47 protein-coding genes and 1 pseudogene (2 of these 48 running past the window's edge) are annotated in these 57469 nt (G+C 64.8%); 25 read left to right on the forward strand and 23 right to left on the reverse strand.

Annotated elements, in window-relative coordinates:
• The 4 genes from IE88_RS0108435 to IE88_RS0108450 all read right to left on the reverse strand — a co-directional run.
• Positions 1 to 37 carry the 5' end (the start) of a glucan 1,4-alpha-glucosidase gene (locus tag IE88_RS0108435; protein WP_031552944.1) on the reverse strand. Its footprint begins 2327 nt before the window's first position, so the window shows 37 of its 2364 coding nt (coding positions 1–37); its start codon is at positions 35 to 37; its stop codon lies beyond the left edge, outside the window.
• Positions 38 to 54: 17 nt separating this feature from the next.
• Positions 55 to 2160: a glycoside hydrolase family 97 protein gene (locus tag IE88_RS0108440; protein WP_051881729.1), complete on the reverse strand. Its 2106-nt coding sequence runs from the start codon at positions 2158 to 2160 to the stop codon at positions 55 to 57.
• Positions 2144 to 3679 carry a tryptophan halogenase family protein gene (locus IE88_RS0108445; RefSeq protein ID WP_031552950.1) on the reverse strand — a complete coding sequence of 512 codons (1536 nt, stop codon included), beginning with the start codon at positions 3677 to 3679 and terminating at the stop codon, positions 2144 to 2146. Before IE88_RS0108445 ends, IE88_RS0108440 begins: the two co-directional genes overlap by 17 nt.
• Positions 3680 to 3740: 61 nt before the next feature.
• Entirely contained in the window at positions 3741 to 6674 is a 2934-nt protein-coding gene (locus IE88_RS0108450) for a TonB-dependent receptor (protein WP_031552954.1), read from the reverse strand.
• Positions 6675 to 6899: 225 nt separating this feature from the next.
• Between IE88_RS0108450 and IE88_RS0108455 the strand changes: the two genes are divergently transcribed.
• Positions 6900 to 8702, forward strand: a complete 1803-nt coding sequence (locus tag IE88_RS0108455; RefSeq protein ID WP_031552957.1) for an alpha-amylase family glycosyl hydrolase — start codon at positions 6900 to 6902, stop codon at positions 8700 to 8702.
• Positions 8703 to 8744: 42 nt separating this feature from the next.
• The gene (locus IE88_RS0108460) at positions 8745 to 9797 is read left to right on the forward strand and encodes a LacI family DNA-binding transcriptional regulator (protein WP_051881731.1); all 1053 of its coding nucleotides are present in this window, start codon (positions 8745 to 8747) and stop codon (positions 9795 to 9797) included.
• 3 nt (positions 9798 to 9800) lie between these two features.
• Here the strand turns inward: IE88_RS0108460 and IE88_RS0108465 are convergent, their stop codons facing one another.
• Both IE88_RS0108465 and IE88_RS0108470 read right to left on the reverse strand, forming a co-directional pair.
• Positions 9801 to 11420: a sodium:solute symporter gene (locus IE88_RS0108465; protein ID WP_031552970.1), complete on the reverse strand. Its 1620-nt coding sequence runs from the start codon at positions 11418 to 11420 to the stop codon at positions 9801 to 9803.
• Positions 11421 to 11872: 452 nt separating this feature from the next.
• Positions 11873 to 12148, reverse strand: coding sequence for a metal-sensitive transcriptional regulator (locus IE88_RS0108470; RefSeq protein WP_031552973.1), 276 nt, complete (start codon positions 12146 to 12148; stop codon positions 11873 to 11875).
• A 225-nt stretch (positions 12149 to 12373) separates the two neighbouring features.
• Here IE88_RS0108470 and IE88_RS0108475 point away from each other — a divergent pair, with 225 nt between their 5' ends.
• The 7 genes from IE88_RS0108475 to IE88_RS0108505 all read left to right on the forward strand — a co-directional run bounded on the left by IE88_RS0108475 (position 12374) and on the right by IE88_RS0108505 (position 19928).
• Positions 12374 to 12739 carry a hypothetical protein gene (locus IE88_RS0108475; protein WP_156032509.1) on the forward strand — a complete coding sequence of 122 codons (366 nt, stop codon included), beginning with the start codon at positions 12374 to 12376 and terminating at the stop codon, positions 12737 to 12739.
• A gap of 51 nt (positions 12740 to 12790) precedes the next feature.
• Positions 12791 to 14686 (forward strand): copper resistance system multicopper oxidase, encoded by a 1896-nt coding sequence (locus IE88_RS0108480; RefSeq protein WP_031552979.1) that lies wholly within the window; start codon positions 12791 to 12793, stop codon positions 14684 to 14686.
• Positions 14686 to 15474, forward strand: coding sequence for a copper resistance protein B (locus IE88_RS0108485; protein WP_031552982.1), 789 nt, complete (start codon positions 14686 to 14688; stop codon positions 15472 to 15474). The genes IE88_RS0108480 and IE88_RS0108485 overlap by 1 nt, the downstream gene beginning before the upstream one ends.
• A 13-nt stretch (positions 15475 to 15487) precedes the next feature.
• Positions 15488 to 16810, forward strand: coding sequence for an APC family permease (locus IE88_RS0108490; RefSeq protein WP_031552992.1), 1323 nt, complete (start codon positions 15488 to 15490; stop codon positions 16808 to 16810).
• Positions 16807 to 17277 carry a hypothetical protein gene (locus IE88_RS0108495; RefSeq protein ID WP_031552994.1) on the forward strand — a complete coding sequence of 157 codons (471 nt, stop codon included), beginning with the start codon at positions 16807 to 16809 and terminating at the stop codon, positions 17275 to 17277. The genes IE88_RS0108490 and IE88_RS0108495 overlap by 4 nt, the downstream gene beginning before the upstream one ends.
• Positions 17264 to 19486 (forward strand): copper-transporting P-type ATPase, encoded by a 2223-nt coding sequence (locus IE88_RS0108500; protein ID WP_031552998.1) that lies wholly within the window; start codon positions 17264 to 17266, stop codon positions 19484 to 19486. Before IE88_RS0108495 ends, IE88_RS0108500 begins: the two co-directional genes overlap by 14 nt.
• 73 nt (positions 19487 to 19559) lie before the next feature.
• Positions 19560 to 19928: an ion channel gene (locus IE88_RS0108505; protein ID WP_081871544.1), complete on the forward strand. Its 369-nt coding sequence runs from the start codon at positions 19560 to 19562 to the stop codon at positions 19926 to 19928.
• Between the two features lie 7 nt (positions 19929 to 19935).
• On the opposite strand, the gene IE88_RS0108510 is transcribed toward IE88_RS0108505, so the two are convergent.
• The 3 genes from IE88_RS0108510 to IE88_RS0108520 all read right to left on the reverse strand — a co-directional run bounded on the left by IE88_RS0108510 (position 19936) and on the right by IE88_RS0108520 (position 21509).
• Positions 19936 to 20349, reverse strand: a complete 414-nt coding sequence (locus IE88_RS0108510) for a hypothetical protein (RefSeq protein ID WP_156032511.1) — start codon at positions 20347 to 20349, stop codon at positions 19936 to 19938.
• Positions 20350 to 20476: 127 nt separating this feature from the next.
• A complete protein-coding gene (locus IE88_RS0108515; RefSeq protein ID WP_202900464.1) occupies positions 20477 to 20968 on the reverse strand; it encodes a DUF305 domain-containing protein in 492 nt (163 codons plus the stop codon).
• The gene (locus IE88_RS0108520; RefSeq protein ID WP_036766914.1) at positions 20958 to 21509 is read right to left on the reverse strand and encodes a c-type cytochrome; all 552 of its coding nucleotides are present in this window, start codon (positions 21507 to 21509) and stop codon (positions 20958 to 20960) included. Before IE88_RS0108520 ends, IE88_RS0108515 begins: the two co-directional genes overlap by 11 nt.
• A 172-nt stretch (positions 21510 to 21681) precedes the next feature.
• On the opposite strand from IE88_RS0108520, the gene IE88_RS0108525 reads away from it, so the two are divergent.
• The 3 genes from IE88_RS0108525 to IE88_RS0108535 are packed head-to-tail and all read left to right on the forward strand — an operon-like array spanning position 21682 to position 24990.
• Positions 21682 to 22686, forward strand: coding sequence for an SDR family oxidoreductase (locus IE88_RS0108525; protein WP_031553015.1), 1005 nt, complete (start codon positions 21682 to 21684; stop codon positions 22684 to 22686).
• Positions 22676 to 24505 carry a glycoside hydrolase family 15 protein gene (locus tag IE88_RS0108530; protein ID WP_081871545.1) on the forward strand — a complete coding sequence of 610 codons (1830 nt, stop codon included), beginning with the start codon at positions 22676 to 22678 and terminating at the stop codon, positions 24503 to 24505. The genes IE88_RS0108525 and IE88_RS0108530 overlap by 11 nt, the downstream gene beginning before the upstream one ends.
• Positions 24502 to 24990, forward strand: a complete 489-nt coding sequence (locus IE88_RS0108535; RefSeq protein WP_051881733.1) for a hypothetical protein — start codon at positions 24502 to 24504, stop codon at positions 24988 to 24990. Before IE88_RS0108530 ends, IE88_RS0108535 begins: the two co-directional genes overlap by 4 nt.
• Here IE88_RS0108535 and IE88_RS0108540 read toward each other — a convergent pair.
• Complete coding sequence (locus IE88_RS0108540; protein WP_031553024.1) at positions 24987 to 25721, reverse strand: RES family NAD+ phosphorylase; 735 nt, start codon at positions 25719 to 25721, stop codon at positions 24987 to 24989. The two genes, IE88_RS0108535 and IE88_RS0108540, sit on opposite strands and share 4 nt — an antisense overlap.
• On the reverse strand, positions 25718 to 26131 hold the full coding sequence (locus IE88_RS0108545) for an MbcA/ParS/Xre antitoxin family protein (RefSeq protein WP_031553026.1): 414 nt from the start codon (positions 26129 to 26131) through the stop codon (positions 25718 to 25720). The genes IE88_RS0108540 and IE88_RS0108545 overlap by 4 nt, the downstream gene beginning before the upstream one ends.
• 409 nt (positions 26132 to 26540) lie before the next feature.
• Here IE88_RS0108545 and IE88_RS0108550 point away from each other — a divergent pair, with 409 nt between their 5' ends.
• From IE88_RS0108550 to IE88_RS18380, 7 genes and pseudogenes are all read left to right on the forward strand, one after another.
• Positions 26541 to 27467 (forward strand): ArdC family protein, encoded by a 927-nt coding sequence (locus IE88_RS0108550; RefSeq protein WP_031553029.1) that lies wholly within the window; start codon positions 26541 to 26543, stop codon positions 27465 to 27467.
• A gap of 42 nt (positions 27468 to 27509) precedes the next feature.
• Positions 27510 to 29309 (forward strand): ParB/RepB/Spo0J family partition protein, encoded by a 1800-nt coding sequence (locus IE88_RS0108555; RefSeq protein WP_031553032.1) that lies wholly within the window; start codon positions 27510 to 27512, stop codon positions 29307 to 29309.
• A gap of 507 nt (positions 29310 to 29816) precedes the next feature.
• On the forward strand, positions 29817 to 30146 hold the full coding sequence (locus tag IE88_RS0108560; RefSeq protein WP_031553035.1) for a DUF736 domain-containing protein: 330 nt from the start codon (positions 29817 to 29819) through the stop codon (positions 30144 to 30146).
• A gap of 71 nt (positions 30147 to 30217) precedes the next feature.
• A pseudogene (locus IE88_RS17845) lies at positions 30218 to 30630 on the forward strand (DUF2958 domain-containing protein).
• Between the two features lie 127 nt (positions 30631 to 30757).
• Entirely contained in the window at positions 30758 to 31066 is a 309-nt protein-coding gene (locus IE88_RS0108570; protein WP_031553037.1) for a type II toxin-antitoxin system TacA family antitoxin, read from the forward strand.
• Positions 31056 to 31601 carry a GNAT family N-acetyltransferase gene (locus IE88_RS0108575; RefSeq protein ID WP_031553041.1) on the forward strand — a complete coding sequence of 182 codons (546 nt, stop codon included), beginning with the start codon at positions 31056 to 31058 and terminating at the stop codon, positions 31599 to 31601. The genes IE88_RS0108570 and IE88_RS0108575 overlap by 11 nt, the downstream gene beginning before the upstream one ends.
• 107 nt (positions 31602 to 31708) lie before the next feature.
• Positions 31709 to 31990: a hypothetical protein gene (locus IE88_RS18380; protein WP_202900466.1), complete on the forward strand. Its 282-nt coding sequence runs from the start codon at positions 31709 to 31711 to the stop codon at positions 31988 to 31990.
• Positions 31991 to 32003: 13 nt separating this feature from the next.
• Here IE88_RS18380 and IE88_RS0108585 read toward each other — a convergent pair whose 3' ends face one another.
• Both IE88_RS0108585 and IE88_RS0108590 read right to left on the reverse strand, forming a co-directional pair.
• Entirely contained in the window at positions 32004 to 32567 is a 564-nt protein-coding gene (locus tag IE88_RS0108585) for a hypothetical protein (protein WP_031553047.1), read from the reverse strand.
• Positions 32568 to 32576: 9 nt separating this feature from the next.
• On the reverse strand, positions 32577 to 32888 hold the full coding sequence (locus tag IE88_RS0108590; protein ID WP_081871547.1) for a hypothetical protein: 312 nt from the start codon (positions 32886 to 32888) through the stop codon (positions 32577 to 32579).
• Between the two features lie 137 nt (positions 32889 to 33025).
• Here IE88_RS0108590 and IE88_RS0108595 point away from each other — a divergent pair, with 137 nt between their 5' ends.
• On the forward strand, positions 33026 to 33472 hold the full coding sequence (locus tag IE88_RS0108595) for a single-stranded DNA-binding protein (RefSeq protein WP_031553053.1): 447 nt from the start codon (positions 33026 to 33028) through the stop codon (positions 33470 to 33472).
• On the opposite strand, the gene IE88_RS0108600 is transcribed toward IE88_RS0108595, so the two are convergent.
• On the reverse strand, positions 33432 to 33746 hold the full coding sequence (locus IE88_RS0108600; RefSeq protein WP_031553057.1) for a DUF6437 family protein: 315 nt from the start codon (positions 33744 to 33746) through the stop codon (positions 33432 to 33434). The genes IE88_RS0108595 and IE88_RS0108600 overlap by 41 nt on opposite strands.
• A 429-nt stretch (positions 33747 to 34175) precedes the next feature.
• Here IE88_RS0108600 and IE88_RS0108605 point away from each other — a divergent pair, with 429 nt between their 5' ends.
• From IE88_RS0108605 to mobF, 3 genes are read left to right on the forward strand one after another with little or no spacing between them, the layout of a single operon-like run.
• Complete coding sequence (locus IE88_RS0108605) at positions 34176 to 34478, forward strand: hypothetical protein (RefSeq protein ID WP_031553059.1); 303 nt, start codon at positions 34176 to 34178, stop codon at positions 34476 to 34478.
• On the forward strand, positions 34475 to 36532 hold the full coding sequence (locus IE88_RS17300; RefSeq protein ID WP_051881738.1) for a type IV secretion system DNA-binding domain-containing protein: 2058 nt from the start codon (positions 34475 to 34477) through the stop codon (positions 36530 to 36532). The genes IE88_RS0108605 and IE88_RS17300 overlap by 4 nt, the downstream gene beginning before the upstream one ends.
• Complete coding sequence (mobF, locus tag IE88_RS0108615; protein WP_031553064.1) at positions 36532 to 39516, forward strand: MobF family relaxase; 2985 nt, start codon at positions 36532 to 36534, stop codon at positions 39514 to 39516. The genes IE88_RS17300 and mobF overlap by 1 nt, the downstream gene beginning before the upstream one ends.
• 73 nt (positions 39517 to 39589) lie before the next feature.
• On the opposite strand, the gene IE88_RS0108620 is transcribed toward mobF, so the two are convergent.
• Positions 39590 to 42364 carry a BPTD_3080 family restriction endonuclease gene (locus IE88_RS0108620; RefSeq protein WP_031553066.1) on the reverse strand — a complete coding sequence of 925 codons (2775 nt, stop codon included), beginning with the start codon at positions 42362 to 42364 and terminating at the stop codon, positions 39590 to 39592.
• A 3-nt stretch (positions 42365 to 42367) separates the two neighbouring features.
• Positions 42368 to 45571, reverse strand: a complete 3204-nt coding sequence (locus tag IE88_RS0108625; RefSeq protein WP_031553070.1) for a site-specific DNA-methyltransferase — start codon at positions 45569 to 45571, stop codon at positions 42368 to 42370.
• 118 nt (positions 45572 to 45689) lie between these two features.
• Between IE88_RS0108625 and IE88_RS0108630 the strand changes: the two genes are divergently transcribed.
• Entirely contained in the window at positions 45690 to 47165 is a 1476-nt protein-coding gene (locus IE88_RS0108630) for a DUF2779 domain-containing protein (protein ID WP_031553072.1), read from the forward strand.
• Positions 47166 to 47325: 160 nt separating this feature from the next.
• Here IE88_RS0108630 and IE88_RS0108635 read toward each other — a convergent pair whose 3' ends face one another.
• Genes IE88_RS0108635 through IE88_RS0108645 form a run of 3 tightly spaced genes read right to left on the reverse strand, consistent with a single transcriptional unit; the run spans position 47326 to position 51871 of the window.
• Entirely contained in the window at positions 47326 to 48495 is a 1170-nt protein-coding gene (locus IE88_RS0108635) for a patatin-like phospholipase family protein (RefSeq protein WP_031553075.1), read from the reverse strand.
• Complete coding sequence (locus IE88_RS0108640; RefSeq protein ID WP_031553078.1) at positions 48492 to 50729, reverse strand: ThiF family adenylyltransferase; 2238 nt, start codon at positions 50727 to 50729, stop codon at positions 48492 to 48494. The genes IE88_RS0108635 and IE88_RS0108640 overlap by 4 nt, the downstream gene beginning before the upstream one ends.
• Complete coding sequence (locus IE88_RS0108645; RefSeq protein ID WP_031553081.1) at positions 50726 to 51871, reverse strand: ComEC/Rec2 family competence protein; 1146 nt, start codon at positions 51869 to 51871, stop codon at positions 50726 to 50728. Before IE88_RS0108645 ends, IE88_RS0108640 begins: the two co-directional genes overlap by 4 nt.
• Before the next feature lie 441 nt (positions 51872 to 52312).
• Between IE88_RS0108645 and IE88_RS0108650 the strand changes: the two genes are divergently transcribed.
• The gene (locus tag IE88_RS0108650) at positions 52313 to 52669 is read left to right on the forward strand and encodes a hypothetical protein (RefSeq protein WP_031553084.1); all 357 of its coding nucleotides are present in this window, start codon (positions 52313 to 52315) and stop codon (positions 52667 to 52669) included.
• Here IE88_RS0108650 and IE88_RS17305 read toward each other — a convergent pair whose 3' ends face one another.
• The 4 genes in view from IE88_RS17305 to IE88_RS0108670 are tightly spaced (at most 41 nt apart) and all read right to left on the reverse strand, a layout consistent with a single transcriptional unit that may run on beyond the window.
• Complete coding sequence (locus tag IE88_RS17305; protein ID WP_051881740.1) at positions 52670 to 55603, reverse strand: conjugal transfer protein TraG N-terminal domain-containing protein; 2934 nt, start codon at positions 55601 to 55603, stop codon at positions 52670 to 52672.
• A gap of 11 nt (positions 55604 to 55614) precedes the next feature.
• Positions 55615 to 56976, reverse strand: a complete 1362-nt coding sequence (locus IE88_RS0108660; protein WP_031553090.1) for a conjugal transfer protein TraH — start codon at positions 56974 to 56976, stop codon at positions 55615 to 55617.
• 41 nt (positions 56977 to 57017) lie between these two features.
• A complete protein-coding gene (locus tag IE88_RS0108665) occupies positions 57018 to 57326 on the reverse strand; it encodes a hypothetical protein (RefSeq protein WP_031553093.1) in 309 nt (102 codons plus the stop codon).
• Positions 57326 to 57469: the 3' portion of a conjugal transfer protein TraF gene (locus tag IE88_RS0108670; protein WP_031553096.1), read on the reverse strand. 642 nt of this gene lie beyond the right edge of the window; only the last 144 of its 786 coding nucleotides appear in the window; its start codon lies beyond the right edge, outside the window; it ends in the stop codon at positions 57326 to 57328. The genes IE88_RS0108665 and IE88_RS0108670 overlap by 1 nt, the downstream gene beginning before the upstream one ends.

The following is a 57469-nucleotide window of genomic DNA, read 5'->3' on the forward strand; positions in this document are numbered from 1 at the left end:
CGAGGACACCGAGCGAAACCGTGCTCCTGATACGCATCATTCGCTTCTCCTGTCTCATCCTTGGGCCGGGACCAGGCGGACGGCCGCGCCGCCGCCGGGCGCGAGCGGCAGGTCCAGCGTGTCGCCGGACGTCACTTCACGGCTCTCTATGGCGATGGGATAGGGGTTCGTCTCCCAGTCCGCGCCCTCGCCGTCCCTGTAGATCTCGGCGGTATAGGTCCGCCCCTCCTCGAGGAAGCCGAGCGGCACATCCAGCGCGCGGCCCTCCTCGTCCGTGACCGCGCCGAGATACCAATCCTCGCCGCCGCGGCGCTGGCGCGCGATGACGACATAGTCGCCGACTTCGCCCGCAAGCGCGATCGACTCTTCCCAGTCCGTCGGCACGTCCTTGATGAACTGGAAGGGCTCGGGCTTCTCCTCGTAGTGCTCGACCAGGTCGGCCGCCATCTGGATGGGGCTGTAGAGCACGACATAGAGGGCGAGCTGCTTTGCCAGCGTCGTGCGCACATCGGGGCGCGGCTCGCCGCCGGGATAGGCGGGCGGGCTGCCTTCGCCCGCTTCGGGCCGCAGCTTGAAGATGCCGGGGGTGTAGTCCATCGGCCCCGACAGCATGCGAGTGTAAGGCAGGATTGCGGTGTGCTCGGGCGGATTGGGCGGCTGGCCCCAGGCGTCGTATTCGCTGCCCCGCGCGCCTTCACGGCTGATCCAGTTGGGATAGGTCCGCCGCAGCCCCGTATCCTTGACCGGCTCGTGCGTGTTGATCGAGATTTCCCGCTCGGCCGCCTCGCGCAGCGCCGTGAGGTGATGCTCCACGGCGGCCTGCCCGTCATGATATTCGTAATGGGCGACCCCGTCCTCGCCCACCCGCTTGAGTTCGCCGCCATCGGCGACATAGCCGGTCTTCACCTGCGCGACGCCGAGGCGTTCATAGAGGTCGTAGGCCGCCTCCATCTGCTTCTCGTAGTTCGTGATGTTGCCGGAGGTCTCGTGGTGCCCGATCAGGCGCACGCCCTTCTGCCGGGCATAGTCCGCCACCTCCTCGATATCGAAATCGGGATAGCTCTCGGTGAAGCTGAAGACGTCGCCGTTCTCGTACCAGTCGCCGTCCCAGCCTTCGTTCCAGCCCTCGACCAGGACGCCCGAGAAGCCGTGCTCGGCGGCGAAATCGATGACGGCCTTGGTGTTCTCGGTCGTCGCGCCGTGAAGCGGGCCCGAGCCCCAGGTCTGGGTGCCCAGATGCATGCCCCACCAGATGCCGAGATATTTGCCCGGTTCCACCCATGACACATCGCCGAGCGCATTCGGCTCGTTCAGGTTCAGATAGATGTCCGTCCCGTTGATCAGGCCTGGCGCATCCTCTGCGACCTGGATCACCCGCCAGGGCGTTTCGAAGGGGGCTTCGAGCTTCACCTTCGGGCCGTCCGCACGCGGCGCGAGATCCGCTTCGAGGCGGTTGCCGCGGCCGAGCGTCAGGCTCATTCCGGAATAGTCGACCAGCGCCGCCTCGTGGATCGAGAGATGCGTGCCGCCGCCGAGTTCGAAGGTGACCGGTGTATGGACGGTGTGGATGTCGCCGAGCGGCGTTTCCTCGTAGATGTACTCGTAGCGGTTCCACATGCGCGCCGGAATCCACCAGGCCGTCGTATCCGCCTCGGGCAGAACGAATTCGGTCAGCTCGTCGGTGATCGCCACCTCCCCGCGGAGGCTGCGCTGTTTCGGCACCTCGTAGCGGAAGCCGAGGCCGTCATCGAAGACGCGGACGCGCAGGTCGAACCGCCGCCGCTCATCCTCTTCGTCCATGAAGGTGACGAGAAGCTCGTTGTGGCGGTCCTCGACGATGCGCCGCTCGCCCCAGGGCTGCTCCCAGCTTTCGTCCGCCGCTGCGCGGTCCTTCTCTTCGAGAACCATTCCCTCCTGAAAGCCGCGGTGCTCCGCGAAACGCATGCCCAGCTGCGAAGGCTCGACCACCGTCTCACCCTCGAAGGTCACGGCATAGGTGGGCCGGCCCGCGCCGTCCGTGGACAGCGTGACCACAAGGTCTCCATGGGGCGATGCGACCTCGAGATCCTGCGCGGAGGCGGCGCCCGCGAGAGCGAGGGTTCCGGCAGCAGAGAGTAACAGCGTTTTCAACAAGTTTGCCTCCTTAGGCTCGATTTTCATCACCTGACAGCGCTGCCGGGTCCGTTCCGGTCAGCCTCGCAACGGCATCTTCGTGAGTGGGCAGGCGTTCGGCCGTTCGCCCGATCAGGTTTCTCGTATTCGCAAGGATGCTCCGCAGGCGCTCTTCGGGCAGCGCGTTCGCGGCGGGCGCCCAGCCTTCGGGCCGCACGCCCTGTCCTTCGAGGACTTGCACCCATCCCGTTTCGGTGAAGAGCTCGCTCTCTTCGGCGAAGAAGCGGCCGCCGGCGCGGAACAGCGAGAGCCGCCGTTCCAGGCTTTCGGGCAAGGCGGCCGACCGCCGCTCGTCCCAGAACGGCTCTCCTGCCCTTCCATTGACGGCGTAGTGCAGCACGAGGAAATCGCGGATGCGCTCCCACTCGGTTCGTGTACGCTGATTATAGGCGTTGCACAGCGCTGGCTCCATAGAGCCCGTGGGGAAGGCTTGGACGAGCCGCTCCACGGCGGACTGGACGAGGTGGATCGAGGTCGATTCGAGCGGCTCCATGAAGCCTGCGGCGAGGCCGAGCGCGACGACGTTTCCGGCCCAAGCCTCGCGCCGCCGCCCGGTCCTGAAGGGGATGAGGCGGGGCTCTCCCTCCGCTTCTCCCTCGAGATTCCGGGTGAGCACGGCCGCCGCCTCGTCGTCGGACATATGCGCGCTCGAATAGACATGGCCGTTGCCGACGCGCCCCTGCAGAGGGATCCGCCACTGCCAGCCGGCTTTCCGCGCCATGGCTTGCGTGTAAGGGCGCAAGGCCGGGCCCGGCGCGCTGCGCACGGCGACAGCCCTGTCGCAAGGCAGGTGCGCGGACCAGTCCTCGAAGGGCACGCCCATCTCCTGGCCGATGAGCCGGCTCCGGAAGCCCGAGCAGTCGAGGAAGACTTCGCCTTTCACTCTGCGCCCGTCGCGGAGGGTGAGGGCCGAGACGTTCCCGGTTTCGTCGCTCTTCACGACCGCTTCGACCCGACCTTCGATCCGCTCCACCCCGGCCGCCTCCGCCGTCCGGCGCAGGAGCGTCGCGAAGCGGGTCGCGTCGAGGTGGAAGGCGGAGACGATGCCGCCGATGCGCGTATCGCCGATGCGCGGCAGCTGGGCGTAACGCCCGCTATAAGCAGCCTGCGCCGTCAGCGAATAGTCCCACAGCTCGCCGGCCTCGCCGCCTTGCTGCGCCCGGCGCAGATGATGGTGGAACGGCGCAAGGCCCAGCGGCAGGCCGAACTCGCCGAAGGCATGGATGTAGCGATGGCCGGGCGCCCTCCAGCCTTCGAAGGCGATGCCGAGCTTGAAGGTGGCGTCCGTCTCGGACAGCACCCTGCGGTCGTCCAGGCCAAGAAAGTTCAGAAGGTGCCGGATCTGCGGGATGGTCGCTTCGCCCACCCCGACCGTGCCGATCTCATCCGATTCGACGAGAGTGACCGCGACCGCAGGCCCGAGCGCCTTCGCCAGCACGGCAGCGGCCATCCACCCGGCGGTTCCGCCGCCCAGGATGACCACGCTCTCGATCTTCGATGCGTTCACGAGTCCTCTCCTGCGAAACCGGTGCGGGCGCGGCCCTGAGAGGGACCGCGCCCGCCGCCGATCAGAACCGGTAGGACGCGCCGATCAGATAGGTGCGGCCATAGCTCTGATAATCGATCACCCGCCGCTCGTCAGAGCCGTCTCCGTCAAGGGTGATGAAGGGCTCGTCGGTCAGGTTCAGCGCCTGCAGGGAAACGGACAGGCCGTCGAGCGGCCCGCCCTCTTCGAAGCGGTAGCCGATCTGGGCATCGACGATGCCCTCGGACTTGGCGGTGCGGAAGAGCCGGTTGGCGGAGATGCCGGACACCTCTGCCAGGAACTCGTCCCTATACCGATAGCTCACCCGGCTCTCGAACCCGCCGCGCTCGAAATAGGCGGTCGCATTGCCGACCCATTTGGACAGGCCGGGCACCTGGATGGCATCCGCGCCTTCTGTCAGCGTCACCTCGCTGTCGGTGTAGGAGACCGAGCCGAGAACGCCGAGCCCGCGCAGCGGTTCGGCGAAGTCGCCGAAGGGCACGGCGAAGCTGAACTCCGCGCCCATGATTTCGCCGTCGCCTTCATTGGTCGGGCCCGAGACGATGCCGTCCGTCGTTCCGAGATCGTCCACGAGGTCGTCGGGCACTTCGTTCAGGAACTGGCTGAAGTCGGCCACGAAGGAGCTCGACTCGTTCACATAGTCCTTGAGGTCCTTGTAGTAGCCGGCCAGCGCCACATAGCCGCCGGGGCTGAAATAGTGCTCGACCGACAGGTCTACGCCGTCGGCGATATAGGGCCGCAGCTGCGGGTTGCCGCCATTGGCGTTGAAGTAGACCTGTCCGGATTCGAGCGGATTGCCCAGGAATTGCGGCTGGAGGCTGAGGTTCAGGCTGGCGTTGAGGTTGTCCATCCGCGCGCGGGCCAGCGTCCGGGCAGCGCCGAAGCGGATCTGGGTCTCCTCCGTGACCGAGAAGATCAGGTTCACGCTGGGCAGAACATCCGTATACTCATCGCCGTCCGTCACGTCGACGATGTTCGCGCCGATCGAACCCGCATCGCTGACGTCCTCGCCCGGCTGGATCCGAATGCCGGAGGATGTCTGGTTCGTGTGCACCACCTGCACGCCGACATTGCCCGTCAGCGGCACCTGACCGAGCATGGCGTCGAGATCGGCGCGGATCCAGCCCTGCCAGATCTCCTCTTCGACGTTCCAGTCCTGCGGGAAGTTCAGGGACGAGCCGGCGACGGCGAGCGGCACGTAGAAATTGTCGACCAGATAGCGCGGATCGTAGGTCACCTGGGCGGGAATGCCAAGATAATCCATGCCCGCCTGCTCGTCGAGCAGCGCCTCCTGCGGGATCGGCGCCTCGGTCGCGCCGTTCGGCAGGGTCAGGAAGGACTGCTCGAAGACGCGCGATTTCTCGCGGTTCGAGAAGTTCACGCCCGCCTCGACTTCTTCGAGGAAGCCGTTCTCGAGGATCTTCTTGAGCGAGGCCTCGACCTGGAACAGCTCGTCCTCGGTGATCGGATTGTTGATGAATCCGGCCTGCACCAGCGGATTGCCGGTGTTGGGGTCGGTATTGCCCCCGCCCCAGCCCTGCGGGTCGGTCAGGACGAAAGAGCCCGGATCGCCATAGTCGAGATTGAGCGAGTTGAAATAGAAGAAGCCATCCTCCGTCCGCTGAAAAGCGAGGCGGTTGCCCGGATCGCCCCCGGCCGCGCCTCTGTTGTAGCTCGTTCCCGAATAGCTTTCGATCAGCTGGTCCTCGCGGTCGGCCACCGAATAGGCGATGTCCGCCTCGGCGATCCACGTCTCCGACAGGTCGTAGGTCGTGTTGAGCCCGGCCGAGAACAGCTCCGCCTCGCGACGGTTGAAGTCGTTCCTGACTACGCCGTAGACAGGCGAGTAGACGCCTTCGGTCACGAAGCCGTCGTCGAGCACCGGCGTGCCGGCCTCGACCACGGGGCCGCCCCCCCACAGAAGAGGCAGCTCGACGCCGCGCAGATACTGATCTTCCTGGAAGTCGGTGTAATAGACGTCCACGGCCGCCGAGAAGGCGTCGACCGGCTGCCATTCCACGATGCCGATCAGGCCGATCCGCTCGAGCTCGTTCGACTGGACATAGGGCTTGGCGCCGCCGATCACCGCGCCGTACTCGTCGAAGCTCAGGAACTCGTCGTCGCTGTCATCGTCGGGCGTGTCGCCGCCCGCGATCTGGCGCTGGCTGTCGATCGTGACGGTGCCTTCGGGCGTGATGAAGGACGGCGGATAGCCCCAGGCGTTGAAGCGCTCGTTCTGGGTCGGCGTGCCCTGATAGGCCGCGCCGAAGGCCCAGCCGAACGTGCCGTCCGCATTCTGGTCGGCGTAAGTGGCCGTCGCCCGCCAGCCGCTGTCATCGGCATCGGGGTTCAGCGCATCCGTGCCGTTGAACTCATAGCGCAGGCTCGTGGACAAGATGCGCTCCGACTGCTCCAGCGGGCGAAGGGTCCGAAGGTCGACCGTGCCCGCGAGGCCCTGTCCGATCAGGCCTGCATAGGGCGTCTTGTAGACGACCGCCGCCTGCAGGAGCTCCGCCGGGTACTGGTCGAATTCGACGCCGCGATTGTCGCCGGTCGAGACCTGTTGGCGCCCGTTGAGGAGCGCCGTCGAGAAATCGGGGCCGAGGCCGCGGATCGACAGGTTCTGCGCCCTGCCCTCGACCCGCTGGGTCGCAAGGCCGGGCAGGCGGCCGAGCGCCTCGGCGATGGAGACGTCCGGCAGCTTGCCGATATCCTCGGCCGACACCGCCTCGACGATCGAATCGGCGTTGCGCTTCGTCGTGACGGCGTTCTGAATCGAGCGGGCGAAACCTTCGACGACGATCACGTCCTGATCATAGTCGTCGTCGATCGCGTAATCCGCGATCTCGTCCGCCGTGTCGTCTTCCTGCGCGTTCGCAGCGCCCAGAACGAGCGCCGCGCCGGTCGCCGCGCTCATCATCAGGGCCGCGCGGCCCAGCCTGGCTTTGAACATCATCGCTCTTCCTCCCGTTTCCGGCTCCTTGCCCGGAGCCTCGTTCTTCGCCGCTTGGGCGCGGCCTCGGCGCGGAAGCTAGGGCTGAACGCTGCGTAATGCAAACGATGTCATTCATTGCACCGGCAAAAATGCAATCAATTGCAAGAGAGCGCCGATTGAGACAGCCTGAAGGCCGGCGGCGCGAAGGCGATAACAGTGCGCTGCGCGAGAAATCGGGAGGACGTCATGAAACGGATCACGCACGCGGCGCTCGGCGCACTGGCTCTTTTCCCGGCGACGGCGGCGGCACAGGCTCCTTCCCTCGACCGGCCGGCCGAGGACGAGATCATCTATTTCCTTCTGCCGGACCGGTTCGAGAACGCCGATCCGTCGAACGACCGGGGCGGCTTGTCCGGCGACCGCCTCGCCACCGGCTACGACCCATCGGACAAGGGGTTCTATCACGGCGGCGACCTCGCGGGGCTCGCGGCGCGCCTCGACTATATCGAGGGCCTGGGCGCAACGGCGATCTGGCTGGGGCCGGTCTATGTGAACAAGCCTGTCCAGGGGCCGCCCGGACAGGAGAGCGCCGCCTATCACGGCTACTGGATCACCGACTTCACCGATGTCGATCCGCATCTCGGGACGAAGGAAGAGCTGAAGTCGCTGGTGGACGCGGCGCATGCCCGCGGCATCAAGGTCTTTCTCGATATCGTGGTGAACCACACGGCCGATGTCATCCAGTACGAAGAATGCATCGCGGACGGAAAGTGCGGCTACAGGTCCTTGGCCGACTATCCCTACACGACGCGCGGCGGCCCGGAGGGCGAGCGGATCAATGACGGCTTCCTCGGGGACGCTGTCCGAACGGAAGAGAACTTCGAACGCCTCGAGCGTCCGGACTACGCCTTCACGCCGTTCGTTCCGGATGAAGAGCGGGAGGCGAAGGCGCCCGCCTGGCTCAACGACCCGATCTACTACCACAATCGCGGCAACTCGGCCTTTCGCGGCGAGAGCTCGCTCTATGGCGACTTCTCCGGCCTCGACGATCTGATGACGGAGCATCCGCGCGTGGTGGAAGGCATGATCGACATCTATGGCGACTGGATCGCGCGCTTCGGCGTGGACGGCTTCCGGGTGGATACGGCGCGGCATGTGGAGCCGGGCTTCTGGCGGTCCTTCCTGCCCGCCATGCAGCAGCGCGCGGAAGAAGCGGGGCGGCCGGGCTTCTTCGTCTTCGGCGAGGTCGCCATGAGCGATCCGGCAGTCCTGGCGGAGCATACGCGGCGGCACGGCTTCGAGGCGGTGCTGGATTTCGCGCTCCGGGACGCGATCATCGACGTCGTCGCGCGCGGCGAGCCGACGAGCGCCCTATCCGAGGTCTTCGCCGCCGATATCCTTTATGAGGGCGGCGAAGAGGCGGCACGCAGGCTTCCGACCTTCATCGGCAACCATGATGACGGCCGCTTCTCGACCATGGTCGCGCGTGCCCGGCCGGAGGCGACCCCCCAGGAGGTGCTCGACCGCGTGCGCCTCGGCTATGCGCTCCTGATGACGGCCCGCGGCGTGCCGACGCTCTATGCCGGCTCGGAGCAGGGTTTCGTCTCGGACGGAAACGACAAGGATGCGCGCGAGGACATGTTCGAAAGCCGGGTCGCGGTCTATAACGACAACGATCTTCTGGGCACCGACGCCACGACGGCCCGGAGCAATTTCGACCCCGACCACCCGCTCTACCGTTTCGTGTCGGAGATGGCGGCCCTGCGCAAGCAGGAGCCGGCCCTGCGCCGGGGCGCGCAGGTCGAGCGGCTGAGCGAGGCCGAAGGCGGCCTCTATGCCTTCTCGCGCCTCGATGAGGCGATCGGCCGCGAGATCCTCATGGTGGCCAATGCCGAGAACCGCCCGCGGGAGGCTTCGGTGCCGGTGGATGCGCGATCGGCTCAATGGTCCGGGCTTCGGGGCGCCTGCGCGGCCTCGCCCGACGCGCCGGGCAGCTATCCCGTAAAGGTGCCGGCGCGCGGGTTCGTTCTTTGCCGCTCGGTCTGGTAGGGAAGCGCCGGGGCGAGCCTGCGGAGCAGAGCGAGGGGACGAATGGCGGAGGACGCGAGGCACGAGAGCGGCGAGGAGCGGCAGCCGGCGACGATGTCCCACATCGCGCGGCAGCTGGGCGTATCGGAGTCCACCGTCTCCCGCGCCCTCGCCGGCTCCTCCCTCGTCAAGGCTGAGACCCGCGCCAAGGTGGAGGCGCTGGCGGCCGAGCTCGGCTTCTCGGTCAACCTCAACGCCCAGCGCCTCAAGCGCCGCCGGTCGCAGACGGTCGAGGTCGTCATTCCCGTCGAGGAATACGGCCGGCAGCACATGTCCGACCCCTTCTTCCTCGACATGATTGGCGCCCTCGCCGACGCCCTCACCGATGCGGGTTACGACATGCTCCTGTCCAAGAGGACGCCCTGGGCGGTCGGGGCGGACGGTCGCATGCGCCCGAACCCGCTCACCTCGGGCCGGGCCGACGGCGTGATCATCATCGGGCAGGGCCGCGACCAGACCCATTTGCGGGCCTTCACCTCGCAGCACAGGCAGGTCGTCATATGGGGCGATCCCGAAGTGGCGGGCGACTATCTGCTCGTCGGCGTCGACAACCGCCGCGGCGGCGCGCTGGCGACGGAGCACCTCCTGTCCCGCGGGCGCGAGCGCATCGCCTTTCTCGGCGATCCGGGCGAGCCGGAGATCTCGCAGCGCTGCGAGGGCTACAAGGATGCGCTCAAGGCGGCCGGCCTCGCTGTCGATGCGGAGCTCATCGTGCCCGCCCGCTTCGATCCCGCCGATGCGATGGACGCGGCCCAGCGCTTTCTCGAGGCGGCGCCCTCGATCGACGGGATCGTCGCGGCGACGGATGTCATCGGCATGGCGGCGATCGCAGCGCTGCGCGAGGCCGGCCTTCGCGTGCCGGACGACGTGGCCGTGACGGGCTACGACGACATCCATTCGGCCCGCTCGGCCTCTCCCGCCCTGACGACGGTGAGCCAGGGGATCGCCGAGGGCGGCCGCCTCCTGGTCGAGACGCTCCTCGCCGCGATCGGGGGCGGGACGGTCCGCGGCCGGCTGATCGAGCCGCGCCTGATCGTGCGCGACAGCAGCGGCTGAGCGCTACCAGAAGGCGATCAGCAGGATCGCGCAGAGCCCCATCAGGCCGAGGAATTGGAGGCGGTAGTTCTGCCACCATGGCAGGGCGCGCAACGCCTCGGTCTCTGCCGCATAGACGCGCGGCGTCCAGACATAGGCATCCACCTGCGCCCGGTCCGGCGGCGGCGTCGCAAGGGAGACGGCCGCCATGATCAGCGCCGAGACCAGCGCGACGGCCGGGGCGACATAAAGCCAGTGCCAATGGCTCCAGCCGATGAGCGGCTGCGCGCCGAGCCCCGGTCCGACCACCTGCCCCGCGAAAAGCGCGAGGCCGCTCAGCGTGCCGAGGAGCAGGGCCGCATTCGCACCCTGCCTGTTCGCGCGCGGCCAGAATGTGCCGACGAGATAGAGCGCGACCACTGGACCGACCGTATAGCTCAGCACCTGCTGGATATATTCGAAGATCGATTCGAAGCGTCCGATCTGCGGCGCCCAGATCACGCCGAACAGCATGACGAGGAAGGTCACGAGCCGACCGATCTGCATCAGCGCCCCGGCCGATAGGCCCGGCCGCGCCGTCCGCACGAAATCCATCGTCACCATGGTGGAGGCGGAGTTGAGGGTCGAATCGATGAGGCTCATCAGGGCCGCGAAGAACCCTGCCAGCACGAGGCCCAGGAGCCCGACCGGGAGAAGGTCGAACATGAGGGTGGGATAGACCAGATCCGCCCGCGGAAGCTCGGGGTAGAGGAGGATGGCGAGCGTTCCGGGCAGGACCATGATGAACAGGACCGGCAGCTTGAGGAAGCCGGCCAGGATCGCGCCCCAGCGGGCGTGATTGGCGTCGCGGGCGGCTAGGAAACGCTGCGCCATGAACTGGTTCGTGCCCCAGAAATAAAAGCCGAGAAGCGGCACCCCTGTCAGGAGCGCCGGCCACGGCATGTCCGGATCCGTCACGGGACGGACCAGTGACAGCTTGTCCGCGGAGACCGCCCCCGCGACCGCGCCCCATCCCCCGACCTCCGCAAGGGCGATGGCGGAGATCACGCAGGCCCCGATCAGGAGGAGGACGGCCTGGATGACGTCGGTCACCATCACCGCCGACAGCCCGCCGAGGATCGTGTAGCCCCCGGCGATCACCGCCAGGATCGCCACGGTCTCCCAAACCGCGGCGCCGGGAAAGACGAGCTGCACGAGAAGCGCACCGGCGTAGAGGCTCGCGGCCGTATCCACCACGACGTTCAGGAACAAAGTGAGGCCGGCGAAATAGAGCCGCGCCGCCCGCCCGAAGCGCCGCTCGAGGAATTCCGGCATGGTATAGACCTGGCTGCGCAGGACCTGCGGCAGGACGAAGAGCGCGAAGAAGGCCAGGACTACCGCCGCCATCCACTCATAGTTGAAGACCCAGATCCCCGAGCCGTAGGCGCTGCCCGCCAGGCCCACCAGGGTCGTCGAGGAGATGTTCGAGGCGAACAGCGAAAAGCCGATCACCGGCCAGATCATGCGCCGGCCCGCCAGGAAATAGTCCTCGGCGTCGTGGCTGCGCCGCGCTGCCCATATGCCCAGGGCGACCATCGCGATCGCATAGAGCCCGAGCATCGCGATATCGACCGGGTGCAGAGCAGCCCCTTCGAGCGTTCCCATTGCGGGCTCTCGCCTCCCCTTCCTGACCGGAGCCCTGCCCCGCTGTCCCGGGCGGCGCGGCATCCGCATGGACGGTGCCCAACCCGGCTTTCCTTCGCAAGACGCTGCACGTTGCGGGTCTGCCCGGCGCTGCGCAGCGGCGCGCCAATCCGGAACCGTATACGGAAAGCATCGCCGGACGCTATGGCGCATCCGCCGCGAGCGGAAAGGGACGGCGCATGCCGCCCCTGGCGATGATCGATTTTCGGGGGAACGGCCACTTCCTGCTAAGCAGAAAGTGGCGCGAGTGACGGGCCTAGAAACGAAATTTTCCCTATTATATATCAAGGAGATAACGCATGTCGAGACAAAATCTGTAGCACAGTCCCGGGCCAATTTGTGGCACACCCTGTCGGGCTGCGGCTGGGTATCTGATCGCAGAAACGGACTGTCGGACCAGCGGGGACAATAGCCTATTTCCGACGGCCGCCGAGAACCGCGACGAGTTCCTCAACCTTCTCTCGCCGTGCGTCGAGATCCTCCGAGCAGAGGGCGTGCTCGACACAGGTATCGAGGTGGTCATCCAGCACAACCTTCTCGAGGCTGCCCAGCGCCGCCTTGATCGCCTGGACCTGGCGGACGACGTCTATGCAGTAGCGATCGGTATCGACCATCTTCGCCACGCCGCGCACCTGGCCTTCGATACGCGCCAGGCGTTTCATTGCAGAGGTCTTGGTCTCGGCTCTCATCGCATACTCCGTTAGGGGTATAGATGTGCGACGCATTCCGGCCGAACGCAACCGGCTCCGGACGAAAGCCTCGCCGTACTTCCCAGGCGTCACCGGAACGTTCGTCCGTCTGAGGCATTCGTTGTTAACAGAGGTGAGAGAGCTGTGCCGACCGCGACAACTGAAGACTGCTCTTGAATGTTCAGCGGCGAAGCCATACCCCTTAGGGGTATAGATGTGGTTCGCATGGATCTGGCGAAAGAAATAACGACTTCGCGGCGCACAATCGGGTTGCTCCTTGCGCTCCTGATCGTTCTCGGGACGCTGGTTTGCCTGCCTCAAACCGCCACGGCCCGATCGTCCATGGATGTCGCGAAGGATGCGTCTGCGGTCGAGCTGCATTCCCATTATGGGGTGGGCAGTGCCTGCCGCGAAATATGCACGGCCTGCCTGAGCGAACCTGCCGCCCAGCTTTTCGAGAGCGAAGGGAACATCAGTACGCATTCCGCACCGGCGGAAGAGGCTTCGTTCTTTGTCGCCCGCCCGTCGGCACCCTTTGCGTTCGCGGCCCCCTTTGATCCCGTTACTTTGTTCGATGTCATCAGACGGTGAGACGGCCCTGCTCGCTTTCGAGAACAGGACAATGAACCACAGGATATCAGCATGCTGAATAGACGCCATTTCATCGGAACCGCCGCCACCGCCCTTGCGTCGCAGTCCCTCCTTCCGGCCTGGGCTCAGTCGGATCGGCAGGGCAATCGGGGCCTCGACCCGCTGACGCGGAACCAATTCGACCTGACCATCGGACGAACGCCCGTGCGTATCGATGGGCGAGCGGGGCACGCCGTCACGGTGAACGACACCCTGCCCGCGCCGCTCATCCGAATGCAGGAAGGGGAGGACATCGTTCTGCGCGTGACCAACACGCTCGACGAATGGTCCTCGATCCACTGGCATGGCCTGCTCGTGCCGGCCTCGATGGACGGCGTGCCGGGGGTCAGCTTTCCCGGCATCGCGCCCCGTTCGACCTTCGAGTATCGCTTCCCGCTCAAGCAGGCGGGCACCTATTGGTACCACAGCCATTCGGCCTTTCAGGAACAGCTCGGGCTCTACGGCCCCCTAGTCATCGATCCTGCCCGGGCCGAGGCCGAGAGCTATGACCGGGAATTCGTTGTCGTCCTGTCGGACTGGACGTTTGCCGATCCCCACCGCCTTTTCGCCCAACTGAAGAAGATGGGCGACACGCTCAATTTCCAGAAACGCACCGCGGCGGATCTCGCGGCCGATGCGCGTCAGGACGGGCTCGGCGCCGCCCTCGGGAACCGGGCGATGTGGGGACGCATGCGGATGATGCCGACCGACCTCGCCGATGTGAACGGGGCGCAATATACGTACCTCGTTAATGGTCATGGTCCGGACGATAACTGGACCGGCTTCTTCGAACCCGGTGAACGCGTCCGCCTCCGGATCATCAATGCGAGCGCCATGTCGATCTTCAACGTGCGGATTCCTGGCCTGCCGATGACGGTCATCAACGCCCACGGGCTCGACGTACGGCCGGTCACCTTCGAGGAATTCCAGATCGGCACCGCCGAGACCTATGACGTGATCGTGGAGCCAAAGGACAGGGCCTACCGTCTCGTCGCCGCCTCGATCGACAGTTCGGGCCAGGCGCTAGCGACGCTGACGCCACGTCTCGGGGAGACTGCGGAGGCCCCACCCCTGCGGCCACGGCCGCTCCTCACTATGAAGGATATGGGGATGAGCGGCATGATGGCGTCCGACATGGCGACGCCCGCAGAGCCCGGCATGGAGGGTCAGGGCCATGCCCTCACCTATCCCGAGAATGCAGAACCGGGCGGAGCCATGGCGGGTATGGCGATGGATCATGGAGACATGACGATGACCGACCACCACCACCCAATGGGCCCCGGCGTCGCCAATGTCGCGATGAACCCCGTCAGTCGCCTGCATGAACCGGGGCTCGGCCTTGAGCGCGTCCCACACCGCACCCTCAGCTATGCCCAGTTGCGGAGCCTTCGTCCGAACACGGATCGACGACCGCCCGAGCGGGAAGTCGAGATCCATCTGACCTCCAATATGGAGCGCTATATGTGGTCCTTCGATGGTGTGAAATTCTCCGAGGTCGAAGACTCGATCAAGTTCTACGAGGGCGAGCGGGTCCGGCTGACTCTCGTGAACGACACGATGATGCCGCACCCGATCCACCTGCACGGGATGTTCTTCGATCTGGTCATCCCGGACTATGATGAGGGCGAGGACGGCGAGCGCTACCTTCCTGGCCTCCACACCATCCTGACCAAGCCCGGCGAGAAGCTGTCCGTGGACATCACGCCGCCCGAACGTGGTGACTGGGCCTTTCACTGCCACCTTCTCTACCACATGCATGCGGGCATGATGCAGGTCGTCAGCGTGCTGCCACGCGACGACCGTCCACCCCTGAGGGAGATCGGGGCAGGACCGCCTCAGGCCACCCATCCAGCGGAGACGCCGGTCAAGCGCGACATGGACCATGGCGAGCATGGAGGGACGCACTGATGAGAACCGCTTGTCTGATCGGCCTTCTGGCCCCCCTCACCCTGACACCCCTTCACGCTCAGGAGCAAAGAGATCCCCCTTGGGAAGCGGCCGATGGCGTTTATGGCCCGGAGGCCATGCGCGAGGCCCGTAGGCGGGTCCAGGACGAGAACGGCGACATCCGCTACGGCCTCGCCATGATCGACCGCCTCGAATGGCAGGACACGGAAGGAGACGGGACGCTCGTCTGGGATGTCCAGGGCTATTATGGCGGCGATATCAACAAGGTGTGGGTGAAATCCGAAGGCGACTATTCGCTCACCGATGATGAGGTCGAGGAAGCGGAGGTTCAGCTCCTTTATTCACGGGCGATCTCGCCCTATTTCGACCTTCAGACCGGTATTCGCCAGGACCTCGAGCCCGACGGGCTGTCCCACGCGGTTCTTGGTATCCAAGGGCTCGCGCCCTATTGGTTCGAGACGGACGCCGCGCTCTTTCTCTCCGAAGAGGGCGACCTGACCGGTCGCGTGGAGGCCGAAGTCGAATGGTTCCTGAGCCAGCGACTGATCCTCCAGCCGCGTCTCGAAGCAGGCCTCAGTGCCCAGAGCATTGAGGAGCGCGATGTCGGCGCGGGTCTGACGGATGTCAGCCTCGGGGCCCGGCTGCGCTATGAGGTGAAGCGCTCCTTCGCCCCCTATGTCGGCGCCGAATGGCGGTCGCGCTTCGGGGAGACCGCGGACCTCCAGGAACGGCTTGGTCAGGAGACGGACGAGGTGGTGGTGGTCGCCGGTCTCAGGGCCTGGTTCTAGGGAGGCACCGTCGATGGCAAAAGATCAGTCCTACGAACAAGGCAGCCTGTCCCTATGGGGCACGATTGCCATGGGGACCGGCGTGATGATCGGGGCGGGCATCTTCGCCCTTACCGGGCAGGTCGCCGAGCTGTCCGGTGACCTCTTCCCCCTCGCCTTCCTCTTCGCCGCGGCGATCAGCGGCTTCTCCGCTTACAGCTACATCAAGGTCGCGAGCGCCTACCCGTCCGCTGGCGGCATCGCGATGATCCTGAAGAAGGCCTATGGCCAGACCACCGTGACGGGGGCGGCCGCCCTCCTCATGGCGTTCTCGATGATCATTAATGAAAGCCTCGTTGCGCGGACCTTCGGCAGCTACGCGCTTCGACCGTTTGGGGTGGCGGACGACAGCGTGCTGATCCCCGTCCTCGCGGTCGGTCTCGTCGTCTTCGCCTTCGTCGTGAACGTGGCGAACAACAAATGGATCGGCGGGATCAGCCAGATCGCCGCCATCCTGAAGATCGGGGGCATCCTCGTCTTCGGGATCGTGGCCATGGCGGCCGCGGGGTTCTCCTTCGAGCCCTATGAGAACGGGCTCGCTAACGACACCGGTGCCTTCGGCTTTCTCGCCGGAACAGCCCTCGCCATCCTCGCCTTCAAGGGGTTCACGACGATCACCAATTCCGGTGACGAGGTGAAGAACCCCAAGAAGAATGTCGGCCGGGCCATCATCATCTCCCTCGCCATCTGCGCCTTCGTCTACCTCGTCGTGGCCTTCGGTGTCGCCTCGACCCTGTCGGTGGAAGAGATCGTCGCGGCCAAGGATTATGCACTGGCGGAGGCCGCCCGGCCGGCCGTGGGATCGCTGGGCGTCGGTTTCACCGTGGCCGTGGCGCTGATCGCCACCGCCTCGGGGATCCTCGCCAGCGTCTTCGCGGTATCGCGCATGCTGACCATGCTGACGGAGATGAAGCTGATCCCGCACCGTCACTTCGGGATGAGCGGGCCGATCCACCGCCACCTCCTCGTCTACACCGTGGTGCTCGCCGGCACGCTGGCCGCCTTCTTCGACCTGACCCGCATCGCGGCCCTTGGCGCCATCTTCTACCTGGTCATGGACATCATCATCCATTGGGGCCTCTTGCGTCATCTCCGGGAGGATGTCGGCGCCAAGGGATGGGTGGTGATCACCGCCATTATCCTCGATGCGGTTGCGCTCCTCGCCTTCGTCGTCATGAAGGCCCAGCAGGACTGGTTGGTGGTCGCCATCGCCCTTGTGGGCATTGTCCTCACCTTCGTCGGGGAACGGATCTTCCTTCAGCAAAGCCAGGGAGATGAAGCGGGAGCAGCGCGATGAGCGAGCGGCTGAGGCGCATCTTCTCCTCGCCGGAGTTTGCCGTGGCACTCTTCGGCTTTCTTCTGCATTTCGTATGGGAATTCTGGCAGGTCCCCTATTATGCCGACATGCCGGACATCAGCCACTGGCAGGGTGTCCGGATTTGCACCATGGCCACGATCGGCGATGTGGTGATCGTCGTGACGGCGTTCCTCGCGGCCCGCTTGGCCACGGGCTCGCGCCGCTGGATCCTCGAGAAGGATCGGCGCGGCATGGTCGTCTTCGTCCTCACCGGTCTTGGCATCACCATCGCCGCCGAATGGGTGTTCACCGACCTCCTCGGCCGCTGGGCGTATGCGGACGGAATGCCGGTCATTCCTGTTCTCGGGACCGGCCTCACCCCGTTCCTTCAATGGCTGATTTTACCCTTCGGCATCGTTCTTCTCTCCCGCCCCTTTCTCCGAGGTCTGCATCATGACGTCCCGTGATCACTGCCATCAAAGCGGCCACACCCCCCACGCCCATGACGATAAGGCGACGGACAAAGGCGCCTACGACACCATTCCGGACGGCTTCACCGGCACGGTCTACACCTGCCCGATGCACCCGCAGGTGCGGGCGCCGAAGACAGGCCCCTGCCCCTTATGCGGCATGGCCCTCGAACCCGAAGGCGTGGTGGTCGGCGAGGAAGACGATGCGGAGCTGCGCGACATGTCCCGGCGGTTCTGGCTTTCGGCGATCCTCACCATCCCCCTCTTCCTCTACGCCATGGGCGACATGCTGCCCGGTCGCCCGCTGGGACGGCTGATCGAGGAAGACTGGGCGCAATGGGCTCAGCTTCTGCTCGCGGCGCCCGTGGTGCTGTGGGGCGGCGGGCCGTTCTTCGCCCGAGGAATCCGGTCCTTCCGCACCGGCCATCTCAACATGTTCTCCCTGATCGCCCTCGGCGTCGGGGTCGCTTTCGCCTACTCGCTGGTCGCCACGGCGGTCCCGGGCCTCTTTCCCGACGCGTTTCGCGGCCCTGACGGCAATGTCGCCGTCTATTACGAGGCGGCCGCCGTCATCGTGACGCTCGTCCTTCTGGGGCAGGTCCTGGAGCTCCGCGCCCGCAGCGCCACCTCCGGCGCAATCCGCGCCCTCCTTGAACTGGCGCCGCCCGAAGCGATCCGCATCGGGACCGATGGCGAAGATGTCCGTGTGCCCATCGACGACATCCGTGGGGGGGACCGCCTCCGCGTGCGCCCGGGCGACAAGGTGCCCGTCGATGGCACCGTGAGCGAAGGCCGCTCCACGGTCGATGAGAGCATGATCACCGGCGAGCCCCTGCCCGTCACCAAGGAACCGGGCGACCGGGTCACTGGCGGCACGGTCAACGGGGCGGGCGGCTTCCTCATGGTGGCGGACCGGGTCGGGGAGGACACCGTCCTGTCCCAGATCGTCCGTATGGTCAGCGAGGCACAGCGCTCGCGCGCCCCGATCCAGAAGACGGTGGACCAGGTCTCGGCGATCTTCGTGCCCTCGGTGATCGCGGTGGCAGTGATTGCCTTCATCGCCTGGTGGCTCCTCGGACCCTCGCCGGCGCTCTCCTATGCGCTGGTCAACGCGGTCGCCGTGCTGATCATCGCCTGTCCCTGCGCCCTGGGGCTTGCGACGCCGATGTCGATCATGGTCGGCACCGGCAAGGGGGCCCGGGAAGGCATCCTCATCAAGAGCGCCGAGGCGCTCGAGACCTTCGAGAAGGTCGATACGCTGGTCGTCGACAAGACCGGCACGTTGACCGAGGGGCGCCCGGCCCTGGTCGGCATCGAACCGGCGACGGCATCCTCCGAAGACGATCTTCTCACCCTCGTGGCAGCGGTCGAGCGGGGCTCGGAACATCCCCTTGCCGAGGCGATCGTCCGGAGCGCCACCGAACGGGGCCTCGCCCTGCCCGACGCCTCCGGATTCCAGTCCGTGACCGGACAAGGCGCGATCGCCACGGTCGAGGGTCGACGTGTGGCGATCGGCAACGCCAAGCTGATGACCGCCGAGGGCGCCCAGGACGCGGCCCTTGCCGAGCGAGCCGACCGTCGCCGCACCGAGGGCGAGACGGTCATGTTCGTGGCGGTGGACGGACGCCCCGCGGGGCTTCTCGCCGTCGCCGACCCCATCAAGACGACGACCCCGGACGCCATCGCGACCCTGCACCGCGAAGGGTTAAAGGTCGTCATGCTGACGGGGGATGCGCGGGCGACAGCCGAAGCGGTGGCCAAGACGCTCGGCATCGACGAGGTGCATGCGGATGTCTCGCCCGAAGACAAGTTCGAGATCGTCTCGCAGCTCCAGGCCGCGGGGGCGAAGGTGGCCATGGCAGGTGACGGGATCAACGACGCCCCCGCCCTCGCCAAGGCCGATGTGGGTGTGGCCATGGGCACCGGCACCGATGTGGCGATGGAAAGCGCCGGTGTCACGCTGGTGAAGGGAGATTTGCGCGGAATCGCCGCCGCCTACCGGCTCAGCACCCTCACCATGCGGAACATCAGGCAAAACCTCTTCTTCGCCTTCGTCTACAATGCGGTCGGCGTGCCCGTCGCCGCGGGCATCCTCTACCCGTTCTTCGGCATTCTCCTCAACCCGATGATCGCGGCCGCAGCCATGAGCCTGTCGTCGATCTCGGTCATCGCGAATGCCCTCCGCCTCAGGAGCAAGACGCTATGACCACTGCCCCGAAAGGAGGTTTCCCCTGACCCTCGCTATCCTTCTGTCCATTGCTCTTTTTGTCGGCACGCTGATGCTGCACTGGGAGATCCTCAACCGCGTCAGTGTGCGAACGGCCAAGCTGACCGCGCCGCGGTTCGGGGCCATCTGCCTCGGCTTGATCCTGTTGCATTTCGCCGAAGTCGGGCTTTACGCCGCCGGCTTCGAGCTGGGCCGGGCCGTCGGTATCGGAAGCTTCAGCAAGCCGCCCGGCGCCGATTTCATGGATGTCTACTATTTCTCGCTCGCGACCTTCACCACGCTCGGGCTCGGAAAGGCGATGCCCGAGGGGCATCTCGCCTTCATCGCTGGCGTCGAGGCGTTCAACGGTTTCCTCTGCATCTCGATGTCGGCGTCCATGCTGTTCAAGCTGATGCCCGAGATCCGGAAGGAACAGGGTTGAGGGCAAGTCAGGCTGCGGAAGACTGGCAGCGATACCAGCCGCGATAGCCGACCGTCAGGCCGTCCTCGATCTCGAAATGCATCTCGGCCTTCTGCTGGCTCTCGCCGTTTTGGACGCGCGGCTTCTCCTCCAGCGGCCGCACCGTCAGACGCATCCCTTCGGTCTGAAAGGTGGTCGGGCCTGCCAAGGCCTCAGCCGTCGTCGCATCGGAGCGCAGCTCGACCAGCCGTCCGTGGATCTTCACGACCCCGGCGCCATTGCTGCCGGACAGAACCGGCTGGCTTGTCGCCGTATAGGCGAAACCGCAGCGGGCGCCGGGCGGCAGCACCTTGTCGATCTCCGCCGTCTGCATGGTTTCCGGATCGATCGCCGGAATGGCGGCGGTGTGAATGGCCTCGTCGGCGGAGACGATTTGAGGCATGGGTTCCGGCGCCATTTCGTTTTCCATTCCCTCTCCCGGGGCGGGCCCGCCACAACCGGCGAGCGCTGCCGCTGAGGCGGCGGTGAGAAAAAAGGGGATCATAGATCGTTTGGTCATCGGTCCCTCCTCAGTCGTCCGCTTCTTCGAGATCGGCGATCAGATATTTCATCTCGGCGATCTCGCGTTCCTGGGCGGCGATGATCTCATCGGCGAGCTTGCGCACCCGCGGGTCGGTGATCTGCGCTCGTTCGCTGGTCATGATGGCGATCGAGTGATGGGGGATCATGGCCCGCATATATTCCTGATCGTTGACCGTCGCCTGACTGCGGACAAGCCACAAGGTCAGGGCAAAGACGAAAGCGCTGCCGACGAAGATGCCGATATTGACCTTCATGTTCTTGTACATTGCCAGCATGAAGCCGAGCATAATCACGGCCATGGCGGCGCCCATGACGAAGGCCATCCAGAAGCGGGTCTCGCTCCAGAAGATGTGCTCGAACGCATAGGTGTTGAAATACATCAGGATGAACATGACCGTTGTCGAGGTCGCGATCATCGCGGCGAACCGCCAATAGGACATCTGCATATCGTGGCCCTCCTTCTTGTCCTTAGTGCTCATGACCGTCGTCGTGGTGTTCGCTCGACCCCATCGCTTCATACTCAACCTGCGTCATGCCCGGCAGGTCGGTGACGAAGGCTGTGATGTTCCACAGCGCCTCCTCGTCATGGGATGGACCGAAGGCGGGCATGCCGGAACTCTTGATGCCGTGATCGAGGATCCAGTAGATCTCGTTCGGCTTCCAATGGGCGGCTGCTTCGCTCAGATGGGGCGGCTGGGGCAGCATGGCTTCGGCCCAGCCGGCCCTGTCAATCCCGGGGCCGCCATGGCAATGCTGGCACATGGCCTTGTATTCGCCCGCGCCCGCCTCGACCATCGCCTGGGTAAAGGTCGGTGCACTACCCGTGGGCGCGCGGGATTGAATGGAATTCTTCAGCGTGGTTGACGCCGCCCATCGGCCGAAGGCGGAATGATCCTCCGTCGCCGCCACATTGTAGCCGCCGGAATAGACGGTGATCAGCCCGATGATCCCGGCAAGGACGATCAGGCCGACCACGCCAGCGGCGGCCCCAAGGCCGAAATGCTTGTGTTTCTCCGTCATGGATCCTCCCGGGTCTCGTGGTTTCTGACGCCTCTCCCTTGCGACAAACCGGCATACAGCCAGCGGGTATCAGTCGTTCAGGGAACGAGTTCAGGTCCGCAGGGGTTCCATCCCTCTATGCGGTTCACGCATCAAAGCCGTGTGCGTCGCAAAAACGTGAGGGAGGACGCTGATGAAGACCGTGGTCATCACCGGGGCATCGGGCGGGGTCGGGCGCACCCTCGCCAGAGCCTATGCCGATCGGGGATGCCGGATCGGCCTGATCGCCCGGGGCCGCAAGAGGCTGGAGCAAACCGCCCGCGAGGTGCGGGAGCGCGGCGGCGAGGCGCGGGTCCTGCCCCTGGATGTCGCCGATGCGGAAGCGGTGGCCCAGGCCGCGTCGACCTGCGAAGCCGAGCTTGGGCCGATCGATATCTGGATCAACGGCGCCATGGTGACCGTCTTCAGCCCGGTCAACCAGCTCGAGCCCGAAGAGGTCCACCGGGTTACCGCCGTCACCTATCTCGGCGCCGTCCACGGAACGATGGCCGCTCTGGGCCACATGCGTCCGCGGGGGCGAGGTACCATCGTGCAGATCGCTTCGGCCATCGGCTACCGGGCAATCCCGCTTCAATCCGCCTACTGCGCCGCCAAGGCAGCGATGATCGCCTTTTCTGACAGCCTGCGGACGGAATTGCGGCATGAAGGTGTCGGTATCGATGTCACCATGATGCAATTGCCGGCCGTCAACACCCCGCAATTCGAATGGGCGCGGAACAAGATGCCGAAGCGGCCCCAGCCCATGCCGCCCATCTATCGCGCCGAGGCGGTTGCCGAGGCCATCGTGGCCAAGGCGGAAAGCGGCGAACGCGAGATCTGGATCGGCCGGCCGGCGATGAAGGCCATCCTCGCCCAGAAACTGGCGCCGACCCTTGCCGAGCGGATGCTCGCGGACAGCGCCTGGTCCGGACAGATGACCGACGAACCGGCCGAGGCCGGGCGGCCGGACAATCTGTTCGAACCGGTCGAGATGGTGCCCTCTGAAGCCGAAGGGCGATTCCTCGACCGCGCCAAGACAGCTCGGCCCATGGCCCTCGGCACCGCGGCGCGCAATCGGCTCCTTGCAGGCGGCGGCGCGGCGGCGGTGGGCACGGCCACCCTTCTCCTGCGCCGGATCCTGCGCGGCCATGGCCGCTGATGCCTTGATGGTGCAGGCGGACCCATCGCTTGATGCCGCCTATCCGCCGCTCGGATCCTATGCGGTCATCGGCGACACGGCGACGCTGGCGCTGATCTCGCAAGCCGGCAGCATAGACTGGCTGTGCCTGCCCAATATCGACGACGCGGCCTGTTTGGGGCGCCTTCTCGATCATCACCGCGGCGGACATTTCACCGTCGCCCCGCCGCGCTTCCGTTCCGTCGAACGGACCTATCGCGACCACACGGCCATCCTCGAGAGCCGCTACGAAACGGGCGAAGGGGTGGTCACCGTCACCGACCTCATGGCCATTCCGGACCGGCATGGCCTTGGTCCCGAACGGTGGCTGATCCGACGGATCAGGGCAGAACGCGGCACACCGACGATCCGCTTCACCTATGCACCGCGCCCCGAGAACGGGAAAACCGTCCCGCAATGGCGAGACGGTGCCACCGGCGTCTGGCGATGGCGGACGGGCAAACGCGCACTGACCCTTCTCAGCGACGTGCCCGGCGCGCCGTCGGCGGACGGCACGGTCGAAGGGGAATGTCGATTGGAAGAAGGCGAGGAACGCCAGCTCCGGCTGGCTTTCACGTCCCATGATGTGCTCGCCCTCCCCGGCACCAAGAGCGTCACCCCGGCGATCGAGCGGACCGAGCGCTTCTGGCGCGCCTATGCGAGCCGCAGCACCTATCGCGGGCCCTACCGGGACGCCGTGGCCCACAGCGCCACCATGATCCGTCTTCTGACCTTCAGCCTGTCGGGCGCGATCCTTGCGGCGGGCACGACCTCCCTGCCCGAAGCGCCCGGCGGCACACGCAACTGGGACTACCGCTATTGCTGGCTGCGCGACGCGTCGTTCCTGATCCGCGCCTATCTCGGCCTCGGCTATCACGACGAAGCTCAGGCCTTCTTCACCTGGATCATGCACGCCACCCGCCTGACCGCGCCCGAGCTCAGGCCCTGTTACAGCGGCTACGGACGGACCGATATCAAGGAGCGCCGGATCGACCGCTTCGAGGGGTATCGGGGGGCAGGCCCGGTGCGGGACGGCAATGGGGCGGTGAGCCAGCGCCAGCTCGACGTCTACGGATCGGTGCTTCAGGCCGCGCTCCTCTTCGCCGAGGCGGGGGGCCGTCTCGAGCGATCCGAGCAGCGGCGCCTCCGGCGCTTCGCGCAGGTCGCGAGGGAGCAATGGACCCTGCCGGACAAGGGCATCTGGGAGATGCGGGGGCCGCCCCGGCACTATACCTATGGAAAGGCCATGTGCTGGTCCGCCCTCACCGCCTATACTGCTCTGGTCCGCCGGGGAACGATCAGGGACGACCCCGCCCCATACGAGGCTGAGGCGGACCGGATTCGCGGGGCGGTCTTCCGGCATGGCTGGAGCGAGGAGCGGCAGGCCTTCACAGGCGCGTTCGGCGCGGACTTCCTCGACGCCAGCCTGCTTCTCCTGCCCCGCTTCGGGATCTTCGAGGCCGATGACCCGCGCATGGTGTCCACTCGGCAAGCCATCGACGCAGAACTTCGCCGCGGTCCGCATCTCCGCCGCTATGCGAGGGGCGTCGATGGCGGCGGCGAGCCCGAAGGGACGTTCTGGGCCTGCGGGTTCTGGGCTGTGGAAGGCCTGGCCCGGGCGGGTGAGCATGAGGAAGCGCGAAGCCGCTTCGAGGCCCTTCTCGCGGATGTTCCGCCGACCGGAATCATCAGCGAGGAGCGCGACCCCGACACCGGCGCGCTTCTCGGCAACCTCCCCCAGGCCTTCTCCCATGCGGCGCTGATCAACGCGGCCCTCGCCATTGAGGAGGCATCCTCATGATCGACACGTTGATGGACCAGTGGCCAGCGATCGCCCTTTGGGGTCTCGCCGCGTCGGCGGTCATGTCGACCCTTCTCGAGGGCAGCCGGCTCCTCGGCTGGTCGCGCATGAGCCTGCCTTTCCTGTTTGGGACCTTTGTGACGGATCGGCGGGATCGCGCGATCGTCATCGGCTATGGCCTCTATCTCTTGGGCGGCTGGCTCTTCGCCATTCTCTACGCCGCCGCCCTGTTCAGCCTGGAGACGGTGAGCTGGTGGGCAGGTCTCGCCATCGGCGCGGTGCATGGGCTGTTCCTGATCGCCGTCTTCCTGCCGACCCTGCCGGCCGTCCATCCCAGGCTCGCCACGTCCTATGACGGGGCCCACGCATTGACCCAGCTCGAACCGCCCGGACCCTTCGGGCTCAATTACGGCCGCGCGACACCCCTGACCACCGTCCTCGCCCAGGCGCTGTTCGGGGCCGTTCTCGGCCTTGGTCTTGGCTAGCCCGACCTCTCGTCGGTCAGCCGGTAGACCGGGCCCGCGCCATCGCCCGTGACCTGCCGCAGGAGGTCGACGCGCGTCCCATTCCAGTGATAGCCGAAATGCCGCGCCTGGACGGGCACGCCCATCACATCGGGCCAGAAGGCGGCGAAGCACTCCCCGCCTTGGTTCCGGACGCTGGGATAGACGATGCCGTCTTCCCCCCTCTCCCGCATACGGACGGCGAAGGCGTGGGACGCGGCGTAATCCTTGGGGTCCAGAAGATCGCCGGGCGCGCCCGGTCTCAGGTTCAGAAGGTCCGCATCGAGCGCGCCGGTCACCTCGCGCAGGTCCGCGACCCAGCCCGGCGCCTCAGCCGTCGCCTTGAGGAAGAGCCCGATATGGTGGGCGGTCTCGGCCACCGCCGTCTCGAGCTGCCGGGCGCCGTAAAAGGCGCCTAAGCGGCCGGTGTGGAAGCGGCCCGGCCGGTCGGGGCTGCAATGGGTGAAGGGCGCCATGACATAGCTGGCGCCCGGCCCGCCGACCCGTCGGGCGGGCGGCACGAGATCGAGCTGGCCGATGGTCTCGGCAGCCCGCGGATTGGTGCGCGCCTCGGCCTGACCGAGAAGCGCCCAGTCCTCGGGATCAGCAATGTCCTCGAAGAGATCGATCGGCGGATAAGCCGAGTTGATCAGCCGGTAGTAAGGCTGCCACCGAACCTGTGTGTGGGGAGAGCCTTCCTCAGCCCCGGTCACCAGGGACTGCGTTGGGCGTCAAGATAGCGGCGCACCCGCATGAGGTCGGTGAGCTGTCCGCGCAGCATCACGTCAAGGGCGCTCCGCGCGCCGAAAGCCGCATTGGGCTTGCGGATCCAGGCATAGCCCCGCGCCTTCTCTTTGAAGAGAAGTCGCAGCGCCTTGTGGATCCCGACGAGGTTCGACAGCCGCGCCGCAAGATCGGGGCCCACACGGCCCGTCTGGCCCTGCTTCCAGCGCTGGAAGGTGCGCGGGGAAATATCGCCCAGAAGGGTGGACGCATCCTGATCGCTGAGATCCCAGAGCGCGAAAAGACGGATCACCGCCCGCTGCAGGGCGGCCACTTCCGCCTCCGTGAAGTGCGGCGCGCCGGGCGGCGGGGCCTGATCGATGGGGCGTAGTTGAACCACGATGGCTCCTGACGTTTGTCGTCATATTGGGGTTTATCTGCCATTTGTCAAGATGGCGCGTCCTTTCGGACCAGTCTCGCGTGCACGGAGCCCGGGCCGAGCCGGTCTCCGCCCTTCGGGCGTTGATCCTTCGCGCTGGGGCGCGCCTTCGGGCGCGCATTGGGACAGGCGGCCGGGGCCGCCTGACTTTGCGGGGTCTTGGTTTCCCTGTCGGCCGGGGGGCGGCGCCCGTCTGTCGCCCGAAGCGGTCCGGCCGCAAGGGCGGCGGCAACAGGGCCGTCATCGGTTCTTTTCGTCGTCCTACCCCCGCCCTTGGCGTCCGGCCCTTGAGGCTTCGGGCGGAACGCGGGCTCTCGCCGCCCCCCGTCCTTCCGGGAAAACTGCGGGGGCGGGGAAAGGATGACGACCCATGACCCGTCGACGGAGAGAACGCACGCGCGGCGACCTTTATGAGGAGGTCACCGCCCGGATCATCGCGCAGATGGAGGAAGGCACGGTCCCGTGGGTGCAACCTTGGACAGCCGAGGAAGCGGGTGGCCCTGTTCTTGGCCTGCCCCAGAACGCGGCCACGCGGCGGGCCTATTCAGGGATCAACATCCTGCTCCTCTGGGGCGCGGCGCAGGAGCAGGGACGGGAAAGCCAGCTCTGGCTCACCTTCAAACAGGCCCTCGCCTTGGGCGGGGCGGTGCGCAAAGGCGAGAAAGGCACCACCATCGTCTATGCCGACCGCTTCACGCCCGAAAGCGAACGGCAGAAGGCGGAAGAGAGCGGCGAGGCGGCGCGGGAAGTCGCCTTCCTGAAGCGGTACACGGTCTTTCACGTGAACCAGTGCGACGGCCTGCCCGACGACGCCGTCACAAGCCGGGCGTCCCTGTCCCCACGGCAGATCGAGCCCGAGGCGGAACGGCTGATCCAAGCCACGGGCGCGGATGTTCGGGTGGGCGGGGATCGCGCCTATTACGTACCGTCGCAGGACTTTATTCAGGTCCCGCCGCAAGCGGCGTTCCGGGACCAGATCAACTATTACCGCACCTGCTTTCACGAGCTGGGCCACTGGACCGGCCACGCCACGCGGCTGGCGCGGGACCTCGCCACCCGTTTCGGGACCAAGGACTATGCCCGCGAGGAACTGGTCGCCGAAATGGCAAGCGCCTTTCTCTGCGCCGAGATGGGCATCGTCCCGACCGTGCGGCATGCGGATTATCTGGCGAACTGGCTGGCAGTCCTGCGCGAGGACAAGCGGGCGATCTTCCGCGCCGCGTCCCTTGCCTCGAAAGCCGCCGATTTCGTGCTTTCCTTCCGTACACAGCAAGAGACCGATCAGCGCGCCGCCTGAGCGGCGCGCCCTTCTTCCACGATCCAAGAGAAAGACCTTCCCATGACCTATGAGACCTATCCCCTGTCCGCCCTCGCCATCGCCGAAGAGAATGTCCGCCACGCCTCGCGACCCGATGACGGCATCCAAGCCCTCGCCCAGATGATCGCCGCCACCGGCCTACAGCAGCCGCTATGCGGCTACAAGAGGGGCCGCACCAAGCTCCTCATCTATGATGGGCGGCGGCGCTTGCTTGCGCTCCAGCATCTCGCCAGTGAAGACCGTCTGCCCAAAGACTGCCTTGACGGCATTCCCTGCCGGATCGGCTCGAAGGCCGAGGCCCGCGCCGCGAGCCTTGGGGCGGGGCTGGGCGCGAAGGGCTTCCACCCGACCGAAGCCTTCCGGCAGTTCGCGGCGCTGATCGAGGAGGGCCAGACCGTGCCCGACATCGCCAAGCGTTTCTCCCTGTCGGAGCGCGAGGTCGAGCAGCGCCTGCGGCTCGCAAGGCTCGCCCCGCAAATCTTCGATGCGTTCGCAGAGGACGCGATCACCTTAGAGCAGGCCATGGCCTATGCCCTGATCGACGATCCCGACCGCCAGATGCGCGTCTTCGAAACCGGCGGGACCGACCTCCCGGCCCGGATGATCCGGCGCCAGCTGACAGACGGTGAAACACCGGGAACGGACAAACGGGTGCGCCTCGTCGGTCTGGCCGCCTATGAAGCCGCAGGTGGCCGCGTGCGGCGGGACCTCTTCGCCGATGAGGACGACCTGTCTGGTGTGACCCTGCTCGACGAGGGTCTTCTCGATGATCTGACGCGCGCGCGTCTGCTTGAGGTCGAGACCGTCCTTGGGGCCGAGGGCTGGTCATGGGTGAAGGCCTCGGTCCATGCCGACCATGACCTCTACCAGACCCATGGCCGGGAGCGGCCCGAACGCCAGCCCCTGCCTGCGGACGCCCAACAGGAGCGGGACGCGCTGGTGGCGCGCCGCGACGCCCTTGCAGGAACGGCGGAGCATGAGGACGAACTCGACGACGAGGCATGGGCGGAGATCGAACGGCTCGATGCGGCGCTCGACGACCTCGACGCCCAGCATACGGCCTATTCCCCGGAGGACCTCGCGCGCGGCGGGGCCATGGTCTCCATCAGACCCGATGGCAGCCTCGACATTGTGCGTGGTCTCGTCCCCCGCAAGGCGCTGACGCCCAAGGCCGAGAAGCCCGCTCTGCCCCACGGGGTGCACCGCCAGCTCACCGAACGGGCGAGCCAGGCCCTGGCGCGCGACCTCGCCAGCCATGCCGAAACGGCGGACCTTCTCCTCACGGCGGTGATGGCGCAGGCGGCATGGTCCTATGGCCCGATCACCGGGATGGGCCTCAGCGGAGAAATGCCCCGCTTCACCGATGGCGGCACCCTGCCGCCGGACGAAGCCCTTGCTGCGCGCATCGATGCCGCGAAGGCGCAGGTGGGCCGAACCTTGGCCGAGACCGTGGAGAACGTCGCCGCGCTTGCTGACGATCAGCGCGCGGGCCTCCGGCAGCTGGCCCTCGCCTGCCTCCTCGATCTGAGCGAGATGCGCGGGGACGCCCGCTCCGAGGACGGACGGTCCTTGGGCAGCTTGCTCGCCCGGCGGATGGGGACGGACCTCACCCGCCACTGGCAACCGGATGACATCTATTTCAGGCGACTTTCGAGGGACCAGATCGTGACGGCGCTCACCGAGATGGGCGTCCCGACCAAGGGGCTCCAGAAGGCGAAGAAGGCGGACCTCGTCCCCGTCGCCGCGCGCAAGGCACAAGAAGCGGGCTGGCTCCCTGAGCCCTTGCGGTTCGCGCACGCCCCGGATGGGGCGGCGGGGTGACGACAGGCGGGCGGGAGTACGTGGTCGTTCATCCGCTGGGTCCCGTCTCGCCGATGCGAGTGCGAGGAGGTCGCGGCCCCCGGTCCTAATCGCTTCAGGGTGAGTGACTCGAACGAGGCATGAGGGCCGGTCCTCCCGCGTCCATGGCGGGCCGATGACCCTGCCGAGGCGACCATGGACCTATGGCAGCCGCCGGGACCGCCGAAACCTCGGGCGACGAAAGATTTCCCCTGCCGCGGCGTCCTTTGTCGCGCGATCCGGGCGGCGAACCGGTTCCCGCTTCGCCTGATCGCGCGGGCCGCAACGGCATTCCTCGCGAGGCAAATCTTCCGTCCCCTTCGGTCCGCCGCTGCGCTTCGGCCCTTTGTTGCGCGCGTCTTTCCCGAAAACCGGTGCCCACTTTTCGGGGACGCGCTCCTCACGGGTTCAGCGGCCCGGACGCCCGCCATGGCCGGTCCGTCGCCGGCAGGGATCAGCCCCGCCGGGTAACCCGAAAGGACCACCACCATGTCAGCCATCGGCTATGTCACCCACAATGAAGAGCGCGGCACCTATAAGGGTACGCTCCGGACCCTGACCATCGCGACCGGCATCGAGCTGGTGCCGAACGGCGAGAAGACCGACGAGCGCCAGCCCGACTTCCGCATCTTCACCGACGAACGCACCGAGATCGGGGCGGGCTGGCACCGCAAGGGCAAGACCTCGGGCCGCCCTTACGTGAGCCTCACCTTCGCGGCGCCGGAACTCGGGCCCCGGAAGCTCTACGCCAATCTCGGACCCGCCGCCGGGCAGGACGACCCGTCCGTCTTCGCCATCATCTGGAACCCCGAAGGCTGAGCCCAAGGGCGCCCGCCGGTCCCCGATCGGCGGGCGCCACGGCCCCTTCTCTTCCCCCACGGAGAATGATCATGGACCTGATCCTGCCCGAACAGGCGACCCGCCTGCGCACCCAATTCGAGGACGAGAGCGTCGACCAGCCGCCCCTCGTCAAGCTCTTCTGCCCCTGGGGCGCCGGAACCTGGCTCCTCTCCGGGCTCACCGAGGATGATGCCCTCGGCTTCGGCCTTTGCGATCTCGGCATGGGCTCCCCGAACTCGGCTATGTGTCGCTCGCTGAACTTCGCGGCATCAAAGGCCCCTTCGGCCTCACCATCGAACGGGACCTCTATTTCGGGCCCCTCGCCACCCTGACCGTCTATGCCGAGGCCGCCCGCCTGGCCGAGGGCGTGGTCGAGGACCGGGCCTCCGTGGAAGCCGCCTTCGAGAGGCTCGAGCGCCGCGCGAAGGAGGACCGACGGGTCCTCAAAGCCCGGATGCTCTGACTTCTGTGGCGGGCCGGGTCACCTCGGTCCGCTGCACGCCGCGCGCCGCATGGGAGCCGTCAACGCGGGGGCTCCGTATTGCAGTGTCATGCAGTCTGCACTACATATCGGCGATCAGGAGGTCCCCATGCTCGACATCGATCTGTCCGATCTCAGCCAGGACAAGGGCGCGCGGACGACTCAGCTGCGCCATGGCGACCGCCTGGCCGATCTCATCGATCGCGCCGTCGCGGCCCTCGGCGTCGAGAAATCGACCTTCCTCCGGGCCGCCATTGCCAAGGAAGCCCAGCGCATCCTCGAGGAGAGCAGCCGCCATGTGATGAGCGCCGAGGACGCAGGCAAATTCGAGGCGGCCCTCGACCGGAAACCGACGGTCACGAGTAAGGCCAAGGCCGCCGCCAAGGCCTATCGCGCCCGGGTGGTGCATGCCGACTGAGCGGAACGCGCCGCTTCGCATCGAACGGTTCGACCCTGCGCGGCATGACCGGGCCGGGTTCTCCTGCGGGGTGCCGCGCCTCGACAACTTCCTCCAGCTGACCGCCAAGAAACAGCAGGCCGCCGACATGACCCGGGTCTATGTGGTGGTCGAGGACGGCGACACCCGTATTCTCGGCTATCACACCATCGGCATGGGGATGATGGAGGTGAGCCTCCTCAAGAAACGGCCGCACGGCGCCACCGACCATGGCGAGCTTCCGGTCCTCTTCCTCGGTCAGGTGGCGGTGGACCAGCGCGCCCAAGGACAGGGCCTTGGAGGCATCCTCATGCACCATGTCTTCGAGAAGGCCCGATTGGTGGCCGATGAAGCCGGATGCTTCGCCCTCGTCCTCGACGTGATGACCGATGGCGGCGAGGAGGCGTTCGAGCGGCGCCGCGCGTGGTACGCCTCATTCGGGTTCGAACCTTTCCCAAGCCGCCCCACGCGTATGTTCCTGACGCTGAAGGATGTCCGGGCGATCCTGAAGGGATGAGACTTTCGCAGCCGAGTCCGATCCCTTGATGATCAGCGCATCGGTGCCCGCAGGGAAGTCGGCTGACGCCTAGATGTTCTTTCTTTGTTTCGAGAATCAGGTGATGGTTGAAGCCCTACAAGGAGATGTTCGACATGCCCCGAAACACCGAAACCACCGGCAAGAAAGCCGCGACCGCCGCGTCGAAAACGCTGCGCAGCGGGACGGCCTCGAAATCCGCCAAATCGGCGGCGGGATCGGCCCTCGCCCAGTCAAAAACTACGAAAGAAAGCTCCGCCAAAGCGGCGAGCGCCGCGAGCAGCACGCTGAAGACAAAGAGCGCGCCTAAAGCTGCCAAATCGGCTGCCGCGTCGACCCTCACCCAGCGTCGCGACAAGAAAGGCCGCTAGCGGTCCTGCGGCGCTAGAGGCGGAAGACCCCTTTCACGCAATCGGGGTTCCGCACACAGATCTGGACATGGGTCTTCTCGAAGAACCCTGCTGAAGGGTAGATCGGCTCGCCCTCCAGAAAGATGCCGCGAACCGTGTCGATCGGCGGGTCGCCTGCCTCGTCGCGAATGTCGTGAACGAGATTGACCACGGCGCAGTCGAGCTTGCGGCGCAAACCGTCCTCGTGGTTTTCGGGCAACGCCGCCTCGGCGGTCTCGATCAGCGTTGTCAGTTGCTCATAGGCGTTGCGGACCTGATCGATGGACGCCTTGGTCGACAGATCGAGACAAAGGCCGAGATCGATAATCGCGCCGACCACTCCGGGAGTTTCCACCGAGCCGCGTCCAAGAGCTTTCAGCTCCTTGGCAAAATCGAGCCCGCGTTCGGGGTTTTTCTCCCAGAAATAGATGCCGCTCCCCAGCCAGTCATAATCGTTCTCGCTGGGACGGAACGGCTCACCCGCCAACAGGCGTTCCGCCACATCGGCATCGCAACCATGGTAGCCAAGAACGAAGGCGGTGTTCAGCCGGTCCGCCATGTCAGGAGGTCACGCCGTCTTCTTGACGGTCCGATAGGGCTTCGTGAGGCGCCCGGTCTTGGTGACGACACCGAGGTCCTGAAGCGCGGCCAACGCCGACGCCTTGGTCGCGGCGTGCTTGGCCATATAGGTCTTCGAGTCCTTGCGGAACTTCACGGCCGCTTCGGGAGAAGAGGGGTCGAGCACTTTTGCACGAGTCTGTGTCAGGGCGGATCCCGCCGCCGATTTGGCGGATTTGGATGCGGTCGTCCCGCGCAGCGTCTTCGACGCGGCGCTCGCCGCCTTCTTCCCAGTCGCTTCTCGATTCTTCGCCATTCCCATCAGATAGCATCTCCGTCTTCTGCCATCCAGTCATTCGCCATCCCTCAACCAATTGCGCCCCATCGATCGATGGAGTATTCTTCCCAAGCTTTCTGAGATGACGCGTTCCGGTCTCCCGCTCCGGCAGGAGACATTCCGTGAACCACGTACATCTCATTGGTCGGCTCGGCGCCGACCCGCTTTCCACCCCCTATGCGAGCGATCTCGGTCGGGACGACCCGAAGATCCTTGTCCGCTTCGACCTCGCGGTTGATGCCGCAAGCAGCCGAAAGGCGGAGGACACACCGCCTGTCTGGGTGCCCGTTGTCCTCTTCGACGGGCAGCCCGCGCGCTTTGCCGCCGAACATCTGACCAAGGGCGATCTCGTCGCCCTGTCGGGACGCCTCGACCTCCGCCGCTGGACCGATGAGGACGGCAAACCCATCCGCCGCCTGCACGTCATCGCGAGCGAACTGCGCAAGCTGACACCCCGCCGGACGCCTGACGACGAAGGCGCCGATCCTCCGCCGGAAGACGACATCTCGGCGACCAATGTGGTGCCCCTCAACCATGAGCGGACCCAGCGGCGGGAGCGGCTGCAATGACCGCTGCCTTTTGTTCGTTCGCCTCCCCGTTCAGCACATATGCCGGACGGGTCGCAGCCGCTTTGGCGTCGGACCGATCTGGTCCCTCGGCGGCCAGTCTCGCCAGCCCCTCCCGCAATTGCTCCGGGTTCCAGCCGTCGAGCCCGGCCTCCATGACCAGGCTTCCGAGATACCGCGCCGCTTCGTCTTGCAGGGCCTTCTTGCGTTCTTTGAGTTCCGCCTCCCTGGCTTCGAAGCCCTTGAGTTCGGCGAGCGGGTCTTTCTTCCGTGGCATGATGGCCTCCTTCCGGTTCGGATGGGACCATCGTGACGGCCAAGGCTCGTCCCGTCGCGGGCTACAATGCGGCTCGGTTGAACGAGGAAGTTCCGGCGTCGGCATCCCCAGTGTCGCGGGACCTCGGTCTCCCCGAAGAGAGGGAACCGGGATGGTCCCTCAGGGCCCGGAGGGCCTGACTTGCCCTATCACACATGACGCACAGGGTGCCGGGGCGGCGCAACGCCAGTCTTTATGCGGGGTTGCGCCCAAGTCCGGAAAAGCAGGCATTGCAGAGAGGCGGGCTACGGCCTTCCCAATATCCCAGCGACTACGGAGTGTTGCGGGTAGCCCCCCGGACGACAACTGTATCCGAAAACCCGACAATTTCGGAAACAGAGGGTTTTTGAGCGTTTCAGCCTCCTTGGACATTGGGACAGGAGGTGCCCCATGACCGCCTCCTTCCGGGTGCAGTTCCGCCTCAGCAAGGCGCGGACAAATGCGCTGAAAGACCTCGCCGAGACGGCGGGGGTCTCCCCCAACCTCATGGCCAAATCGCTCTGCGAGGTGGCTCTCAGCCGGCAGGAGACCGACCCGAAATCGGTCGAGCGGGACCTCCTCATCATCCGCGCCGGGATGGAGCAGCTCTTCCGGCGGTCCGGCCGGGAAAGCGAACTCGATGCCGCCATCGATGCGCTCGAGAAGCACCGGACGGCCACCGTCCGCACGGTGCAGCGGGGAGGCCTGTCATGAGCACCAACGGTTCAGGACCCTTCAAGACCTTCCTGCGCGGCGGGCAGGTCACCCTCCACACGCTCCGCATGTTCGGCCAGGTCATGCGCTTTCTGAGCTTCGCCATGGTCTCGCTGATGCTGGTCATCGCCTGGGCCGGCGTCATGGCGAACACGGCGCCCGAGGACCGGCACTATGCGATGAAGCGCTACGAGGCCTGGGCGTATCGGGCCGCCGGGTTTCGGGGGAGCCTCGAGCTCAATATGCGGACAGCCGACGGGACCCATGCGCCCTTCCCGATCGGCACCATTCTCACCCACCCGACCGTAGCCGAGCATGAAAAACGGTTCCGCCATCAGCTCTTCGTCTGGGGGCGGATCGGCGCGCTCGGTGGAGGCTTTGGCTTCCTGATTCTGACCGGCCTTTTCGTCGGCCGGGGCACCACCCTCACCCGCACCCAGGTCAAACGTGGCGCCGCCATGGCCTCGGCGCAGGAGCTCAAGGCACAGATCAGCGCCCACAACCGCTGGACGGCGATGAAACGCAAGGAGCTCCGGGGGCGGCCGCGCTATGCCCTTGCCGGCATCCCCTATCCGATCGGCTCGGAGGTCCAGCATACGGGGATCTCGGGCACCATCGGCTCGGGCAAGACCCAGGCGATCGCCGCCCTTCTCGATCAGATCCGCAAGGCCGGTGACCGGTCCGTGGTTTTCGACCTGACCGGCGGGTTCATCACGCCCTTCTACCGCGATGGTCGCGACACGATACTAAACCCCCTCGACCGGCGGGCGCCGGCCTGGTCGGTGTTCGACGAGGCGAAGACCAAGGCCGGATTCGATGCCATTGCTGCGGCCATGATCCCCCGCGCCCAGAAGGCCGATCCGGTCTGGGCCGACTCGGCACGAATGGTGTTCTCCACTGCCGGTCAGCTCCTCTTGGGGGACGGCCGCGCCCGGAACAAAGACCTGGTCGATCTCCTGCTGAACGCGGAGCTCACCACGCTCGCCCCCTTCTTCGCCGGCACGCCTGCCGCCTCGATCATCTCGGCGGACACGCCGCGCATGACGAATTCCGTGCGGATGATGCTGTCGACCTATCTCGATGGCTTGCGGCTCCTGCCGAGCCGGGGTGACCGCTTTTCGATCACCGACTGGATCGAGAATGGTGACGAGCGGTCAGCTCGGAACGCGGGGTCGACCCTCTTCCTCTCCTCCCGGGCGGACATGCATGAGACCCTGCGGCCGCTTTTGACCGTCTGGATGGACACGGCCGTCAGGGCCCTGATGTCCAAACCGCGAGACCCGAACCGGCGGATCTGGTTCATCATGGACGAGGTCGCCGCGCTGCAGGAGCTGCCCTCCATCATGGACGGCCTCGCACGGGGCCGTCAGTTCGGCGCGGCCTTTGTCCTCGGCATCCAGGCGCAATCGCAGCTGAGGGACATTTACGGGCCCGACGGCGCGCAGACCCTGTCCTCGGTCTGCCGGACCAAGCTGATCCTCGCCGCCTCCGACGCCGACACCGCCAAATGGTATGCGGACTTTCTTGGGCGGCAGGAGACCTCCCGCTCCAACGAGAATGTCTCCTTCGGGGCGAACACGATCAGGGACGGGGTCATGGTGGCCCGGCAGGAGCGGATCGAGCATCTCGTCATCCCCGAGGAGATCATGAACCTCCGTTCTCTCGAGGGCTATCTCAAGATGCCCGAGGGCTTTCCCCTGGCGAAGGTGAAGGTGCCGCTGGTCCTGCGCGAAGACCGGGAATCGGCCTTCCTGCCGCGGGAGGATCAGGGTCTCCTAATCACCCGGGCGCGGGCCTCGCACACGGTCAAAGCCATGCAGGCCGCCGCGCGCCGACCTGGCAGCGAGGACGGCCAGCGGGATATGTTCAGCGAGGCCGAACGGGACGGCATCGACGAACTGATCGATCCCGAGACCGGCGAGGTGTCGGCGACGACGCGAGTGAAAGGCGTGGCGCAGGACGGGGCCGAAGGGGCCGATACTTCCTCACCGCCCGATCATCCGCGCCCCCGTGACACCGGCCAGGACTTCCCCGATTGGGGGCTCGAGCCCTGATGGTCGCCTCGATCGCCGCCGTCTCGTCGGCCTCCGCCGGGGCTGCCTATTACGGCAAGGACAATTACTACGCCAAGGGCGCAAACGCGCCCGAACCCTCGTCCTGGTTCGGCAAGGGGGCCGCCAGCCTCGGCCTCAAGGGCGGGGTCGAGACCGAGACCTTCGAGCGCGTGCTGAACGGCGACACCCTCGATGGCAAACGGGTCGGTCAACGCGAAGGCGAGACCGCCGAGCAGGCCCAGGCCCGCGCCCACCGGCCCGGCATCGATCTCACCTTCTCGCCGCCCAAGGATGTCTCCCTTCTCCTCTATCTCGGCGGCGACAAACGCATTCTCGGCGCCCACCGGGGAGCGGTCGACCATACCCTCAAATGGGCCGAGAGAAACCTGGCAGGGACGCGGATCCGGACGGGACCCAGTGCGACCCCGGCGGTGAAAACCGGCAATCTCGTCGTCGCCAAGTTCGAGCATGACATCTCGCGGGACAAAGATCCCCAGCTCCACACCCATGCCGTCATCGCCAATATGACGAAGACGGAGGACGGCCGCTGGCGGGCCCTCCACAATGATCCCTTCTTCGCGCACCGGAAGACGCTCAGCCTCGCCTATGATGCGACCATGCGGAACGCCCTGCGTGACCTCGGCTATCGCGTGAGGCTCGAGGACGGGAAGTCCGGGCGGTATTCCGTAGACGGTGTGTCCGATGGCGCACGATCCGAGTTCTCCCAAGGCAAGGACCGGATCGACACAGCGGCCGCGGCGATCGATCATCCGACACGCGAGGCGCGCAACAAGCTCGCCATCAAGACCCGGCCTCCCAAGGACGAAATGCGCCAGGACGAGCGGCAGGCGCATTGGGAGGCGCGGGGAGCGGTATGGAAAAGCGCGCTCGAACGGGTGGCCGAGGAGGCCCGGGACCGGGCGACGTCGGGCGCGACGGTTCGGCTTCTCGATGACCGAAAGGTCGATCGCGGCGGGCTTGCGGGGCTTGGTCACAAGCTGGCGCAGAACCTGTTCCGACCAACGCGGACCCTGCGGCTTGCCGAGAACGATCCGTACAGGCTCGAACGGGCGGCATCGGAAAGGGAGTATGCGGCGCGTGCCGCCGTCAGTTTCGGCCTTCGCCACCACGAGGAACGAGAAGCCGCCTTCTCCCTCCATCATGTCCGGCGAACGGCCCTCGAACATGCCGCCGATGGCATCACTTTGCGGGATATCGACAAGGAACTGCGGCTCCTCCGGCGGTCGGAAAAGCTTCTGGTCGCGCCTCGGGACCCGAATGCCGAAGCCACGACCCGCCGGAGCATCAGCCATGAGGAAAAGACGCTCGCTCTTATCAAAGAGGCAGGAAAGGCAAATCCGCTGGTGAAGGGTCAGGCGCTCACCACAGCATTGGCCAACACCACACTGACGCCGGGTCAGAAGGCGGCCATCGACCTCATTCTCGGCGGCCGAGACCGCCTGATCGGCGTGCAGGGCTATGCCGGGACGGGCAAGACCACCATGATGCGGCAGACGGCGGCGCTGGCCCGCGACCTCGCGCCGCTCGCAAAGAAGGACGGCTACAAGGTGCTGGGCCTCGCCCCCACCCATTCCGCGCGGAAGACGCTGGAGAAAAGCGGCGGCTTCGACAGCTGGACCGTGTCGGCGTTTCTCCGCGGTGCCAACCGCGGCCCGCTCCCGCCGGACCTCAAGAACACCATCGTCCTCATCGACGAGGCGTCTTTCCTCTCCACCCGGAACATGAACGCCCTCCTCGAACGGCTGATCGCCCTGAAGCCGGCCAAGATCGTCCTTTCGGGTGACCGGCGGCAACATGGCGCCGTCGAAGCAGGCCGGCCCTTCGACATCGCGCAGCGGGCGGGCCTGCCGACCGCGGTGATGAAGGATATCGTCCGCCTCCCAAAGGACGAAGGGCACCGCGATCAGCGGGCGGCGGTGGAAGCGGCAGCGCAGGGCAAGGTCGCCGTTGCCATCAAGCGGCTGGAGGCCAACATCGTCGAGCGACCGGGCGACCTTGCTGGCGGTGCCGTCGAGGCATGGCGCGCCCTGCCGAAAGACAAACAAGACGAGGCGCTGCTCGTCGCACCGAGCCACCGCCTGCGAGAGGCGATCAATCAGGGCATTCGATCGCAACTCATCGCCGATGGACGGCTGAGCGCGGAGACAACGACCATCCCGGTGCTGCGGTCGAAGAACCTGACCCGTGCCGAGGCCATGAGCCCGCGCAGCTATGTGGCGGGCGACGTCCTCCAGTTCCATGCCCGGCTCGACGTCATCAACGCCAAGAAGCACACGCGACGGCTGATCACGGCGGTGGACGACAAGCGCGGCCGCCTCACCCTGCGCAACGCGCGGGGGAAGGAGGCGACCGTTCCGCTGTCCAGGCTTCAAGGCCGCTATGAGAACACCCCCTACTCGCTTCACCGCGAGGAACAGCTGGAGCTGCGCCGCGGCGACAGCGTGATCTTCACGCGGTCCGATCCTGACGCGGGCCTGTCCGCCATGGACGCGGCGAAGGTGGTCGGCTGGGACCAGGAGAGGGTTTCGTTGAATGTGAGCGGAACGCAGCGCCAGTTCGGGCGCGACGATCCCGCGCTCCGCTCACTGACCCACGGCTATGCGATGACCTCCCATGCCGCTCAAGGCCGAACGGCGAGCGACGTGGTCGCCGTGATGGATTCGAAGGAACGTGCACTGACGAGCCAAGTCGGCTTCTACGTGTCGATCAGCCGGTCAGCCGACACCCTCGCGCTCGTTGTCGATGACAAGGAGCGAGTGCTGAACGCGCTGCAGCAGCAGACGGGGTTGGAGGCGTCGGCGATGGAGACGGAGGGACGGATTGGGGATTTGACTGATCTAGGAACACATCAGGGCACGGGCACGACAAGCAACCTGTCGGTGCCTGCCTCAGCAGCGGAGCAGAGAAACGAGACAACCGGCAACGAGCAAGACAGCTCTCTCGATCAAGATCTGTCGCTCTGATCCGCACACGCCTTCTCACCGACCCCGGCCAAGCCAAGCTGTATCGCAACCCAAAGCCTCATCGCCATCGCTATTATGTATGCTTGGCGATGATTTCGCTGATCTCACTGGGCGCGAAAGCCACATCCCATGACCAGCGCCCGAAGCCGCTGGCTTGATTGACCGCTCTGACCCAAAGGTCGAGAGCATCCCGCTTCGCTTTATTCTGTGGACTGTCCTTTCCCTTGATTTCAAGGGCAAGGGTCCGCCCATTTGTCAAACGCACCAAGAAGTCGGGTAGGTACCGGCGCCGCGAGCCGCCCCACATGTAATGCACCTGAAAGCCGAGATGGTCGTTTTTCGCGAAGCTGACGACCGCGGAGTCCTTCTCGAAGAGGTTCGCGGCATACCCCTCCCAAGATGAGTCGCCAACGAGATGGCTGATATGGGATTTGACAGCCGGGAAGTTCGGTTTTGACGTGTACCACGTCCGCATATGCCCCGTCGAACCGATTGGCGCATCCTCATCGAAGACCAGGGCAAGTTTTTCCGTGTTCTGCTCGTTCACATGTCGCATCAAGTGTTGAACAACAAGATCGATGTTCAGGGCGATGAGGATGCGTCGCCTTAGGGGATCCGAATGAAAGAGCGATGGGATATCGAGAAGGTCAGAACCGAGGAACGTCTCGATGTGCCTGACCAGCTGGGAGGCGAGATAGTCCTCCGTTCCCCGGAAACTATGGCGCAACTCTGCGAAGCATTTTCGCGCCGCCTGGAAGATGAGGCGCTGTAGCCGGAACCCATCCGGCAGCTGCTCGAGATCAATGGCGGAGACCTTGCTCATATCGGTGGCGCCGCCAAGCGCAGGGGCGACGTCCGCTGAGATGGGCGTCGCCGTCGGATCGAGCGTCAACGGCGGGACCTGGCCCCAGTCGACGAGCAGCTGTGGCGTGACCACCGTTTCGATTCGGAGGATATTCGGCCATTTGATTTCGAGGTTGGCCCGTTCAGGGACCACCTCTATCTGCGTGGTCGGCTTTGGCGATGGCGGTGCGGCACCGGTATCGCTCGTTTCGGATATCGAGAGCGGAACGCCGAAAACGTTGACATACTCGGGCAGGAACAAGCCGTTATCGTCCGTGTCATAGGACACGCGCCTCAGGCCACGGCCCACCACCTGTTCGCAGAGGAGCTGGGAGGTGAACGCCCTCAGCCCCATAATGTGGGTGACGTTCTTCGCGTCCCAACCTTCTGAAAGCATCGCCACAGAGATCACGTTCTGAAGGTCCTGCCCGGCGGCCCCGCGCTTGCCGACATTGTCGATCATCTCGCGAAGGAGCTCTTCCTTCTTCAGGTTGAGGAGGTCCTTCTTTCGCGTTTCCGGGATATTCGCGGCCTCGACGATGGCCGCAAGGCGTGCCTCGTAGTCCTTGTCGGAAGTCGCGGTCTCGCCGACTTCCGCCTTGTCCAGGACCTTGGAGTCGACCCGCAAGGTACGCTCCGGCGCTTGGAGTTCAGGCCAATGCGCGTCGCCTTGGTTGAAATAGTGCTCGATGCGGGCGGCAGTTTCCGTCCGGTTACAGACGGTCAGCATCAGCGGCGGCGAGTGATGGCCTGCCTTCTCCCAATCCTCCCTATGCTGGCGCCGATCGGCTCCAAGCAGCGTGTAGGCATCCTGGACGAGCTTCGGCAGCGCTTCATGCGGCTCAGCCCCGGCGCGGTTCAGGTCTTCGGAGACCGAGGGATCGCGATAAATGTGATAGAGCTTGGATCGCAGTGTCCGCGCATCAGGTACGGCGTCGTCCCGCACAACGACACGGGGCGTCTTCACGAGACCCGCCTCAATGGCGTCGTTCAAACCGAAATCCGAGACGATCCAGTCGAACAGAGCCGTGTCCGTACTCTTCTTCCCCGTGGGGGCAAAAGGTGTCGCGGAAAGGTCAAAGCAGCGCTGGACACGCCGTGTCTTGTGGATGCGGTCGAGGCCCTCGATCCATCGGGTTGCCTCGTCGAGGTCGATCCCCTGCTCCGCTGCCTGCTTCTTGCTGATCTTCAGCTCCGGCGGCTTGCGATAGGCATGGTGCGCCTCGTCATTGATGACGATAATATCCTTATGCGGCGAAAGCTTGCCCAGGACGCGGCGGGAGTAGGCTTCATCCGACTCCGCCCCTTTCTTCACCACGGAACGGGTGACGTCCTTCAAAGGCATTAGCGTGTGCCAGTTCTCGATCAGCACCTCGGCCTGATTGAGTTTCGAGCGCAGCGCCTCGGACGGGCACATGTTGAACTCGTCGTAGTAACTCCCCTCGGTGGGGATCAGGACCTGCAAGCGCCCCTTCACCGTCAATCCGGGGGCGATGATCAGGACAGCCTTACTGAAATCCTTGTTGCGCTTCGGGTAGGTCAGCGCGTTCAGAACCTGCCAGGTGATGATCATCGCCATCACCGTAGTCTTGCCCGCGCCGGTCGCCATCTTGTTGCAGAGCCGTTGCCAGTCCCCGCCATCGGTGGGGATATGGATGCCCTGCTTGTAGGCCTCCGCCCCTTCGACCCACCAGATCAGCGTCTCGATGGCTTCGAGTTGACAGAAATAGAACGGGTACTGACGGGCATCATCATCGTGCCAGTGCTCGAGCAGCTTTCGGGTGACAATGGTAACGCCGGGATAGCCGTCGGCTCGCCACTTATCGACCCGTTCGCGGATTGTGTTGACGAGATCGAGGGTTTCCGTCCGCTTGGTGTTATTCCGGGCGTCGAAGACGTCATAGCTCGCGGGGCGCCGCTCAGGCTTGATCTCGAGCTTCCCGCCCTTGCCTTCGACCCAATGCTGCTCCGGGCACTGATAAGGAGTGTTGATGATGAGGGACATGGATCAGCCCTCGAGCGGGATGATCTTGAGCGACTCAATCCCGCGATCATCGACGATCTTCACCGCGACGCGCCTATTGTCCCCCGCCTCGAAAGGCAGCGACACTGTACCGTGGAACTGCTCCAACAGGTCTTCGTCGAGTTCCGCGCGGATGGTTTTCTTGAGGCGGTTCCAACCGGCCTTGGCATCGGCCATGGGGAAGAAGACCTGGTGCGGCATCAGGGAGCGCTGGTCATAGTCCGTGTCCAGCGACCACATGGCGATCTGCTTCTTGCCGCCGCTTTCGATCTCACCCGTCTTGGGATTGAAATAGTCGAAGCCGTGGACCTCGACTTCCCACAGATCGTCCTTGCGCTTGCGCAGCTCGACCTCGGGCTGACCCATCAGCCAGAAGCTTTCGTTGGACGCGCGCTTCTTCTTCAGGTCCTCTGTCAACAGATCGGTGTTCATCTGCACCTTGAGGAAGGTGATGCCGGGGACGTTCAGCTCGTCGATGTCCTTCGCGGCTTCGGGGTCGAAGGTGAAGGCGCAGAAGAGGATGAACTTCGGCTTCGGCATCAGGGTGTAGGCTTCGTTCAGCGCTTCCTCAACCTGGCGCTGTTCGAGGGCTGCGTGTTCAGGGCCGAAGCTGACCACCGCCCGGTCGCCGGTGTCAGCGATGGAACCCGAGGCGTGGAGATAGCGCGTGCCCGGAAGGGCTTCGAATTCCGCGAATTTGAGCATCGCGCCGCCCTTGCCTCGGACGCCGGTTTTGAGGAGTTCATCCCGCCACAGGGCCTGGCGCGAGGTTTCGCCGGACCGGGCTACGGTCACGTCGGCTTCCTCCGGTGCGAAGTTCTCGTCGAGGGAGAGGACTGTCGGTGCCGGAACCGCCTCGACGCTGAACGGGCCAGTGATCCGCAAGCGGTTCTTGTCGACCGTTGGTTTGTCGTAGAGGGTTTCCTGTTCCGCATGGTCGCTGATGGACTGGTCCATCCGCGCCTGCATTGCCTGGCGAACGGCGTGGAAGCCGTCAAAGGGTTTGCGCGCTTCCTCCGGCCACCCTTCTGGCCAGTCGAAGGGCACCTCCCATTCGTGGAGCGTTTCGCCCTTGGCGAAGCTCACGGCCTTGCCCTTGCGGACGCCCTGGGAAGGTTTGAACGGGCCGGGCGGGGATTGAGTTAGCGCGGCGTTCAGGTCCTTCAGTGCCGCTTCGATCATCGGATGGTCCTCCGTATAGATCGTGTCGATGTCTGGGTTGTTGGCAATCGACTTCAGCGTGATATGCGGCACGGTTTGGTAGTCGAAGCCGCCCTTCAGCCCCTCATGGGGATAGCGCAGGGTGTAGTAGTCGAAGCTGGCCGTCATCAGCCGCTGCTTGGCCAGCGTGATCGCCACGCGGGACGTGTCGCAGGTGATCCACCGTCGCCCCCATTTCTCGGCGACAAAGGCGGTGGTGCCGGAGCCACAGGTGGGATCGAGCACCAGATCGCCGGGATCGGTAGTCATCAGTAGGCAGCGTTCGATGACCTTCTCATTTGTCTGAACGACATAATCCTTGCTGGATGTGAACGCGCCGGTTTGGGTGTCGCCCCAGACATTCGCGAGCCCAGTATACGGAAAATCATCGATAAAGCGAACATAGCTCACAGAGTTCTGGGTTGGTGCAGCTAAACGCCACGAGCGTTCCAAGCGGCTGATCCCTAAAGCGTTGGTCTTCCAAAAACCTTTTCCGGAATGGAAGGTCACACCCTGATGCAGGATTGGAAAATCAGCGGCGTCTGACCCGCTCTGCGATTTAAGGTTATCGTGTCGATAGACCCGACTTCCTTCGGGCAGCGAATTTGGATCGGCTTTTTCCGACTTTGACATTGTCCGACGGGAGTAGTCGTCGAATTGGCAGCGTGTGTAGCGTCCGCCCACGTCGTGCTCGATGCCCCTTGGTGAAAACAGGTCGTGCGACTTTGTCTTGGCCTTGTCGCGTCCGTACCAAAGCAAGTAGTCGAAACTCTTGCCGATAAAATCCCCACCCAGACTCGAAGTCGTTCGGAACGCGATCTCGGTAATCGAATTGTCCGAACCAAACACCTCATCGAGGATGGCCCGCACTCTGTGCACATTTTCATCGGATATCTGTACGAACACCGACCCGCTCTCGGTCAGCAGCTCCCGCGCCAGAACCAGTCTGTCTCGGAGATAGGTCAGGTAGGAGTGGATCCCCAATTCCCAAGTATCGCGGAACGCCTTGATCATCTCCGGTTCCTGGGTCAGGTCCTGATCCGATCGGTCCTTCACATCCCGTTTGTTCGTGAACGGCTGAAAATTCGACCCATACTTGATCCCGTACGGAGGATCGATATAGATCATCTGGACCTTTCCGCCCATGCTCTCCTTCGTCAGGAGGGAGTTCATGACCAGGAGGGAGTCCCCCGCGACCAGACGATTCGACCACCCCTTTTCATGGGAATAGAAATCCAGCGCCTGGCGCAGAGGCAGGTTTTCGAACGGCGCGGCGAACATGTCCGCCTGCTGCCACGCATGGGCCGCACCCTTCCCTTTCAGCCGCTTGGCCGCGTTCGCAAGGATGGTCGCGGGATCCACCCGCTCATGCACATGGAGGGAGACGGTATCGACCTCAAAGCTCGTCTTCTCCGCCTTGCCCGTCCAGTTGAGATAGGGCTGCTGCAGGCGTTTGAGTTCTGACAGCGCGTCCCGCATCCGGTCCGCGTCACCGCTTTCAAGGGCATCATCGATCAGGCGCTCGATCCCTGCCCGCGCATGGTCGAAGTTCAGCACGGGGTCGAGGTGCGGGTCATAGGCCCAGCGCGTCCTCTCGCCATCCCGGTCGGTATCAGCATGGACCATGCCGACCTCCGGGTTGTTCACCCGCGTATTATCGTGGCGGTAGGACAGGACCTGCGTCGGCTCACCGGACTTTTTGGCGGGTTTCTTCTTGGTCGCCTTCTTCTTCGTGGCGGCTTTTGGCGCAGGCTCTTCGGTCGGTTCGAGCTCCAGATCCTCGACATCGGCGCGATAGACCGAGCCGCCGCGCCCCCGACCCTTTGCCAGCACGCCGTCGTCGATCAGCGCGTCGCGTGCCACCTCATAATCCTCGTCCGTCAGGTCCGGCAGTTGCTCCCTCAGCAACGCCATCAGCGCGCCATTCCCGATGGACGAGCCATCCTCGGGGATGTTCGCAAGGATCAAGTCAGTCAGCCGGTCCGTCATCTAAGATACGCCATTTTCAATCAAAACCCGGCATGAGTAACGCGAGTCATTGCCCGTGGACAGCCGAGAGTTGCCCGGTCAGGATTGGGTTGGGGAAGGAATAGGCAGGAGGGGACCTGTGCAGCTGACCAAATCGCTGATCGCGGCGTACGATCAATGTCCAAAACGGCTGTGGCTGGAGGTGAATGAGGGAGCGCCGGATCGGGACGACCCGCAGGGCGGCCTCCGCAAGGCGGAAGGCGAACGGGTCGGGGCCATCGCACGCTCGCTGTTGCCGGACGGCGTGTTGGTTCAGCCCTCCCTACCCCGCGATGAGGCGCTGGCGAAGACACAACAATGCCTCGCGTCCGACCCTCGCGTCCCGATCTTCGAGGCGGCGTTCCTGTCCGACGACACCTACGTCCGGGTCGATATTCTCGCGCCGCTCCAGGATGGTTCATGGCACCTGATTGAGGTGAAGAGCGCCACGAGCGTCAAAGATCACTACGCGCAGGATCTTGCCACGCAGGTCTATGTCGCGCGCGGAGCCGGGCTACCGATCGGGCGCGTCAGCATATGGCATATCGACAACACCTTTGTTCTCGAGACTGAGGGTCGATACGACGGGCTCTTTGCTGATCGCTCCGAGATCGACGGCATGGACGACCTGATCGAAGGGCGAGCATCCGCTATTGCTGCTGCGTTCAATCTATTGGACCGGGACGAACCGGCGCGCGACATGGGCGATCATTGTACGAGCCCCTACGATTGTCCGTTTCAGGAACGATGCGCCTCCGCCCTGCCCCCGCCACCCGAATGGGCGACCAGTCTCCTCCCGAATGTCAACGGCAAGAAAGCAGCTGCCAAGCTCGCAGAAGAGGGTTTGGATGATCTCCTGAAGGTTCCGGTTGGGCACTTCGACAATCCGGTCCTGGATCGCGTCCACCAGGCGACGGTGTCCGGCGTGCCGTTTCACGATGCCGATGCGATCAAGGCCAAGATTGCCTCCTGGCGGTATCCTCTGCACTTCCTTGACTTCGAGACCATCCAGTTCGCCGCGCCGCGTTGGATTGGCACGCGGGCCTACGCGCAGATCCCGTTCCAATTCTCGAACCACATTCTTCAGACTGACGGCACGGTCGGCCACCATGAATTTCTCGACCTCTCGGGAGAGGATCCCCGTCGCGCCTGCTCTGAGGCGCTGGTTGATAGTCTTTGCGCCCCGGAGGTCGCTACGGGGTCGGTCGTCGCCTACTCCGCAAGCTTCGAGAAGCTGTGCATCAAATCATTGGCGCTAGCGTTCAGTGACCTGAGCGACGAATTGATGGCGCTACATGACCGCGTCGTTGACCTCCTTCCGATCGTCCGGAACCACTATTATCATCGCGATCAACGTGGCAGCTGGTCGATCAAGGCCGTTCTGCCAACGGTCTGTCCGCAGCTCGGTTATGCAGACCTCGAAGTGAAAGACGGCACGAACGCTCAAGTCGCTTATATGCGGGGGGTCGAGGGTGGGCTGAGCGATTTGGAAAGATCCGCGATTGGCGATGCCTTGAAGGCCTACTGCCAAAGAGACACGCTCGCGATGGTGAAATTATTACGGGCCCTTGCGTGATGGCTGAAATGGCTCAGAGGCGGACATCAGGCTTGTGTCTACAAAGCCTCTAATGGGAAGCGTAACTGTTTAACGGCCACACCAGACCTACGGATATAGCCACCTTCGCGAGCCGGTGATCTTCCTCTGACCCAGAAAGGGCGCAGTTCGCATCCTCCGTTCAGAGCTCCGGACGATGCTCTTCAATAACCGCGTGCGTGACCTGCTCGCCGCGCCGGCTGAGGGCGTCGATGTACGCCTCGGGCATCGCGCTGAAATCCACCGGGTAGTCGGCCACATCCTCGCGCGGCACCAGATCGGCGGGCGCGAACTTCAAGCGGCTGTCCTGCTGCCCGAGATAGGGCAAAAGAAAACCACTCAACTCCCCTGAAGCCGCCATCCGGTGCAACAGATTTTGCGACAGGTTCTCCTGACGGCGGTGAACTGCCAGAAAACTGGCGCGTAGCCGCGACAAAAACGTGTACGGTATACTATCGCCCGATGCGAGCCCTTCGCCCGCATTACAACAGATGATGAAGTCGACCGAGGTCGACGGCCCGCTGACGCGGCGGTCACGACCTGGAAGGAGCGGCTGGATCCCTAAATTGTCGTAGACGCCGCCATCGGTGATCACGACCCGGTGGGCCCGTCGCTCGCCGTCCTTCAGAAAAACGAGCTCTTCATCGAGCGAGGGCAGCAACAACGGGAACGCAGCCGAAGCGGCGACCGCTTCTCCGACACTGAAATCGCGTTCGGCGACGTCCCCGTAGCGCCAGCTACGCGTCCCGAAAGACGCGTAGCGAAACGCCGACAGCGTGCGCAGCTCCGTCGCGTTGAAAACCACTGTCAAGTCCGGCCGAGCGACGTCCGCAACGCTCCGCCCGAGGAACACATTCTGTTCAAGATGCCGCACGAACGCCGTGGTGCGGCTCGCGCGCCGCCTGAAGGGCGGCGTCAGCCTAGCGACGCGCTCGCCAAAAGGGGGTTGCAAACCGACGCCGCCGAGGACGCCGTAAACGATCTGCAGAGTCCGGATCGATAATGCCGGTATGCCAGCAAATAGCATCGTCGACAGGATTCTTGGCGTCTCAGCAGACCACAACACGCTGCGCCTGATCCCGCGGACAAATCCCTTCCCCAACACTTGCCGGACACGCTGTTCGAACGTTTCAAAATCATCATCCCAATAGGCCCAGAGGGCAGCGAGGACGCTCCCGCCGGAAACCGAAGAAAGGACGCTGACGCGACCGAGCACCCCTCTGTCGTGAAGCGCGCGCAGGCAACCCAAATGGAAAGCCATCGCGCGCGCGCCGCCACCGGACAAGGCCAGCCCGATCCGAAACTCGCTCATAGTGTCACAGCCAGTTTGCGCATCTCGGCGCGGGAAAAGACAAAACATCGCAAGTCGGGCTGGGACGCCGCATGGCCGACAATGCCCATGACGCTGAAGCGCGGCGCCGCATCGGCGAGCGCCAATGTCTTGATCATCGCAGCCATATCAGTCTCGCTCGGCGATCCGGCGGACACTGGATGCGAGTGCCACATGCCGACGAACGAGGTCCGCCCCCCGCTGTCGTCTACGACCTTGGCGGCGAGTTCGTGAACCCCCTCGGTGCCGCAAACGAACCCTGATGGCGATTGGTCAGAGTCCGGCGGCGGGCCGAAGGCCTGGTCGATCCAAACCGTGTTCGCGACCTCATCGATTGCGCCGAACAACAGCCCGCCGGTTTCCACACCCGCTCCCAAGCGGCGCGCATCGCGTTTGAGGATGGCATCTATCAAAGCTTGCGCAGTCCGCGAGACGCAAATCCGAAAGCCGCTCCGACCATCCGTCTGCACGCTTGGCGGCGGGAGGAACGCCAAGATCGATCGTGACGAGGACGCGAACGGTACCGCGGCGGAGAACCCCTGGCGGTGAGGATCTTTCGAGAGAAACGCTAACGCATGCTGGAAAAGCGTCATGCTCAACCCCGCCACATCGACATAGCCGCCAGTAAAGGTTGGGTCCGAACAGCCTGGTTCAGGAAAAAACAATTCACCTGCGGCCTGTTTCGGAAAGAACTCATCACGAAACACCAGCCCCCCCGGCGAGCGCGTCAGCGCGCCGTATGCGGACCGGTCGAGCGTCAAGGGACCGCCCGGGAATTCGGCGCCGCGCACCGTCACCAGACCGCGCGTTGCCGAAGCTCCCACCACCATCGAGATCAAGGGCGGCCCGCCGGCCGACAGGCCGGCTTCCAGAGTGAAACGCACACGCGTCGACGCTGTCGCGTCGATGATGAGATCATAATCGTACCATTTGAGACCCGCCGGCGGTCCGCCTATGATCGCATCGGAAAAGCTGCGGACTTCGGTTCCAAGACCGATGCGCTCAAGTTTTCGCTGGGTGGCTAAGGCTTTGCCGTATCCCACCCATCGGTCGTCATACATCTGGCGGACGAGGAGCCCAGGCTTGACGATCCCCTTGTCCAGAAGATCGAGCTTGGCCGCGCCGGCCCGCACCACGGCTTCCGCAACGGGCCCGCCAAGCGCGCCGCAGCCCAGAAGCAAAACAGACTTGCCGCGCAGCCATGCGCTCGGGGCGCGCTTGTCGCGCGGCTCGGTCACCTCCGGCCGGACATCGAACACCCGGCACCAGACGGCCGGGGCCGACGCCACCCACTCAATGAAAGTGTCATCGGCGGTCTTCTCGTCGGTCTCGGCTCCGAGCCTTGCGACAAGATCGTCCATGAACGCGCCATCGAGTTTCCAAACGGTGAGATGGAAGCGAAGCGGCGCGCCTTCCGCTTTCCGGCGCATGGGGGCGCCGACGACCAGATACATGGGCGCCCCTTCGGCGTGGCTTCGACCATAGACCTGGATCATGGCGATGAGCGCACCGAGGCGTAGACCGCCTCCGACGAGTGCCAAGACAAGTTCGCGCGCCGTGGTCGGATATTCGAACGTGAAGACGGTCGGCATCAAAATCGCCGGCAGAGCAATCTCATTCTCTGCCGCGTCATCAGCGATGTCGCCCCAACGACGCACGGAATACCGGCCCAGCTTGTCGTAGGGGCGCTCGGCGAAGGCCGTTCCCAGCCAGACCGCACTCGAGGGCGCCCCCGGCGCGTCGGCATAAAAGACGAAGCGCTCGTCCGCGGTCTCATAAACGGCCGGCGGATGCAGCGGCAGATCGGCCGGATCGAGTTCGCCTGCAGCGGCCGCCTTTAGCCAGTCACGCCAGCGCTGAAACACGCCGAACATGCCGTCGCTCGGATTGAACTCCGCCTCGGGGGACAGATAGAGGCAGATCTGTCGGCTCCACTGAACGTGGTGGAGTTTGGCGAATCTTTTATGAGGGGTCCGAACGGTAGGTGGCGACAATGGAAAGGATGCCGGGATCAGGAATTCAACGCTTTCGCGCTGACGAAGCCGGACCCCGCCCTCTTTCCAAGCACAGCCATCCGTCCGCATCCCGACCGTGAGCGTAAGTGTCCCTCCCTCGATCGTCGGCGGATTGGCCTCGACGTCGACCGCGCCGTCAGACGCAGCCTCGATCGCTTCCATATGACCGAGCGCGAGGCGCTGCCCGCGCGACAGCGTCATCGCCCGAACCCGACCTTGTCCGTCGGCGGCTCATCACTTCCTCTCGCCTCGATGATCGCGTTGTCGACAGGATCGGTCGCCGCGACCGTAGACAGACCTTCATAGGTCAGTCCGCCTTGGGTCCCCACAACGAAAACAAGGGGCTCGCCGACGGCGCCATCTTCATGGGTGCACAGAAACCCGCCGTCTGTGATCTCTTGGTAACGCGCCTTCGCCTTAGCATGCGGAGGATTATCGCCGACTTGATTGCTCGCTGGGACCGGACGACTGCTCGCGATAATTCGCCCCCCTTCCGCCTGGGCCGCTTCCAGATCCTCGAGAATGTCGCGCTTCAGGACGAGCTTGTCGCCCTCCTTCTGATACATCGCCGATTTGCTACAATGGTGTGGCGACAGAAGCGCCGCCCAGTGAAGCTCGATTTCGTTGCCATGCGCTTTTGATTCATCGACAATGCGTCTAAGCGTCGGATAGCTGACGTCGCCGAGCAACAAGACGCCCGGCGCCTGCGGATCGCCGCCAAGCACCACCCGCATGGCAAGTGACGTTTCGTTGCGTTCGGCCGCACCATCATCTTTGAACGGGGCGTGGATGAACGCATAGAACGCATCGTTGCGGTCCTCGCCATCGATCCGCGTCACCGCGTTGCCTGGAATCGTCAGGAGCTCACGGGGAAACCCCTTGTACCTTTCCTCGTCCAGCAGCTCGTCATAACCAAAAAGCTGCACCCGATCGCCCGACCCGGGATCGCCGTCGGCCTTGATCGTGACTGCGACCCGCCGGCGCGCTTCTTCGCGGAAAGCCACAGCGTCGTCGCAGAGTTCTTCTTGATGCTCACGAAAGACACGGGGCGTGAACCAGAGCTCTCCGATCGTTACGCGCTCGAGAAGGTCGGCAAATCCGAGAATATGATCCTTGTCCGGATGTGTGAGGGCGAAAGCGGACAAATAGGGTTTGCCGTCCCGCCGCGGCAACTCGTCAACTAGGATGTCGACAATCGGTGTCGCGTCGTCGCCATCCCCCTCCGCCGCGATCATATGATGCAAGTCGACCTGCATCGTCACCGCGTCGTCGACGACAATGGTGGTGCTGTCGGCTGTGCCGACTGGCCAAAAGTAGACCCCTACTCGTTCAAAAACGCCCATGGCGGACCTCGCTGATCAAAGAACAGATAGAGAACGTATAGAGCGAGTCGCGGATGTGGCCAACCGGCGTTTTCCCAACATATGCGGGTGCGGCGATTCTCGTGCAGAGAGCAAGTCTTGACGTCGGGCGCGGAACGCAACCTTAGTCGCCCCACTCAGCGGCTCCGTCGCGCCGCGAGCGCCGCCCCCGGAGCAGTGCCTCATGATTTTGCCGTCCTCAACATAAACCCTACGCGCGAAGTCCTTGGTTTCGTCGCTAGACTTCCCCTCGCGATGCCCAACCCGACAGAGGTTTGGTACGCAGCACCGAGCGCAAAAACTAGGCATCGCTGCCGATCAGGCTGATGACCTTCAGCGTGACCGCTTTTGGATAGTCCAGACTGAGACTCGATGTGCAGGCAGGAGGTGCGTCTGGCCAGCGACTGCGCTACAATATAGTCGATGCCCCAGAATAACTTTCAACACGGCCGCCAATTCTCGACGGCGCACCAAATTGAAATCGAGCAAACGCTCGACGGCGTCTACGCATGGAATGCGAAAACCGCGAAGTTTGGAATTCTTTGGGTTTGCCTCACGCAAGGCCTTCGAATTGGATCAGCGGCCGGTGTCATCGTTTCGATCTTCGGTGCGTTCGTGTTTGCTGCGGCCTACTCCTTCGATAGCGAATGGTTTCTCTGGCTTGCAGCCGCTATCCCATTTGCCCTTGGTTACCTCTTCTTCTCCCACATCGCTTCGGCCGTTCTGCAATCGCACCGAACCGCACTGAAACTCGCCACAGAGATTGCTTCGGAGCAATAGTCACCGATCATCAAGGCGCTGTTCGCCGGTCTCGAAGTGGGAACTGGTGCCGAATGGCTGGTTGTCTGGCATCCGCTCCTCACCACGGAACGAGGTATCATCTCGCTGTCGCGCACCATCCACCGGCGCGCTTCCGGCCCCCGGAAACCGTTTCGCCTTCCGCCAGATGTTCGCTTCGTTCTCTGGCATCTCATCCGGATCCTGCCTCGCGAACTCGTCCCATTCGGCATCGCGGCTGTCCTGAACGCGCGACTGAACCGTCAGTTTGCGCAGCCGAGCGAGTTCTTCGTCATCGCCCCGCATGGCCGCAACGCTCTGCTCGTGTCGCTGGCCCGTCCAATAGGCGGTGCCTTCGATCTGCTCGGCACGAGCGGCGTCAAAGCCTACGTCGGATTGCGCGTCTGCCTGGGATCGATACTCAGCACCCGCCTGATCAATCGCCTCGAAGTCTGAGGGGTTTTCACCGGGACCCTCCGGCATGCGGAACTCGCTGAGCTCCGGCCGATCGAGAAGATGGGCGGCCTGATCCTCAATGAAGCTGCGCGCTTCGGCTTCCACCCACATCCGATCGGCGAGGTCCCCACTGGTCCAGCGACGTGCCGCCTCATTGACGCCAATGACATGTCGGTCGCCACGGTCTTGCGAAGCCATGTGGTTGAGAAAGGCATTGTCCCAATTCGCGGTGAAGCCGGAGCCTTCGCGTTCGATATGGCTTGCGAGGTTTCGGGCGGCATCGGACCGGGCCTGGTAGTGTTCGAGGTCTCTGCTGGCGGTCTGTGATTCCTGGAGGTTCGCGGCGAAGGCCTCACGCCAGGCATTGGTCTCCTGCCCGCTTTCCGAGGACGAGCCCCGTTCGAAAGTTGAGACCACATCATCGTATGTGTCCTGACTGCCATCGGTGCGGACGGCTTCCCGCGCGGCCTCGTAGATTTCCGAACGGCGTGCTTCCCAGGCGGCGGAGGCCTTTCCGCCCGCTTCGACCTTGGCGGAGCCCAAAAGCGGCACGCTCACCCCCTTGCTGGCGGAGGCCGCGATATAGGCCTCCATGGCCATGCGCGTGTCCTTGCCCTCGGCGAAGCGCTCGGCGAACCGGCTGGCATTGGTGAGGAGCTTGCTGGCGGATTCCGCCATGCGAGTGTCCTGACCATAACCGGTCACGTCCTCGAAACTTCGGCCCTCGCTCATCTGCCAGGTGAGGTCGGCGACATTGTGGGCGAGTGCCGTGCGGGCCTCGCTCGACCGGTTGGCGGCGGCATCACGCTGTTCGAGGGACCAGCTTGCCTCCGATTGCAGCGCCGTCGAGAGACCGCCCTGATAGTCGACATGGGTCGCGCCGCGGGAGATGGCGCCCATGCCATCATAGACCCGCGCCGCGCCAGCAGTCGTCCGCATACGGCCGCCTTCGGGGGTGTTCCAGCTCCCCTCGCCGGTATCGACGAAGCTCGACGTCGCCATCCGGTTCCCGTCCACGGAGTTGAACCGGTGGGTGTCGAAGCTCGTATTGCCGAGGCTCATATTGCCGGTGGAGGTCTCGCGGGCGGCGGACTGGGCTGCCATCTGCGCTGGGTGCAGAAAGCTCTGGCTGAGCCCGGCAAACGCCATCGCGCCGCGGCCGAGCGCGCCGGCGGCGAAGGGCACCATCAGGGTCATGTAGCCCGCGATCATGGCGATGTCGGAATGGACGGTCTCGATCCCCGTCTGGGTGACCAGCGTAATGGCCTCCCCCGAGGTCGGCGTGTAGGCGGCGCCGGCCGACCGAAAACCTGCCGTGCCCATCATGATCCGATGGAGGATCACATAGATCGGCCCCCAGGCCATCAGGGTGACGAAGCCGCCGACATAGCCCCTCAAGAACCGCTCGCCGATCGACGGTAGCAGGAAGATCGGGAAGAGGACCGGGAAGAGGCCGTAGAAGAGCGCTTCGGCCACGGTCCGGAAGAGCGGCACGAAGCGTTCGGCGAGGCGTGAGCCCTGCCGGATGGCGTGCGCCATCTCGCTCTCCATGCGCGCCTGGCCATAGGCATCGAGCAGTGCGTCGGCACCAAGCTCCGCCCCCTGATCGCGCACCGCCTTGTCGATGAGATTGCCAAGGGTCGCCTGACGAATCTGGTCCGAGGCCGACCGGGCAGAGCCAAGGAAGAAGTCATGGGCTTCGGCGAGGGAGCCGAGAATCAGCGCCTGCGCCGCTGCCTCGGTGAGGTTGGGCGCCACCTGCTTGCCGTAGATCTGCGCGATCCGGTTCGCCTCCCCCGCCCAAAGGCCGTCGAGGGTCGTCGCCGCCTCATCGCAGGATTTGACTTCGGTGGCGCCGGGGCCGGTGACATATTCATAGAAGCGGGCGAGGTTCGGCGGCTGCGTCACGGTGATAAAGGTCCAGAGATCGTCCGTCTCCCGAAGATCGGTCACTGAATAGCGGTGCTCGAGAAGGTCATAGAAAACGCAGGTCCGGATGAAGCCCGAAAGGTTCTGACCGAAGGTGGCGTCGGTCACCCGGAAGGACATCGAATCCTTGAAGAGCTTCGATCCGTAGATGAAGCCGTTCTCCTGATATTCGAGGTCGGTGGGGAGCACGAAAGCGGTCTCGGTCACTTCCGTGAAGCGGTCGCCGACGGTGGTGGTGAGGCTGGCAATAAGCGCAAGGCCGAGCGGCACATTGGCCACGGTCGCGCCCGGCAGGCCGGGGTCGAACCGGTCCGCGATCTGCACCTCCACCTTAGGAACCAGAAGGCAGAGATAGATGATCAGGCTGGTGACGAACCAGCGGATGGTCGTCCAGAAATTGAGCGAGAAGGCCGTCTGGAAGAGGACGAAGAGAAGGCCGAGGACGAGGGACAGCCTGAGGGCCGAGGCGAAGGCGCCCATGCCGACGACGGCCGCAACGGCGTTGAACATGTCGCGGATGAACTCGCCGCCGCCATAGGTGATGACCTCCATCCGCCCCTCCCCTAATAGCTCGCGTTCCGCGAGAACTGATAGGCGTCAGCAAGATCCTTGGAGAGCCGCCCGGCGAGCTGGCGCTCGATCGCCTGGGTCCGCGCGATCACCTGTTCGATGACCTCGACGCGGGCATTGTTCTCGAGCTGATACTGGACCAGGAATTCGCGCTGGCGGGTCAGCTGCTCCTTCCACGCGACCACGCTGTCCCTTGCACCGGACGTCGCCGTCGAGCCCGCCTCCCCCAGCATCTCGGCGTAGCCTTCGAAGAGTCCGTAAAGGAGATCGATGGCGATGATCTCCGCATAGGACTGAATGGTCTGATCGGCGAAGACACCTTCATAGGCAGCGTGCACGTTGATCATCTTGTAAACCGGCAGGCTCGTCACATTGAGAAAGGCCTGCTCATCCGCCGTGAGGGCCGTCCGGGTCCGGACCTTGCCCATGATGTCGGCCAGCATCTGGCTGACCCGGGCCCTGAGCCCGTCGCCGGGAGCGATGGTGACACTGCCGCCGGTCGTCGGCGCGAGGCAGCGATCCTCCGGGTCCGTTTCGCATTCATAAATATCGATGGTGCCGCCATCGAGGAAGGCCGAAATCACTCCAGGGTCGAGCATCTTGGAGGGCAAGAACTGGTAGCTTTGGACCGCATCGTCATCGGCGCCGGCGGTCAGGATCTCCGTGCCCGACAAGGTCATCAGGAACTGCATCAGTTCCCGGTCGCCGGAGATCACGGGGTGCTTCTTCAGCGCATCCCAGGCGATGTTGATGTTCTGGGGGATGGACGCCTTTTCCTCGGCGCTCGCGCCGGCGAGCACGTTTGACCGTTCGCCTTCCGAGCCGCAGCCATGGCGAGCGGCGACCCAGTCGGGATAGAGGCCTCGGCGTGATGCTGACGCCTCACAGATGACTCTGCTCGCCTGGTCCGATTGCGGCCAGACAGCCGCGACGGCCAGCTGCCCGCTTTCACAGGAATTGATCGCCATCTGATTGATCCGTTGGGCGACGGACTGAAGCTCGCCCACCTTCTCCGCGATCACGGGACTGATGGTCTCGAGCGCCACCTGGAAGGCGAAGCTCGCCGCATTGTTCGCGACGGACTTCATGAAGGCGACGAGTTCGGCGGAGTTCACATAGGAGAAGCCGCCGCCATAGATGTCGATGCCGCCGCACCCGGCCCGGTAGCCTGGCATCTGGATATTGACCGGCGAGAGGCTGCGCTGGGGTGTCCGCACATAGACATTACCGAAGGTATAGTAGCCTGCCCGTTGGCCTTCGAAGCTCGACGGCCCGGTGACGTTCGCCGCGACCCCAAGATCGTTCCAGAACTGGTTCATCTCCGCATTGACGTCGGCGGCGGCGATCGTCGGCATAGAAAGGCCATATACAAGCGAAGCGACAGCAGCGGTCAGTTTCAAGGCACAGCGCATGGCAGGATCTCCTCAGGTTCCAGAGTGCGTTCGCCATAGGCATCGACGAGGGCGAAGCCTTCGGCGTGGATGAAATCCGCCATGTCGCGGACACGGGCGCCGCGGCAGGCCAAGACGGCGGGGGCCAGGGACCAGAGGGCGACGAGGCGCAGGGCCCGGCGGCGGGGCAGATCGCCCTTGAGGATAAGCCGCAGCCGCGCGGCGTCCCGCTCCTCGCGCGGAATGGGCACAAGCGCGACGCCCTTGCTCGTAAGCCAGGCCTCGGCCGCAGTTTCGAGATCGAGCGGCGTCATCAATAGTCCTCCCCGGTTTCTTTCTGGGTGAGGACGAAGATCCGGTCTTCGAGTTCGGCATGGGAGACGATCCCGAAGGCGACCGGCGTGACCGCCCTCGTCTCGGTATCAAAGAGCACAAGGGCGGGCGTCGGCGAGCCGCC

The sequence above is a fragment of the Parvularcula oceani genome, assembly GCF_000733125.1.
GTDB classification, from domain to species: domain Bacteria; phylum Pseudomonadota; class Alphaproteobacteria; order Caulobacterales; family Parvularculaceae; genus Parvularcula; species Parvularcula oceani.

What these genes read in the sequence shown, in the direction of transcription:
- IE88_RS17305 (WP_051881740.1), bottom strand. Translation starts at nt 55,603, where the DNA reads ATGGAGGTCATCACCTATGGCGGCGGCGAGTTCATCCGCGACATGTTC.
- IE88_RS0108475 (WP_156032509.1), top strand. Translation starts at nt 12,374, where the DNA reads ATGGATCTGGCGAAAGAAATAACGACTTCGCGGCGCACAATCGGGTTG.
- IE88_RS0108555 (WP_031553032.1), top strand. Translation starts at nt 27,510, where the DNA reads ATGACCTATGAGACCTATCCCCTGTCCGCCCTCGCCATCGCCGAAGAG.
- IE88_RS0108585 (WP_031553047.1), bottom strand. Translation starts at nt 32,567, where the DNA reads ATGGCGGACCGGCTGAACACCGCCTTCGTTCTTGGCTACCATGGTTGC.
- IE88_RS0108480 (WP_031552979.1), top strand. Translation starts at nt 12,791, where the DNA reads ATGCTGAATAGACGCCATTTCATCGGAACCGCCGCCACCGCCCTTGCG.
- IE88_RS0108605 (WP_031553059.1), top strand. Translation starts at nt 34,176, where the DNA reads ATGACCGCCTCCTTCCGGGTGCAGTTCCGCCTCAGCAAGGCGCGGACA.
- IE88_RS0108500 (WP_031552998.1), top strand. Translation starts at nt 17,264, where the DNA reads ATGACGTCCCGTGATCACTGCCATCAAAGCGGCCACACCCCCCACGCC.
- IE88_RS0108520 (WP_036766914.1), bottom strand. Translation starts at nt 21,509, where the DNA reads ATGACGGAGAAACACAAGCATTTCGGCCTTGGGGCCGCCGCTGGCGTG.
- IE88_RS0108625 (WP_031553070.1), bottom strand. Translation starts at nt 45,571, where the DNA reads ATGACGGACCGGCTGACTGACTTGATCCTTGCGAACATCCCCGAGGAT.
- IE88_RS0108575 (WP_031553041.1), top strand. Translation starts at nt 31,056, where the DNA reads ATGCCGACTGAGCGGAACGCGCCGCTTCGCATCGAACGGTTCGACCCT.
- IE88_RS0108455 (WP_031552957.1), top strand. Translation starts at nt 6,900, where the DNA reads ATGAAACGGATCACGCACGCGGCGCTCGGCGCACTGGCTCTTTTCCCG.
- IE88_RS0108485 (WP_031552982.1), top strand. Translation starts at nt 14,686, where the DNA reads ATGAGAACCGCTTGTCTGATCGGCCTTCTGGCCCCCCTCACCCTGACA.
- IE88_RS0108640 (WP_031553078.1), bottom strand. Translation starts at nt 50,729, where the DNA reads ATGACGCTGTCGCGCGGGCAGCGCCTCGCGCTCGGTCATATGGAAGCG.
- IE88_RS0108650 (WP_031553084.1), top strand. Translation starts at nt 52,313, where the DNA reads ATGCCCCAGAATAACTTTCAACACGGCCGCCAATTCTCGACGGCGCAC.
- IE88_RS0108440 (WP_051881729.1), bottom strand. Translation starts at nt 2,160, where the DNA reads ATGAAAATCGAGCCTAAGGAGGCAAACTTGTTGAAAACGCTGTTACTC.
- IE88_RS0108665 (WP_031553093.1), bottom strand. Translation starts at nt 57,326, where the DNA reads ATGACGCCGCTCGATCTCGAAACTGCGGCCGAGGCCTGGCTTACGAGC.
- IE88_RS0108570 (WP_031553037.1), top strand. Translation starts at nt 30,758, where the DNA reads ATGCTCGACATCGATCTGTCCGATCTCAGCCAGGACAAGGGCGCGCGG.
- IE88_RS0108460 (WP_051881731.1), top strand. Translation starts at nt 8,745, where the DNA reads ATGGCGGAGGACGCGAGGCACGAGAGCGGCGAGGAGCGGCAGCCGGCG.
- IE88_RS0108525 (WP_031553015.1), top strand. Translation starts at nt 21,682, where the DNA reads ATGAAGACCGTGGTCATCACCGGGGCATCGGGCGGGGTCGGGCGCACC.
- IE88_RS0108510 (WP_156032511.1), bottom strand. Translation starts at nt 20,349, where the DNA reads ATGCCTCAAATCGTCTCCGCCGACGAGGCCATTCACACCGCCGCCATT.
- IE88_RS0108490 (WP_031552992.1), top strand. Translation starts at nt 15,488, where the DNA reads ATGGCAAAAGATCAGTCCTACGAACAAGGCAGCCTGTCCCTATGGGGC.
- mobF (WP_031553064.1), top strand. Translation starts at nt 36,532, where the DNA reads ATGGTCGCCTCGATCGCCGCCGTCTCGTCGGCCTCCGCCGGGGCTGCC.
- IE88_RS0108590 (WP_081871547.1), bottom strand. Translation starts at nt 32,888, where the DNA reads ATGGGAATGGCGAAGAATCGAGAAGCGACTGGGAAGAAGGCGGCGAGC.
- IE88_RS0108465 (WP_031552970.1), bottom strand. Translation starts at nt 11,420, where the DNA reads ATGGGAACGCTCGAAGGGGCTGCTCTGCACCCGGTCGATATCGCGATG.
- IE88_RS0108535 (WP_051881733.1), top strand. Translation starts at nt 24,502, where the DNA reads ATGATCGACACGTTGATGGACCAGTGGCCAGCGATCGCCCTTTGGGGT.
- IE88_RS17300 (WP_051881738.1), top strand. Translation starts at nt 34,475, where the DNA reads ATGAGCACCAACGGTTCAGGACCCTTCAAGACCTTCCTGCGCGGCGGG.
- IE88_RS0108560 (WP_031553035.1), top strand. Translation starts at nt 29,817, where the DNA reads ATGTCAGCCATCGGCTATGTCACCCACAATGAAGAGCGCGGCACCTAT.
- IE88_RS0108620 (WP_031553066.1), bottom strand. Translation starts at nt 42,364, where the DNA reads ATGTCCCTCATCATCAACACTCCTTATCAGTGCCCGGAGCAGCATTGG.
- IE88_RS0108495 (WP_031552994.1), top strand. Translation starts at nt 16,807, where the DNA reads ATGAGCGAGCGGCTGAGGCGCATCTTCTCCTCGCCGGAGTTTGCCGTG.
- IE88_RS0108635 (WP_031553075.1), bottom strand. Translation starts at nt 48,495, where the DNA reads ATGAGCGAGTTTCGGATCGGGCTGGCCTTGTCCGGTGGCGGCGCGCGC.
- IE88_RS0108530 (WP_081871545.1), top strand. Translation starts at nt 22,676, where the DNA reads ATGGCCGCTGATGCCTTGATGGTGCAGGCGGACCCATCGCTTGATGCC.
- IE88_RS0108660 (WP_031553090.1), bottom strand. Translation starts at nt 56,976, where the DNA reads ATGCCGACGATCGCCGCCGCCGACGTCAATGCGGAGATGAACCAGTTC.
- IE88_RS0108645 (WP_031553081.1), bottom strand. Translation starts at nt 51,871, where the DNA reads ATGGGCGTTTTTGAACGAGTAGGGGTCTACTTTTGGCCAGTCGGCACA.
- IE88_RS0108470 (WP_031552973.1), bottom strand. Translation starts at nt 12,148, where the DNA reads ATGAGAGCCGAGACCAAGACCTCTGCAATGAAACGCCTGGCGCGTATC.
- IE88_RS0108600 (WP_031553057.1), bottom strand. Translation starts at nt 33,746, where the DNA reads ATGCCACGGAAGAAAGACCCGCTCGCCGAACTCAAGGGCTTCGAAGCC.
- IE88_RS0108515 (WP_202900464.1), bottom strand. Translation starts at nt 20,968, where the DNA reads ATGAGCACTAAGGACAAGAAGGAGGGCCACGATATGCAGATGTCCTAT.
- IE88_RS0108550 (WP_031553029.1), top strand. Translation starts at nt 26,541, where the DNA reads ATGACCCGTCGACGGAGAGAACGCACGCGCGGCGACCTTTATGAGGAG.
- IE88_RS0108505 (WP_081871544.1), top strand. Translation starts at nt 19,560, where the DNA reads ATGCTGCACTGGGAGATCCTCAACCGCGTCAGTGTGCGAACGGCCAAG.
- IE88_RS0108450 (WP_031552954.1), bottom strand. Translation starts at nt 6,674, where the DNA reads ATGATGTTCAAAGCCAGGCTGGGCCGCGCGGCCCTGATGATGAGCGCG.